A 55,730-nucleotide genomic window follows, 5' to 3' on the forward strand; every position below is an offset into this window, starting at 1 on the left:
ATGTCATCATCGGTTAGTTCGCTTAGCAGCACTGTAACGTCGGGTAAAAGCCGTTCTCTAGCCAGGCTTTGAAGAAGCTGCTTGGGAGCTGATTGGGTCAAATTTTGCTCTACGGCTGTTAACTTTCGCCCATCTTTCAATTTCGATTCGACAATCGAGGGATCTGCGAAAAAAACAATCTCCAGTTCAGGAAGTGCGACCAGTATTCGATAAGGCTGCGCTGGTGTAACCCAGTTCAAGTAGCTCTCAAGCTCTTGTTTTCTTATTCTTGCCAGCTCTGGGTCGTTTGTGTCTGCATCCATCACGACAAGCAATGGATGGGGCACTCCAACAATAATGGTTCGGGCAACGATAGAAAGCCGATTTCTGCTGTTAGCGACGAAGTAACGAAATTCAAATTCTTGAGCTTCAGGAATAGCTTTCAAAATTGTCTCAAGCAGAAGTTTATCAAGTTCCGTTTCGACAACTACTTCTATCTTCATGGGTTGCTCTCGTAGTCAGCTTTTAGATCCAGCAATGCCTCTTTTCGCTCAACTGCTTGTCGCAGCTTTCGTCTCACACCATCCATCATACGCTGCTGTGGAAGGGTAGCGTCGATGTCTTCAGCAGTCCACAGCAGTACGTTGAGAGGAGTCGCAAAGGAGGCGTAGAGCTTTGCGACCTGCGTAAAACCAGATGCACTGACCAAAATACCCATCGTGAGTGGCGGTCTCCCTTCAAGCCGAAAACGGAGTTTAGCCAGCGGTTCTACATCAACTTCTTTACTCAGACACTTTGATTCGACCAGGAAAGTGCCAAGTCGAGTATAGATGGCTCCATCAATTTGTTCGAGGGTGCCGAGTCTGAGTTGTTCGGAGGTGAAACCGTAAGGCCATCGAACTTCCTCGTATCGTGTACTTTCCAGCTCAAGGTCGAAACCACGCAAAAATATGTATTCGAGGGCGTAGCCCCTTCCTCCCCAGGCTCCCATAGGTTTGCCCTCGCGCAAGCGTCGCCAGTGCCTCATGAGCTGGCGATGGGTCAAAGATTTTGCTCTGCTCAACCGCTCGGCATCTGTCATACACGCTTCCACACAGTTTAGAAATTAGAGCAGGGCAAGTATGCACAGAGCAACAACTTACACCTGCCAGACAAAGTCCCTGACAAGTGGAACCGAACCGGCAGGCCGGTCATCTCCCGCCTGAGTTTGAATCTGCTGCCGGAGAAGTCCTCGTTCGCTTTCTGCCAACCGGATACGTACCTCCGTCTCGCATTGGTCACGACCTGAGTCCCTTGCAGCAGCGGTTGCTCGAAGTGCTGGCTGTTACTGGCTCAGCTTCCCTGAGCACGATCAGGACTCACCTGGATCCACCCGTCCCCGAACGTACCGTTCAAGAGAACCTGCAGCTGCTTCGTCGGTTAGAACTGGTAGGTTCTTCAGGCAAGGGACGGGGTGCGCGCTGGTTATTGAATGCTACAACCTAGCACATATAAGGACATTTGTTCCGCGCCATTCCGCGTCATTCCGCGCCATTCCGCGCCATTCCGCGTGATCGCCTCATGGATAAAATCTGCTACATCGCCTCTATCTAGTCGATTGGTTGCTCTAGAAACAGCCTCTAGAATCGTTCTCAGTTCGCGAGCGAGTTTAGTGTCTCCGAGTGCCCGGAAACGAAGTGCTCCAGGAAAGAAGGCTACTTTTCTTGTAATAGCTCGAAGGTTTCTTGTGAGGTACGAGGAGGAAAGCCTTGCAGTCTTCTTCGAGTAGACTGTCTTCGTACCCGTTTTGTAGAAATCCATGATCCGGCGAGTAAAGATTACTGGCTATAAATCTCTAAGGGATGTGGAGATCAACCCTTTGCCCCAGATAACGCTGATATTTGGGCCTAACGCAGCGGGTAAGAGCAACCTCTTCGATGCGCTGGGCCTGCTTAGTCGCACAGCTGGAGCCAATGCAACCCTGAAAGATGCGTTTCGAGCCCACAGAGGAACGCCCCTGGAGGCTTTTAGCTTCGATGAGACAGGATTGGAGGGTCTATTAAAAAAGAAAAGTGCCCAGTTTACGATCGAAGTGGATGTGTCCTTGTCTGACTCGGTTATATCGCTTGTCGAGGCAGAAATAAAGCAAATGCGTTCGGGTCTGACTGAAGAGCATAGCAAAGAGCGAAGAATTGTCGAAAAATTGCTGAGGTACAGGCTGACAGTCGAAATCTTGACAGATTCGGGCCATCTTAGAGTTTTAGACGAGTATCTGGCAGCCGTCAGCCGCACAGGCGAACGCAAGAAGAGCAGAAATCCATTTATCGAAAGTGTATACGAAAAAGAACCGGGCCGGATACGACTGCGAATGGAAGGACAGTCGCATCCAACGGATTATGAGATGGGATTGGATTATACTCTAGTCTCTCGACCCCTGTATGTTCCGCATTATCCGCATATTACCGCTTTTAGAGAAGAACTCAAGCGATGGAGGTTCTACTACCTTTCTCCTGAGGCGATGAGAGCAGAAGCTCCTCTGAAGCAGGTTGAAGTTCTTGACTACATGGGCGAGGATCTAGCCCCCTACTTCAATTCGCTCAAAGCAACGAATGAAAAGCAGTTTAATACTTTAGTAAAAACTTTTAGAACCATACTTCCGCAAATAGAAAAGCTCGATATTGAACGTTCAGCGGATGGGCTGCTGAGATTAACGGTGCAAGAAAATGGAATCCATTATTCGGCACGAGTCGTTTCTGAGGGAACACTGAGACTCCTTGGTTTACTTGCGATCACCAATCCGATGACACCGGCGAGCGTTGTCGGTTACGAAGAGCCGGAAAACGGGGTACATCCGCGACGTTTAGCGCTGATCGCCAGACTTCTAATTGGTGCTGGCCAGCGGGACACCCAGTTCATCGTCAATAGCCACTCGCCTGTTCTGCCCGAATATTTTGATGATATAAACTTAATAATGTGCCGTCGCTTGAGCGGCCAAACAGTTTTTGAGCCTTTTGACAGCCTGGGCAATCTTTATAGAAAAGAAGACATCGAAAAAGCATTGGAAGATGAGCCGCTGCCTTTGAGTTCAAGGTTGGTCAGAGGCGATTATGGCGGATAAGATAAGACTCGGTTATTTTCTGGAAGATAGTGGTCACGAAGAATTTATCCTGGGTCTTGTAGAGCATATAGCCGAAGAAGCAGGATACCACCGTCAGCAGCTCAGCAACGATGTTAGAAACTCTACCGGCGGCAAGGGCCGGGTCATCTCTGCTCTACAAAAGTTTTTGCAGGAGCTTAGAGTTGGAGACAACAATCCGTTCGACTTCCTGATAGTTGCAATAGATGGCAATTGCACTGGCTTTCTACAAAAACGTACAGAGGTCCAAGAGCTGGCTGAGCGCTCAAAATTTACTGGCAACATCATCTGTGCTATCCCCGATCCTCATATAGAGCACTGGTACATGGCAGATCCGCTATCTTTTAAAAAGGCTACAGATCTTGACTCTCAACCTGTTCCACCCAAATACAAGTGCGAAAAAGAGATTTATAAAAAGGCACTTATCGAAGCTTTTGCAAAATGTGGTGTCATTCCACCTTTGGACGGCATAGAGTACGGAAGAAACTTTGCCCTGGAGATGAACCTCTACGACGCATGTCAGAGGTGTCCTTCCCTCGGTCATTTCGTCGATGAGGTTAGAACGGCCCTTGCTTCGGTTCTCAGATAAATACTTTCTCGAACGATTGCCATCGTGCAAAAACTACCAAAGAAGCTTTGGAGCCGGTAGGATAGGGTACATTTGTTTATCAGGCTGTGCTTCCAGACATGGCAGACTCTTCCAAACACGTCCGGCAAAGCCTCGTCGATGCTCTGCAACTTGATCTAGTCGGCCCGCTACCAGAAGATCAACGGTACCAGGACGAGGTGTTGCCTCAGCCTCCTTCCCGCTGGTATCTGAGTGGGTTTCTCGTTCCCTACGAGGCGAAGATCGAGCAGCGCTCCGACGATGTGAGTGCCGACGATCTCGACCTGGTAGAAGGGTCAGGAGCGGGGGACGACGAGGCGGCTCCCGAGGCCGCTTCCGCCCGCAAGGCGTTTTTTCCGTCCTCGATGGGCGTGAGCTTTCTGGTCTCCTCCGAGGTTGAGAACTTGCGAGTCGTGATTGAGGGAGGTGACTACACTCCGCTGCCCCAGGTGCAAGAGACGACGCAGACCGACGCAAAAGAGCAGGTAGATCAAGCTACCGACGCCCAGGGACAAGTCTGGAAGCGGACGGCCCGCAAGTGGTCGCTTACCGTACCGCTTCTTAAAGAAGAACAGGCGTCCTCGCGTTCGAGTCATTCGATGCAGTCGCTATCAGTGGCTGAAAGCGGCGGGTTACAACTGGTTCTCTCCGTCCGCCCCGTGCAAAGTGGGGTGCCAGTACCGGCGGGCACGCGCTCGGTGTCGATTTTTCTGGTCAACAATCGGCGACCGGCAGGAGATGGTGAGCGCGACACTGCTTTTATCTTCCAGGCGGCCCTGAGCATCCACTGCGCAGCAGGGTTCGTGGCCCGCCCCGATCCCAGGGGCCAGGGCGGCGATGCGGATGAGCAGGTGGCGGATCTGCAGTTTCGAGACGCCTGCGAGTACGCGGTGGGCCACAACGTATCGGCGGTGGCCCGGCTAAATGCCGATGGCCGCTGCCGCTGCGTCAGCACTGCCTGGCTGCCCACAGCCGAAGTGGAGAAGGTGGTGCCCGTCTCGATCGCCGGTGTCGAGCTGGGTATGGAAAATCTGGCGGCGGCGAAGGATGCAGATGCGGTGGCGGCGATGCTGGCGGCCCTGCCCGATCGGTACGCGGACTGGATTGCTGAGCAGCGGGCGAAGCGGCCCGACGGAGAGCAGCGACGCCAGGTGGCCGACCGGCTGCTCCACCGCGCTTCGGTGGCCAGACAGCGCATCGAAGCGGGGATCGCGTGCCTTGCCGACCCTCAAGTGCTGGAGGCGTTCCGGATTGCCAACCGGGCGGTAGCGAGTGCGATTCGCCGGCGAGCGAGCTTCGATGGCACCTGTACGCCCGAAACCGCCAGGGCTCCTGCCTGGCGGCCTTTTCAGCTGGCTTTTATTTTGATGAACCTGCGGGGCATCGCCGAGCCGTCCCACCCGGATCGCGAGGTGGTGGATCTGTTGTTCTTCCCGACGGGCGGCGGTAAGACCGAAGCCTATCTGGGCCTGGCGGCGATCACCCTCGTTCTGCGGCGGCTCAAGAACCCGAGCATCGCCTCGGCGGGCCTCAGCGTCCTGATGCGCTATACCCTGCGCCTTTTGACCCTCGACCAGTTGGGCCGCGCTGCCACTCTCATCTGTGCCCTCGAACTGGAGCGGCAGGCAAACGTTGCCAGACTCGGACCCTGGCCGTTCGAGATTGGCCTCTGGGTAGGCCAGTCCGCAACTCCCAACCGCATCGGCAAAAAAGGCGATAACGACCGCTACAGTGCTCGGGCCCGGACGATTGCCTTTCAAAACAACGATCGCAAACCCTCGCCCATCCCGCTGGAGAACTGCCCCTGGTGCAACGAAAAATTCAAGACGGCCTCCTTTCAACTTTTGCCCAACGCCGACAGCCCGACCCGGCTTTCGGTTGTCTGCCTTAACCGCAAGCGCACTGCCAGCGGCCAGTTTATCTGTCACTTCCGCTCGAATAATCCGTTGCCGGTGCTGGCGGTAGACGACGAGATTTATCGGCGACTGCCCTGCTTTGTGATCGCCACGGTCGATAAGTTTGCCAACCTGCCCTGGGTAGGCGAAACTGGGGCGCTCTTTGGCAAAGTCGAGCGCTACAGCGACCAAGGCTTCTTTGGACCGACAGATCCGGGCAAGGGCCAGCCGTTGGGCGGTTCCCTTGCCCCGCCGGATCTGGTCATTCAAGACGAGTTGCACCTGATCTCCGGTCCCCTGGGCACGATGGTCGGGCTGTACGAGACGGCGATCGACGCGCTGTCGAGCCGCTTCGACGCAGAAGGCCGGTCGATTCGGCCCAAGATTATCGCTTCGACGGCGACGGTGCGGCGGGCAGAAAAACAGATCCGCGCCCTGTTTGGCCGCACCCAGGTGGATGTCTTTCCACCGCCTGGCCCGGATCGGCGCGATGCCTTCTTCGCCCGAACCGTTCCGACCAGTGAGAAGAACGGGCGACTGTATCTCGGAGTGGCAGCCCAGGGCAGATCCCTCAAGGTCATCCTCCTGCGGGTCTATCTGGCGCTGTTGGGTGCGGCGATGCGCGAATGGCAGCGGGCGGGCGGCAAGAAAAGTCTGACCAATCCTGCCGATCCCTACATGACCCTGCTCGGGTACTTCAACGCCTTAAGAGAACTGGGCGGCAGCCGCCGCATCGTCGAGGACGAAGTCAAGTCGCGCCTGGCTCGCTGCAGTATCCGGCGGCGCGTGGGCGAGGCGGAGGACGAGGGACTGTTTGCCGACTGGGTGATGGGTGAGCCACGAGAACTCACCTCGCGGGTCTCCACCAGTGAGGTAGCCGATACCAAGCGTCGCCTCGCTCTCCCCCATGCACACAAAGAACACATCGATGTGGCCCTCGCCACCAACATGATCTCAGTTGGTCTTGACATCACCCGCCTGGGCTTGATGGTGGTCCTGGGTCAGCCAAAGACCGCCTCCGAATATATCCAGGCCACCAGCCGGGTCGGTCGCGACGACGAACGCCCAGGGCTGGTCGTGACCTTGATGAACGTGCATCGCCCCCGCGACCGCTCGCACTATGAGCGCTTCGTTGCCTATCACGAGAGCTTCTACCGGGCAGTGGAAGCAACCAGTGTTACCCCCTTCTCGCCTCGGGCTGTCGATCGCGGCCTCGCCGGGGTAGTCGTTGCCCTCGCCCGTTTGGGAGATGGCAGGCTCACCCCACCGCTCAACGCCCACGAGATCCTCACCTACTGCAAAGATCTAGATTTTGTCGTCGAGGCAATTGCCCGCCGCGCCGAAGCCTCCGACCCAGATCTGCGGGCAGAAGAGGCAGCCAGCCTGCGCAGCCATATTCGAGCCAGGGTGAAAAACCTGCTCGACGACTGGCAGACGATCGCCCGCGACCGGGGAGCCTTGCAGTACCAGCGGGAAGTAGGGGGTGCTCCGCCGCTACTCTACGACCCTCTGGACCCGGAACTGGAACTGCAACCTGCGGTCTGCCGCAAATTCAAGGCCGGGCGCTCCCTTAGAGATGTCGAGCCGACAGTCAACCTGTGGATTCGCAATGTCAACGGTCAGGAAGTGCAAGGAGAGGACGACTGATGCCCAACCCGTCTAAGCACCCACCCGGTGAACTGCGTCGCAGCCAGATCCTTACTACTTACGGTCCGGGCTCGATGATCGATATGCCCAATCACTCGGTGGTGATCGGGGGGCTCAACCACTGGTCGGAGGCAGGTAGAAAGCTGGTCGAAGAGGAGCGCCTCGCCGCCAAGGTCGCCAGGCTGCTCGAGGTGAGTTCGATTCAGCTCTATACACCGCCCTGCGACGGCTCCGACCCGAATGCTCCCCGCACGGGCATCACGGCCTTTACCTTTCCAACCTGGTTTTTGGCTCAGGTCAACCAGAGCCTCACCTACGCCGGCAGAGAATACCGGAGCCGTCCCCTGGTTCCCGCCAGGCAACTCGTCGATGGGGGCAACAGTTATTTTGGCGAAGATCGAAAAAAAGTGCCGGTGGTGCCGGTGCGCTTTGTGCGCTCCTGTATCAACGGTCATCTCGCTGACATCGATTGGCCGGCGTTCGTCCACGACGATTTTGCCTCCAGTTGCAGAGGCCCCCTGTGGCTCGACGAGGGCGGCTCCGGCTCCGATTTTGCCGATATTTTCGTGCGCTGCGAGCGCTGCAGCAAGCGCCGTCCCCTCTCCAACGCCACCTTAGCGAAGGTGCTCGGTCCCTGCCGGGGAGAACGGCCCTGGCTCGGTCAGGGACAGACAGCAAGCGAGCCCTGTCGCGGTGAACACGATCAGGTGCAGTACGCACGGTTACTGGTGCGTTCGGCCTCCAACGCCTACTTCTCACAGACTCTGAGCGTTATTTCGCTGCCGGACAACGATGCGAAGGTGCGCGAAGCGGTGGGCAAAGTCTGGCAGAACACCTTGCAGGTTGTGGAAAATATCGAGACTTTGCGGATGCTCCGCAACCTGCCCCAGGCCAAATCAGCCCTCGAAGGTCTGGCTGAAGAAGCGATCATGGCCGAGATCTTTCGCCGCCGCGCCGGAGGCAGTTCCGACACCGAACCCGGTAAAAGCATCAAGCAGGTGGAGATTGAGACGCTTCTTTCAAGTCCTGATTCTGAGCGCGAGGACGTGCTGGAGGGCGACTTCTACGCCACCACCCGCGATCTTTCGGGTCTGGAGCCCGGTTTTGCTGAACGCATCGATCGGGTGGTACTCGTCCACCGCCTCAAGGAAGTGATCGCCCAGGTCGGCTTTACCCGCTTTGAACCGGTCATGCCCACCATCGACGGAGAACTCGATATCGGTGTGCGCCGCGCTGCCCTCGACATCGAGCCGAGTTGGGTGCCTGCGATCGAAAATCGCGGTGAGGGTGTATTCATCGCTTTTAAGAAGCAGGCGATCGATGCCTGGCTGGCTCGACAGGAGGTCAGAGCCAGGGGCAAAAAGCTAAAAGCAGGTTTCGATACCTGGCGGCGGCGACGCGGTATTACTGAACACCAGTTTCCTGGTCTACCGTATGTAATGCTCCACTCACTGTCGCACCTGCTCATCACTGCTGTTTCGCTGGAGTGTGGTTATAGTGCCACTGCCATTCGTGAACGCATCTATGCCGGCGATGCGGGCCACGGCATCTTGCTCTATACCGGCTCCACCGGCAGCGAAGGCACCCTGGGCGGCCTGGTGGGCGTCGGTAAACACATCGAAGGACACCTGCGCTTTGCCCTCGAACTTGGGCAACTGTGCTCCAACGACCCGGTCTGTGCCGGGCACGACCCCGACAGTCATCAGGAGGAGCGCTTCCTGCACGGGGCTGCCTGCCATAGCTGTCTACTCATCGCCGAGCCCTCCTGCGAGCGGGGCAACGAGTTTCTCGATCGGGCTCTGGTCACTCCCACGGTCGAAGGTCTGGGAGCCGAGTTCTTCTTTGAGAAGAACCTGAACCTGCTATGAATCCGGCTGTATTGCGGGGACTGAGCCGGACGAACCTGGAGGCTCTGGCCGCTGCCCTCGAATCGGGTCGGATAGTACCGCCTTACTCCCGCCTTGGGCTGCAGGCGCTGGTAGGCGCTCTTCAGGCAGAACCTGCGGCAGCAGAGATGGCGCACCTGGCAGCCCAGGGAATGCAACCCATTCACATCGCTTATCTGCTGCGCGCTTTGGTTGCCGAACGGGCGGACGCCCAGCAACTGCGCGATCAGATAGAAATTGTCTGGACTGGAGACGATTTGCTGGCAATCACGGGCCGCGATACCGCCGTAGTCGTGCGGGAACTCTTTGCGGCGGCCCGTAAAAGTGTCTTGATCGCCAGTTACGCCCTCGATCGGGGCGAAAAAGCAATGGCACTGTTTGGCGAACTGGCAGCCAGGCTGGACAATGAGCCGGGCTTTACCGTGCGCGTGTGCCTCAATATTCATCGTCCTACTCAAAGTAACCAGAGCGAAGCGCAACTGGTAGAAGCGTTTGGGAAACTTTTTCGCGAAGAGATCTGGCCGGGCTCGAAGCTGCCGCAGGTATTCTACGATCCGCGTGCCCTGCAAAAAGGCGGAAACGAACGTGCCTGTCTCCATGCCAAGTGCGTGGTCATCGATCAGCAAAAAGCCCTGGTCACTTCCGCCAACTTTACCGAGGCGGCCCACAAAAGAAATATCGAAGTGGGTGCGCTCCTGAGCGATCAGGCCACCGCCAGTGCGCTGTGGCAGCAGTTTGCGTTGCTGATTCAAAAAAGGAACCTGCTGGCGCTGTATCCGGTGTGAGCGTGTTATCCCAGTACCCTTAGATACTCGCGGTCGAAGGCCGCCGCCAACCCTTCGCGCTGGGCGTAGGGGCCGGGGCGGTAGGCGGAGGAGCGCACACCCTGCTGGGTACGTTCACAGATCTGCCAGTCCTGGCGGTTGATCTCATCCCAGAACAGCACCGCATCGCTTGCATCGAAGTCCGGCTTTGCCATCTCTGTCGGATCGAAGTACCACTCACAGACGATCCGGGTCCGGTCCACCGCCTCCGGCCAGAGAGAATGGACCATCGCGTAGTCGGGATGGAGACTAAATAGCAGATTGGGAAAGAACGTGTAGTAGTAGGCCCGCTCCAGGTCTGCGCCTGAGACCGTACCCACCGCCGGACGGGAGCGGCGGCCACTTGTCGTCAGTCCGGCCCCCGGCTGTACGCTCATATAGCCCCCCAAAATCGGGCCAGAAAGAAAATCGTTGCGGCCACTGTCGGCGGGCGAGAGCGGCACCAGGCCGGGATGGATGGGCGGGCAGTGGTAGCACTCGCTGTAGTTCTCGAAGATCATCTTCCAGTTGGCGGCCACCTCGTAGTGAATGTGCGCACCCCGGCGCAAGCGGTCCAACTGCCAGGGAGCGAAGCGGCCCACGAGGGGAGCCATCGCCTGCTCGAAAGCCTGTGCCTCCGAATCGAGGTTGACCCAGAGAAAACCTTCCCACTCGGCGATGGCACAGCCCACCAGCGGCCAGTGGGCGATGTCAAAATCGGGCACCTCGTCCATGTGGGGGGCGCTCACCAGGCTGCCGTCGAACCGGTAGCTCCAGGCATGGTAGGGACAGCGGATGGTGCCGCTAAATTGGCCCTCACCTGAACGACACAGGCGCGTTCCCCGGTGGCGGCAGACATTATAAAAGGCGCGAATCGCCCCATCGTGGCCGCGAACGATAATCAAGCTCTCCCCATCGACATCGACAAGAAAGTACGCACCGGGGCTTTGTAGCTGCTCAGCGCGACCGACGCACAGCCAGTGACGGCGGGTAATCATCTGGCGCTCCCGCTCGAAGATGGCCTCAGAAGTGTAGTAGATGCCTTCGAGGGTGCGATCGCCCGCTTCGATGCGCGCTCGCTGAAAGGTCGTCATTGCCCTGGTACCTGTAAATGCCCGGCACCACTCTAATAGAGAAGCCCCGCTTCTAGACGAATTCGTAAGTAATCAGCAGACAGGCAGCAGCCATGGCACATAGCCCGAGTAGAAAGCAGACATCGGCGATGCTCTCCAGCCGTTCTTTGAGGGTCTGACGCGTGGAGCGCGTTCTCAGGCCAAAGTAAGCAAGAACGCAGGCCAGCAAAAAAATAATCGAGTCGATAGCGAGCAGATCGTCGCCCAGTGTACTGACCAGTTTGATCCGGTGGCTTATCTGCAACAGGCCAATCGCCGTCAGACAGACGCCCAGCATCGCTGCCGACGTCGAAAAGATGTAGATCGATAGATCCTGGTCCAGCTTTGCCTGCGAACGCGGTCGCTTGACAAGGGAGTCTCTAAGACCTTTCACCGCTGAAGCTCGCATCTAATTGCAGCTATTGTCCGCCATCGGAGCCAATATGCGCTGCTTCGATCAGGCGCTGAGTTTTTTGTGCAGCAGCAACTTGCGGTCGCCCAAGAGGGGCCATTCCTGCTCGGTGCGCTCGAGTTGATAGCCCAGGCCGTAGTAGAGGGCGAGCGCTCCCCGGTTACGTTCCATGACGTGCAGGTTGACGGTGGACTGGTTCCAGCGCCGCACCAGCTTCTCGACTTCAAGCAACAGAGCGCGGGCGACGCCCTGGCGGCGATAGGTGTTGCTCACCGCCAGATTCGAGATGTAGGCGAGTCGAGTCGAGCCGCCCAATCCCGGCGGCATCCACCACTGCTGGGGCAGGCTGCGCAGGGCCACCTCGACCGTACCGGCGGTGTGCTCCTCCACCAGGGCCACCAGGCAACTGTAAAAGGCAGGGGGCGTGCGCAACCGCAGGCTGATCTCCGCTTTCAGCCCCGCCTGAATCCAGGGTTGAATCCAGCGCGTCAGCCCCACCGGCGGATGGAAGCACTCAGTCAGGATGGCAGCGATGCTGCCCGCGTCCTCGGCTATCGCTGGCCGGATCGTAAAGGCGGGCTCGTTCGCTTCCTGCTCGCTGCTGAGTTCAAAACTTTTCATGCGGGATGGGGGCGGGTTTGCGCTGCGAGGCTCTCAGGCTGGGATCGTACTTCTCGCCATTTTACGCCCACCGCTTTATAGTCCGCTGCCTCGGGTAGGGGAGACAGTGGCGGAGGCGACTGCCCGCTAACGTAGAATCGATCCGACGCTTCAACGCTGGGTGCGGCTATGTGTGGAATCGTAGGCTACATTGGCGAGCGCGCCGCGCTGCCTTTTCTGGTCGATGGTCTCAAGCGCCTGGAGTACCGGGGCTACGACTCGGCGGGCATCGCCACCGTGGGCGGGAGTGGCCTCGAATTGGTGCGGGCCAAGGGTAAACTCCATAACCTCGAACAGAAACTCGAAGGGGCGTACCGCACCACCGCCACCATCGGCATCGGCCACACCCGCTGGGCCACCCACGGTAAGCCGGAAGAACACAACGCCCATCCCCACACCGACGCGAGCGGGCGGCTGGCGGTGATTCAAAACGGGATCATCGAAAATTACTCCGAGCTGCGCACGGCCCTCAAGGAGCGCGGCTGCCTTTTTAAGTCCGAGACCGACACCGAGGTGATTCCCCACCTCATCGCCTGTCATCTTGACGGTCGCACTCTGCTGGAGGCAGTGCTTGCTGCCGTGCGCGAGCTGAAGGGAGCCTACGCCATCGCCGTGCTGAGCGCTGACTTTCCAGACGAGATGATCGTCGTGCGCCAGCAGGCACCGCTGGTGGTGGGCTACGGCGACGGTGAAAATTACTTTGCAAGCGACGTACCTGCCATCGTCTCCCACACCACCCGCGTCCTGACGTTGCAGGACGGCGAGTGCGCCCGGATCACCCGCACGGGCGTCGAGGTCTACGACTTTACGGGTCACAAGTTGCGCCGCTCGCCCCGCACCCTCAACTGGAACCCAAGCCTGGTCGAAAAGCGCGGCTTTCGCCACTTCATGCTCAAAGAAATCCACGAACAGCCGGGGGTGATCCGCGACAGTTTAGAAGACCGCATCGGCGATCGGGGCAGCCCCGTCCGCCTCGGCCTGCCCACCGACTTGTTCGCTGGACTTGAGCGCATCTATATCATTGCCTGCGGCACGAGCTGGCACGCCTCGCTGGTGGGCAAGTACCTCATCGAATCGCTTTCGGGCCTGCCCACCGAGGTCAACTACGCCAGCGAATTTCGCTACAACCTACCGCCTCTGAGTGACCGCATCCTGGTCATCGGCGTCACCCAGTCCGGCGAGACCGCCGATACGATCGAAGCGCTAAAAGTCGCCCACCAGCAGGGCGTGCGCATCCTGGGGATCACCAACCGCCCCGAAAGCTCCCTGGGCCAGAAGTACGAGCACATCATCGACACCCGCGCCGGGCTTGAAATCGGCGTCGCCGCCACCAAAACCTTTACAAGCCAGCTCATCGCCTTTTATCTGCTCGCTCTACAACTGGCCCACCTGCGCGACACCCAGACGCCTGAGCGCATCCACGAAATTCTCACCGGCCTGCAGCAACTGCCCACCCACATCGAGAACATCCTCGACACCCAGGAGCGCTACATCACCGAACTGGCCCGCGAATTTGACGCCACCCGCGACTTTATCTTTGTCGGTCGGGGCCTCAACTATCCGATCGCCCTCGAAGGTGCCCTCAAGCTCAAAGAAATCTCCTACATCCACGCCGAGGGCTATCCGGCGGGCGAGATGAAGCACGGCCCCATCGCTCTCCTCGATGCCGCCGTCCCCGTCGTCGCCATCGCCGTTCCGGGCAAAGTCTACGAAAAGGTGCTCTCCAACGCCCAGGAAGCCAAAGCCCGCGACGCCCGCCTCATCGGCGTCGCTCCCCTCGACGACCCGGCAGCAGTCGAGACTTTCGATCAGATTCTGCCGGTGCCGGTGGTAGACGAACTGCTCTCGCCCATCCTCACCGTCGTGCCCCTGCAACTGCTCGCCTACCACATCGCTGCCCGTCGTGGCCTGGACGTAGACCAGCCGAGAAACCTGGCAAAAAGCGTCACAGTTGAGTGAGAACAGTGGACGTGGTCCAGCTTTGTATTCGAGGGCTGGGTACCGGCAGCTGTTGTCTTTTTAAGAATTCAGGCAAAAGCCGCAGAGACAATATCTATCAAGATTGAACGCAGTGTCATATCTGCTGTTCTTTCGTAGACTGTAGATGTGAAACTTGCTTCTTTTAAAAACTCGATGATGCTGTGATTCTCTGGCTCATGACTTGTGTACCATTTGCAAGCTGCCAGTTGCTTTAGAACGCTTTGAGCGGCTCTTATACGCTCCAATGACAAATTAAAAGCTCTGCTCTCTGATTGATCGTTGAGCATGACAATCCCACCAACATTTCTTGTAATTTTACGAATGTTGATCCAGTTATCGCGTCTTGGTACTCTAACAACATGTACTATGGCTTCGCTAACTAATAAGTGTTCCAAAAATCCAGAAATAGAAAGGAAGGGATTGTCCCAGTAAGACAGTAATCTTTCATCCTGAATACTAATTGGAAAAACTTCCTCCAGCACGCCCGGCTCACTCTCTTGCAGAAAGCTATAGTATCTATCGCGACTGAATCCGGCGACTGCTTTGTTGAAATCTTCTATGTACGAATTATTAGCTCTCGCCAAAACTCTGTTGACTCGACCTTCAACCTGCTCAATATAATCTTTCACATTGTCGTAGAAATCTGTGTGAGCGAGATTGTTTAACAGCAACTTAACGTGAAATGTACGGTTGAGTTCATCGAAAAAACAGGGATTTTCGTTTCAGGCAGAGAATAAATTCCAAATTGCTTAAGCAATTCGAGAGCAAAGTCGTAATGTGTGAAACATGCCAGGTAAGTGATGTAATTGCTTTCATGTTTAGGAAGGTGCTGACGCTCGTTCAAAGCCATTTCAAGCACCTGCATATCAGGTCTCTCAAGAGCAGTTATAATTCTCGAAAATTTGCTCATAATCCTGGTACCTCTGCCTATTCAAGTATAAGGGTACGAAAACACAGCGTCTTTTAGGTTGCCCCATCGCGCTTTCTACTGGGCCAGTGGTTCTGGCTTCTCATTACCCAGGAGCATTGGATCGCGTACGGAACCGTTATCTTCCAATACGTCGTGGTAGGCCCAGGGTCCTTCATTCTGTGGATAACCGCCTTGCGGCTCGGGCAACCAGGGTACTTCCAGGGAGGGGGCAGGCTCGACGCGCAGGATCTGGCCGCCAAATCTGCTTTGTAGACCCTGGGCAATCTCTGTACAATCTTTGTCTGCCACGGCACCGGTTCTTAAGCTGGAGCGAGAGTCTCTCCTGGAAGTTTGGCTTCATCGTCTTTTGTACGCCAGTACTGCAGAAGGTCGCTATCTTGAAGTGACAGGGCCGATGGTCAGGTGCAAGGACTTTGAACTCGATATCCTCAGTGGGGGATAAAGCAAGAAGAGATTTGTTCGATTCTCGCTCTGCGCAGATGGTAGCTTCTCGTTAACTTTCTACAGCGTTGTCTTCCGCATCGGGACGGGACGTGTATCATTCCTCATTGTTCCGTAGAGAGTGTGGTGTGATGCACAGAAATTGGGGTATCCGACACTTCCGGCGGGGAGAGCTTCCCGGTGCTTCTTTGCTGCTGTCGCTAGGTCTTGCGACGACGCTGCTCATCCAGACGGCTCCAGCGCAGGCCCAGGTGAATTTTGCCCCGGTGCAGAATCTGGTAGACCGGGATGAAAATGTTGCGCTCGTGCTCGGCGACTTTGACAATGACGGCGACCTCGACATCGTGACCGCTCCTGAGGGCAGCAGCAATGATTGCTGCCTGTCGCGGTTTACCAACGGCGGGGCGGCCAATTTTGGCTCTCCGGATACCCTGCCCCTGCCGGGGGCGAACCGGAATCTGGCCCTGGTCGCAGGTGATCTCAACGGCGACGGCGATCTGGATCTGGTGACGAGCAGTTACGCGCTCTACTCCTACGGTTTTGGCACCCTGGGGGTTTTAGAAAATCGCGGCAAAGGGAGCGGCACGTTCGCGGTGCGCCTGAACCAGTACCGTAGCGCTCCGCCTGTGTCGATCACCCTCGGGGATCTCGACGGCGACGGCGATCTCGATCTGGCCGGGGTGAGCGGCTTTGGCTACAGCGCCCGGCTCGCCATCGTCGTACCCAATCGGGGCAGGCGATACTTCGCGGGGCGCGGGGGAGAACGCCTACCGCTTGTCAATCCTTACGAGATCGCAAGCGGCGACCTCGACGGCGACGGCGATCTCGATCTGGTGGCAATCAACTCCTATCCTTCCGAAGTTGCTGTGCTGCGCAACCGCAGCAACGGCACCTTTGCCCCTGCCCAGTACTTTCCGGCGGTGCAGGGCGGGCGACAGATCGCGGTGGGCGACCTCGACGGCGACGGCGACCTCGATCTGGTGACGGGCGGAGTCGGGGGGGTGGTGGTCCTGTCCAATCTCGGCGATGGAACCTTCTCGGCTGGCCTGCCGGTTGCCACGTCTGCAACTTCGGATGTAGCGGTGGCGGATCTCAATGGCGATGGAGCCCTGGACATTCTCTACACCGGCTCCGCAGCGTCCTTCGATGCGGTCACAGTTCTCGTCAACAACGGCAATGGTGGCTTTCTTGCCCCGGTGAGCTTTGCTGTCGCATCGCCTTCGGCCCTGGCGGTGGGCGATCTCGACAACGACGGCGATCTGGACGTAGTGACGGCAAGCGCGTTCAACCCCTACGTCGGGGTGCTGCTGAACACGACCGCCACAGCGCGCAGCACCAGATCCCGGCGATCCGGCTAGCGGGCTGTTTCGAGGCGGAGCGCCGGGCGTATACTCGTCGGCAGGTGAGAGCGGGGACGGCGCGATGAAGCGGGTATTCTGGCTGGGGGTTGGGCTCGCGCTGGCCTGGGTAGCGCAGATGGTCGCACGCGGTGCAGGCCCGCCTGCAAGCGATGGGTGTCCTCGTCCGGAAGCGGGCAGTGTTGCTGGTGCGCCGGCACTGCTGCGCAGCCGCAACGGTAAATTGGAAGCAACTTTTGTGTTGCGCAACGCCGGGAGTGAGCGCTTTTGCTTGCTCTACAACGGTGCGGTGCAATCACCGACGCTCTGGGTCGCGCCGGGCGATAAGGTCGTGCTGCGCATCCACAACGCCCTCGATCGCACGGCGATTCTGCCCGGTGCGCACCAGCATCCGGCTGGCCGCCTGCGCAATCCCTGTTCTGGAGCCAGTGCCGACACGAGCCTGCTGCGCACCAACCTGCACTACCACGGTCTGAATATTCCGCCCACCTGTCACGGTGACGATGTGCTGGGCACGACGATTGCGGACGGGGCGACTTTTGAGTACCGCTTCCAGATTCCGGCCAACGAGCCGCCGGGGCTGTACTGGTACCATCCCCATCCCCACGGCCTGAGCGAGCCGCAGGTGCTGGGCGGAGCGTCGGGGGCACTCGTCGTGCGCGGCATCGAGCAAATTAACCCAGCAGTGCGAGGTCTGCCGGAGCAGATCTTGATCTTGCGCGACCTCGCGCCCAAAACAGAGGCGAGTGCTCAGGGGCCACGGCTCTGCCCTGACCAGGACGGGTCCACCCGGCCCGCCAAGGACGTTTCGCTCAACTACGTGCCAGTGGTCTACGGCGACAAGCGGCTTGCCCAAATTCCGTTAAAAGCGAACCAGCGCCAGTTCTGGCGGGTGCTCAACGCTGCTGCCGACACCTACTTTGATCTGCAGTTGCGCTACGACGGTGAGCCTCAACCACTAGAGGTGGTGGCAGTGGATGGGGTGCCGACGCGCAAGGACGACCTGGGGCGGGCCTATCCGGTGACGCTACGGGCAACCCATGTGTTGCTGCCGCCCGCCGGACGCGCCGAATTTATCGTCCGGGGGCCGACAAGCCCGGTGCGCGAGGCGAAGCTGTTGACCCTGGCCTACGACAGCGGCCCGGACGGCGACTGCGATCCCGAGCGCGACCTGGCCCGGATCGTAGTTGCTGCAAAACAGAAGCTACCCGCCCTGCCCGTCGTCGGAGCCGCAGAGCGACCGGTGCGCTCGATGCGCTTCAGCCGGATCTCGGTGGTCCAGCCGGTGCGCACGCGCCGACTCTATTTTTCGGAAAATAACGACAAAGGCGAGTTTTATATTACTGAGGACAGGCCAGGCGTGGAACCGAAACTGTTCGATCCCTTCTTCAGCCAACCGAACATCACCGTTCAGCAGGGCAGCGTCGAGGACTGGATCGTCGAAAATCGCAGCCGGGAGTCCCACGCCTTTCATATCCACCAGATTCACTTTCAGGTGCTGGAGCGGGACGGTAAGCCAACGGGCGATGCAACCCAGTTGCGCGACACCGTCGATGTACCGTTCTGGGACGGCAAGGCGACGGCCTACCCGAGGGTGAAGCTGCGCATGGACTTTCGCGATCCGGAAATTCGCGGTACCTTTGTCTACCACTGCCACATCCTGGAGCACGAGGACGGCGGCATGATGGGCACGATCGAGGTAGCGCGCCCCAATACAGTTGGGGCGCGCCGCCCGTAAAAACCGGCTCAGCCCCGCTGGGCCAGCGCTGCCTCGAAGCGCTTTTGCAACTCAGCAGGCGGTACATCTTCAAAGTGGGTGGCGATCCACCAGGAGTTGCCGGCGGGATCTTTGATACCGGCGTTGCGGTCGCCGTAGAACTGGTCGGCGGGTTCCATCAGCGAGGTAGCCCCAGCCTCAAGGGCGCGCCGATAGGCCGCATCGGTGTCTTCGACGTAGAGATAGATCGAGGTGGGCGTGGGCGGCCAGGCTTCGCTCGCCTCGGAGAACATCACGATCGAGTCGCCAAGGCGCACCTCGCAGTGGGCGAAGGTGCCGTTTGGATGGACGGTGCGGTGCAGCTCCTGGGCACCGAAGGCCCGAGCGAGAAAATCGACCAGCCCGGCCACATTCTGCACGCTCAGATAAGGGGTGACGGTGTGATAGCCGGTGGGAACGGCCTTGACGGCTGTCTCTGTCATCGCGCTTCTCCTATATTTGTTGTGGAACGTCTGTCCATGTCCCGTGGCTGCATTCTCGCACGCGGACAGGTGTCCAGATCATGAACATTTGTACCAAATTTGTCCGGCAGCGGCTCAGGGCGTGAAGCGGGGTCCAGAGACTTCACCCCGGCTGTCGAACGAGCGCACCCGGCCAGCGACATCTTCGAGGACGAGGTGGGCAAATTCGAGATCGTCGTAGTCGATGACGTTGCCGGCCATCGTCCCGGCCATCCCTCCACCCATGCCAAAGACGCCCAGCAGACCCATCAGGCCGCCGCCGCTCATCGCCGCCGGTTGGCTGAAGACGTGGGTCTCAAGGCGCAACTGGTTGCTGCCGGGCTGCAGGAGCCAGCGCGGCAGTTTGACGGCGATGTTGTCGGCGTTGACGTAGACCTGGCTTACAAGGCTGCCGTTGAGGTAGATCTTCAGCCCATCCTGCTCGGTACCAAAAAAGCTCACCTGGGTCTGACCGGCGGCGGCGGACTGGGGCGTATCGAGACCGATGACCGAGCCGATGCGCAGGAGCAGATCGCCGGTAGGCGGCGTCCGCAGGGTAAAGTTGCGGGTGTAGGCGGTGCCTTCGGCGTGCAGGCGAAAATCGCTGGCGTTCGCCGAGCCGCGCCCGTACTGGTCGTCCCCTAAGTGGTGCAGTTCGTCGTCGAGCACCTGCAGGCGGGGCGAGAGCCGCTCCAGCTGAAGCTGATAGCCTCCGGCCCCGGCTTTGCCGGAAAGGGCGGTAGGGGCGTAGTTGCTGGCCCTGGCGGTGAGAATCTTGCCGGCGGAGGCGTGGGGCAGGCTAAAGCGGCCCTCACTGTCGGTGCGCACGGTGATCCCTTCGTCCGGCAGCGAGACTTCGACCCCGGCAAGAGGCTGGCCGGTCTGCTTATCGACGACTACGCCGCTGTCGGCACTTTGAAGGTCGATCTGGCCCCGGCCACCGTCGCGGACAGTATCGGCTTTGGCCCTGAGGCTCAGACCTTCGACCCGGCGCTTGAGGATGTCGCGGTCGCGGCCTGTGATCTTTTTGTCACCGTCGGCGTCGGCGGCGGCAATCTGGCTGTCCTGCAGCACGGTGGTGCCGTCGAGGTAGCCGTCGAGCAGTTGAATATCCTGGCTATCGACGTGGCCGTCGCCGTTGAGGTCGCCCGGTTCGGCAGCAAGGACAGCGATGGGCAGGCTCAAAAGAGCCAGCCAGGGGAGAATCCTTTTCATATCGACTCTCCGGACAATGGACGGGTGAGCGGGTTGGCTCTGTAGACGAGATCGCGCCTGAAAAGTTCACCTTAAAAAGCTGCGACGCCGCTCAAGGTTTCTGTTCAGGATAGCCCGCCAGCCGCCAGCCGCGCATCCCACCGTCCATCGAGAGGACGCGGGTATAGCCCATCTTCTGCAGGGCGTCCGCTGCCAGGGCTGAGCGGTAGCCGCCGCCGCAGTAGAGCACGATCGGCGCGTCGTGGTCTGGGATGGCCACCTCGATGTCGCGCTCGATCACCCCTTTTCCCAGGTGTCGGGCACCAGGAATGTGGCCTGCCTGCCACTCGGACTCCTCGCGCACATCGACGAGGACAAAGGGCCTGTCCTGCTCTTTCCAGGCGTAGACCTCTGCGACGTTGCACTCTTGAATGCGGGTCTTGGCGTCGTCCACCAGTTTCAAAAAGCCAGAGGAATGATCCATAAATTCTCGATCCAGGCACGCTCTGAGCGGATCCTAGCGCGGTTTGGGTTCGCTACACTGGCTAAAAGCGTTTCTAACATCTACTTTTATGGAGCGACTGCACCCTGCATCGACGGCGATTTCTGCGCCGACGAAACTGCCCACCCGCACTCCGGTCGATCCGGTCAAGACGCCAGAAAAGACGCCCCTGCGCTGGCGGGACTGGGTGGTGCGCATCTGGAACGACCCGTTCAACAAGTTCGAGCACGTCGTCGAGAGTCTGGTGCGCCACGTACCGGGGATGTCGGAGGACATGGCCTGGTCGGTGGCCTGGCAGGCGCACCGGGAGGGGGTGGCCGCCACCTACCAGGGGCCGCGCGAGGTGGCCGAACTGGTCTGCGAGAAGCTCGTCCGCGAGGGGTTGATGTCCGACTGCTGCGAGAGCTAGCCCTCTACAGGCCGTAAAAGTCTGGCCCGGAACCCTCGTAGGTGGGGTTGACCCGCAAATTCACAGCCGGACAGACGATCTCGCAGGTGCGGCACTGGATGCAGTTTTCGAGGGACATGCCGTGGACCCGAATGCCTTCGTGGGCATCGATGCGGTGGACCTCGGCGGTGCAATCGGCGACGCAGGGGGTCGGTTTGCCGAGCCGGTCGTAAGTTGCGATGCACTGGCGGCAGGTCTGGGGGTCGAACTCCTCGATGTGGCGGTTGCCCTCGTGGTAGCGGGGAGCGGCAAAGAAGACGGCGTCGGGACGACTTACGAGGGTCTCGGCGCGGGCGGCGGGGCTCACGGCGACGGCAGCGGGGCTGTAGGCGGGGTCGATATTTTCGTGGCAGGGCGTGTAGCGAAAGATGGCGTCGCTGTTGGTCTTGCCCAGGATGTGCCCGAGCGCCTGCAGGGTCTCACTTGATCGCTGGATCGGTTTACCCAGGCCAAATTTGAGGCTGCCCAGCCAGGGGTGGCCCTGATCGACGCTCTTGCAGACAGCGGGCAGATATTCGCCCAAAAGCCGGTCGTTTTCTAAAAATGCCCGCCGGAAGTGGCGGCTCGTATAAAGTTCCTGGCCGATAAAGCCGCCCAGCACCGCCTCGCGGTAGCGCGCCGCCAGATCGCCAAACTGTTTGTCGCGGAAGGCATCGTGCAATAGACCGGCGGCAATGTAGCCGGTCTCCATCGATTTATCGAGCCCGGAGAGACTGGCGGCATCGAGCACCCCCAGCGCGTCGCCCAAAAGCAGCGCCCCCTCGACCCCGAAGCGGGTGGGCAAACTGTAGTAGCCGCCCTCGGGAATGACAGCCGCGCCGTACTTGAGCAACCGGCCCCCCTTGATCAGCTCCTGAATCCAGGGGTGGGCCTTGAACTGCTGCAGGCGCAGCTGTGGGTTGAGGTTGGAATTTTTGCTGTCGAGGCTCACCACCAGCCCGATCGAGAGGCGCTTGTTGGCGAGGCCATAGACGAAGCCGCCGCTGAAGGTGCCATCTAAGATCGGATAGCCGATCGTGTGCCAAACGACGCCCTGGTAGTCGAGGTCCACCTCCCAGAGTTCTTTGATTCCCACCGACCAGAGTTGCGGGTTGGGCCTGAGGGCAAAGCGCTCGACGAGATCTTTTGAAAGAAAGCCCTTGTCACCGAAGCAGGTGGTCTGGGCGTAGATCGCATCTTCGCTGAGGGTGCCGGAGGCGCTGACGCGCACACCCACCACCCGCTCGCCCTCGTAGAGGATCTCCTGAGCGGCGAAACCTGGAAAGACATCGAGGACGATGTTGGCAGCTGCCTTCGCCCTGGTTTGCAGTTCGTCGGCCAGCCAGCGGATGGCATGGCTGAGGGTCAGGATGAGCTGGCCTTCCTTGCGGAAGCCTTTGGGTACGACCGCCTGGGGCAGATCCCACTTTTCTTCGGAGCCCAGCACGCTGAAGTGGCTGTGGCTCACGGTTCCCTCGATCGGGAAGCCAGCTTCTTTGAGGTTGGGAAAAATTTTTTCGAGGACGTGGGGGCGGGTGATCGCCCCGCTCACGATGTGGGCACCGAACTGGGCACTCTTTTCGACCAGGGCGATCGCAAGGGGCAGACCGCTCGCACTGGCCAGATCGATGAGCCGGTGGGCAAGAATCAAGTTCGAGGCGCTACCGCCGACTAAAAGCAGGTCATAGCGTATGGGAGATGGCATGGTCCGCCTCGGTGGAGTGGATAGGTTGCATCTGCAGTTGCCGAATCAACTCCGGCACGATCTGATAGAGGTCGCCGACGATGCCGTGGTGGGCAAACTTGAAGATCGGCGCACCCGCGTCCTTGTTGATGGCCAGAATCGTCGCCGACTTGTCCATGCCGACGCGGTGCTGGATCGCCCCGGAGATGCCGCAGGCGATGTAGAGTTTGGGCCGGACGGTCTTACCGGTCTGGCCTACCTGGTGGGCGTGGGCGATCCAACCGGCATCGACCGCCTTGCGCGAGGAGCCGACGGCGCTGTTTTTGAAGCAACCGGCCAGCTTGTAGAGCAGGGCAAAACCTTCTGGCGTACCCAGGCCAAAACCGCCCGAGACGATCACCTCGGCGCGCTGCAGTTCGACCTGCGAACCGGTGGCGCGGATCGTCTCGGCCACCACCAGCTTGAGATCGTCCGGCTGGAGGGTGACCGGGATGGACTGAACGCTGCCGGTGCGGTCGCTGTCAAAGGGCAGGGGCAGCATCACACCGGGGCGCACCGTCGCCATCTGGGGGTTCTTCCAGGGACCGAGGATGCGGGCTTTGAGCGATTCGCCGAAGCTTGGGCGGATCGCGTAGAGGCAGTCGGGGTAGAGGCCGACTTTGCTGGGATCTTGAGCGTTGGTGTGCTCGTAGGGGCCGATGTCCAGTTCGGTGCAGTCGGCGGTCAGCCCCGTCTCGAAGTAGGCGGCGATGCGCGGGGCAAGGTCGCGCCCGGTGGTGGTCGAACCGAAAAGGACGATGTGGGGCGGTTCGCCCATGCTGCTAATCAAGTCGATGAGCACCCGCCGAAAGGGCAGCGTGCGGTAGGTGGCAAGCTCCGGATCCTCGGCCACGTAGACTTGATCCGCGCCGTGGGCGATAAGAACGGCGGGCAGTTGCCCGGCGACGTCGCAGGCGAGAATCGCTGCGAGACTGGCACCGAGCTTGTCGGCGAGCATCCGGCCCGCACCCAAAAGCTCGAAGGCGACCGGCTGGATTTCGCCGGCGACCTGTTCGACGAAGATCAATACTTGCCTGGTCATCTTTTCACCAAATCGGGTGCAATGATCTCGGCTGTGAGCACGTCGCTCACCAGTTGGGCAGCCGCCTTGCCCTGGTAGAAGGTGCAGTGGCCGCCAATTTCGCCCACTTTTTCGGTGGCAGCGACGATCGTGGGCGAGCCCTTGAGGCCGCAGCGGGCCGGGTCGGCTTCGATGTCATCGAGGGTGACGGTGCGGATTGCCCGGCGGCGCTCCGCCTCGTCGCGCTGCAGCTGCTGCACCCGCTGAGCGCCGCGCAGCGTCTTGTAGGCGAGCCGCTCGTAGGAGTTGGCGACAGTCACTACCGCCGGAAGCGGGCAGCGCACGCTCTGGGCTCCTCCTTCGATGACGCGGCGGGCGAGCAGGGCCGTATTTTCTTCGATCTCAAAGTCTTCGCAGTAAGTCACCTGGGGCACCTGCAGCCGCTCCGCCAGTTGTGGCCCGACCTGGGCGGTGTCGCCGTCGGTGGTCTGTAAACCGCAGAAGACGAGATCGAAGGGTCCGGCGTAGCGCACCACCTTAAACAGGGCGTAGGCGGTGGCCAGCGTGTCGGAGGCAGCCAGGCGGCGGTCACTCAACAAAATGGCCTGATCGACGCCGTGGGCGATCGCCTCGTAGAGAATTTCGATGGCGGGCGGTGGTCCCATCGTGATCGCCGTCACCCTGCCGCCGTAGGTGCGCCGGGTGTGCAGGGCCGCCTGCAGGGCGTAGCGGTCGAAGGGATTGAGCATCCGCCGCGCTTTCGCTCGGTCGATCGTGCCATCGGCGTTGATGCCCGCCTTCGCTCCCTGATCGGGCACCTGCTTGATCAGTACAAAGATGTCCACAAGAATTTCAATAGAGAGTTTGTCTTGCGGACGCTATACTAACTTGATCCCCTGGGCGGACCGGACTTCCTCATATTTTTTTATCAATCTGGAGATTGACCGGCAATCCCATCGGAAACAGCCGCTTTAGAAGCGCTCTAGCGGCGCAACAGACGCGAGAGGACAAAACCGACCGCAAAGGCGATCCCGACGGTGAGCAGGGGCTGTTTGCGAATGTTGTTCTCGACGGAGCCCGTCAGATCATCGACGTGGGTTTTCTCAAGCACCTCCGCTCCGCGATGCAGTTGCTCGGCTACTTTGCCGCTCAATTGCGCTGTCTGCGAGCCGGGTTGGGCACTGTTTTCGAGTTTGTGAGCGGCGCTGCGCAGTTTTTTTGCGCCGGCATCGATTGCCTGATCGATGCGCTCTTTGGCGGCTGCGGCTGGTTTTGCTGTATCCGACTCTGGCCGGGCTTCGGAGGCTGGGCTGGTGTGGCTCGATGGGGCAGGGGAACTGGCTGGCTCCCTGTGCAGATAAGAGGTGAAATCGGCGTAATTGTTCTCCATGACTGGCTCCCCAGTGTCTGGTCTCCAGCCTAGAACACTGCCTGCCAGCTGCCACCCGACGATGGAGAGAAGTTTTACTGCTCCTGGGGCAGATTTATAGCTTTGCGCAGTCGCTCAGGTGGCACCGCTCCCCGGTACGCTCCGCAGTAGTGGAGGCTGAGAACGGCTCTGTAAGCCCAGTGGGTCGGGCTGAGGTCTTTATAGGGGTTGGGCAGACTGGCGGCGGTGTTGCGGGCGCACGCCTGGAGGATTTGTTCCTCGGTCGGCTCCGACGATTGGGCAAAAGTAGCGGGCGGCAGGGTGCTCAAGAGGGCCAAAAGGGCGGCCAGAACAGTTACAGGATGCAGTTTCATACAGTCGGCAGTTGTCGTTCCTTTCAGGATAACCAGGGACTCGATAGGCCCAGGGTCGCGCCAAAATCATGAAATTATTATGAGTTCTAGAGCAACGGAGGCAAAATGCCGGTTCAGTTGCCGCCTACGACAATGTTGCGGATGCGCAGGCTGGGACCGCCGCAACCCACGGCCAGGCCGTCCTGGCCCCCTTTGCCGCAGCCGCCGGATTCGTCCCACTCAAAGTCGTCGCCGATCGCCTCGATATCGGCGAGGCTCTGAAAGACGTTGCCCGAGAGGGTGACATCGCGCACGGGTTCGGCGAGCTGGCCGTCTCGGATCATCCAGGCTTCACCGGCGCTGAAGGTGAACATCTCGCCGTTGGTCATGCCGCCCAACCAGTTACGGGCGTAGACGCCTTCTTTGATATCGAGGGGCAGGTCGGCGAGCGGTACATCGCCGCGATCGATCCAGGTGTTGGTCATCCGGACAATCGGCGCGTAGTTGTAATCGAGGCAGCGGGCGTTGCCGGTAGGCGCTTCTTCGAGCTTGCCGGCGGTCTCGCGCGAGTGCAGCCGCCCCACCAGTTCGCCCTCGCGAATCAAGGCGGTGGTGGTGGCAGGTACGCCTTCGTCGTCGTAGAGATAGCTGCCCCGGTGCCCCCCGATCGCCGCCCCGTCATAAATATTGAGGGAGGGTGGACCGAAGCGCCGCCCGAGGCTCATCACTTCGATGAGATCCGGGTTTTCGTAGACCATGTCGGCCTCGGAGAGGTGGCCGAAGGCTTCGTGGACGAAGAGCCCGGTGAGGATCGGGTCGATGACGACGGTGTAGAGGCCGCCTCTCACCGGCGGCAGGGCAAGGGCGGCTACGGCGCGCGAGGCGGCGGAGCGCACCTTATCGTCCAGTCCCAGCAGATCCTCGAAGCCCCGGCGCGAACCGCCCGTCTCCCGCCCGGTCTGGACGGTGCTCCCGTCGCGGGCGGTGGCCGCAAAGCGCATCTCGAGGTCGATCCACTCCTGTTCTAAGAGGGTGCCCTCGGAGGTGACGATGAGCACTTTTTGGTAGCTGTCGCTGTAGTGGACGCTGGTGGTCGCCACCTGGGGCGAGTAGGCGGTGAGGATCTGGTTGTAGTGATCGCAGAGGGCTTTTTTTTCGGCCAGCGGCACGCTGCGCGGGTCGCGGCCACCCAGTTGCAGGGCAACAGAGCGGCGCACCGGTTCGATGGGGGCAAGCTGGGTCTGTTCGCTGCCGGTGAGGCGGGCCGCTGTCACCGCCTCGGCCAGGCGCGCTTCGAGATCTTGCAGGCGATTGAAACTGGCAAAGCCCCAACCGCCCTTATAACAGGCCCGCACATGGCCGCCTACCGCCAGCGCCTCGCTCAGCGTCTCGACGAGGGGGCCGCGCAGGCTGATGTCGGTGCTCTGGGCCTGCTCAAGGCGAATTGCCAGAAAATCGACCTTCGGGCGGTAGGTGCGAATCAGCTCTTCGAGGCGCTCTTGCATGGCACAGTCACAAATTGGTAACGCTCGGCGGCCCGACCGGATCGGGCCGCTTTCCAGTATGGCGGTATTCGACCACCAGATCGAACAGGACCGCCTCGGCTGCCAGCACAGCCGCAACTGGCCGCTCGTCCGCCGGAAAAAACCAGACCAGTTGCCCGCCCAGCGCCTCCACCCGCTCTAAAAGACCGCCCACCCCCCGACAGATAAGGGCAATGCGCTCACCCTGGCTCGCCCGCAGATAGGCGAGGGCCGGCAGCGGAAAGAGGCTGTCCGCCGAGTGGACCATCGGCGGCTCAGAAGCGTTCACGGCTGTTACTGGCATATTGAGGACATTTGTTCATTTAATGCCTCGATTGTAGCACCGCTCGGCGGCTTAGAAGCTCAGGCGATTGAGCAGGCGGGCGATGACGCGCGGCGGCAGGCCCAGGCGATCGCGCAGGTCGGCGAGGTTTTTGTACTCGCCATTTTGTTCGCGCTCGCACACGATCCGCACCGCGAGGGTGGAGTCGATGCCCTCCATCTGTTCGAGTTGGACGACGCTCGCCTCGTTGGCGTCGAGGATGGCAGGCAGGGGCAGAGGGGGCTCGTAGTAGCAAAACATCAACAGTGGTTCCAGGCGGTAGACCTTGGCCGAGGACAATTCGGCGCGGTCGATGAGCTCGTCCGCCGACAGAAACGGCCCACCGTTGCGGCGCGCCTCGATGATCCGACGCGCTTCGATAATCGACATGCCAGGCAAGCGCAGCAGATCATCGACGCTGCAGCGGTTGATATCGACGCCCATACCCAACTCCTTTGCCAGTAGCGCGTCCTGCTCGGAGCGCAGGCGCTGCCGGGGATCGCCCATCATCAGCAAGCGGTTGCGGTACTCGGCCTGTACCTGAAAGGTGTGGGCGACGACGACCGCCCAGACGGACCAGAACAAAAACCACTCCCCAAGGGCGGCACCGGCGGCAAGCCCGAGGCAGCTCAAGACGGCATAAAGGATGCTCCAGCGCACCCAGTCCGCCTTACGGGTTTGTTGACCGGCAAGAAACAATCCCAACCAGCTGAGGGCGGGGATCGCTGTCAACCACTTCCAGCTGCGCGCCTCCACAGGTGTTCTCCCGCCTCAACCGATGCGCTCGATCAGCTTGCGGCGCTTTTCCTCGAATTCTTCGTCGCTAATCAGCCCTTCCTGGCGCAGGGCTTCGAGGCGGCGCAGCGTGTCGATCGGATCGCCTAAGAATTTGGGCTGCTCGTAGGCCAGTTGCGGGTTGAATTTTTTGCCAAATTCGGCGTCGCTCTGGAACAGATAAATCAGCCCTTCGGCGAAGGCGATTAGACCCGGCAGTCCCGTCCAGAAAAACAGCATATAAAAGACACCGGCGACCGGTCGGCCCAGGTAGAACTTGTGCGCACCCAGCGAACCGAGCAGCATGGCGAGTATGGCTGCTGTCTGACGGTTTTTCTCACTCATCGATCACGCACCTGTTGACTGACATGCCGCTCCTCCATCTTAGTCGTCCTCGCCCCGGCTGGTGGAGTTGCCGTTGATCCCCGGCCTGCCGCTCGCTGAATCGACCATTTGTTAGACTCTAACGAGTACAAAAGATAGAGAAGAACATGATCGAGTACAGAAAGTCTGTCACAGTCCATGGACGCGAGATCGGGTTAAGTACAGGCGTCCTGGCACAGCTGGCAGGCGGATCGGTATTGGTGCAGTCGGGAGAGACTGCCGTTTTAGTAACTGCGACGATGGCCCGCCAACCGCGCGAGGGAATCGACTTTTTTCCTTTGCTGGTTGACTACGAGGAGCGCCTCTACGCCGCCGGTCGCATTCCCGGTAGTTTTGTCCGCCGCGAAGGCCGCCCGCCCGAAAAGGCAATCCTGGCAGCCCGCCTCATCGACCGCCCGCTGCGGCCACTGTTTCCCAAAGGTTTTATCAACGACGTGCAGATCGTGGCGACTGTTCTCGCCCTCGATATGAACGTTCCGCCGGACATTCTGGCGATTCTCGGAGCCTCCAGCGCGACGATGCTCGCGGGAATTCCCTTCGATGGGCCGGTAGCAGCGACCCGCGTCGGCCTTATCGGCGACGATTTCATCATCAATCCCACCTACAAGGAGATCGAAGACGGGGATCTCGATCTGGTGGTGGCCGGCACCAAAAACGGAATCATGATGGTCGAGGCGGGAGCGAACGGCCTTTCCGAAGAAGACATCCTCGATGCGATCGACTTTGGCTACGAGGCGGTGCAGGCGATGCTCACCGCCCAGGAAGAGTTCATCAAAGAACTAAAAGTCGAACCGCTCGCATTTACGCCCCCCGCCAACGACCCGGTGCTCGTCTCCTTCGTCGAGCAGAAGGTAGCTGACCCGGTGGCAGAAATTCTCCACAGTTTTGATCTGAGCAAAGACGAGCGCGACAAACGGCTCGATGGGATCGAGGCAGAGCTGAAAGCAACTTTTGAGACCCTGGGCGAGGACGATCCACTCCGCGAGAAGCTGGCGGCCAATCCCAACAAACTCGGGGCGCTTTTTAAGTCAGCCACCAAAAAACTGATGCGCAGGCAGATCCTCGACGAGGGCAAGCGCGTCGATGGCCGCGCCTTGGGCGAGGTGCGCCCGGTAAGTAGTGCCGTGCGCGTCATCCCGCGCGTCCACGGCTGCGGACTGTTTACGCGGGGGACGACCCAGGTGCTCTCGGTGGTCACTTTGGGCACCGGCTCCGACGCTCAAGAACTCGACGACCTGCACCCGGACGAGTCCAAGCGCTACATGCACCACTACAACTTTCCCGGCTTCTCGGTGGGCGAGGTCAAGCCCCTGCGCGGGGTGGGTCGGCGCGAGGTAGGCCACGGAGCCCTGGCGGAGCGGGCGATCGTGCCGGTGCTGCCGGAGTACGAAGCTTTCCCCTACGTGATCCGCGTCGTCTCCGAGGTGCTCTCCTCCAACGGCTCGACCTCGATGGGTTCGGTCTGCGGCTCGACTCTAGCGCTGATGGACGCGGGGGTGCCCCTGCGCGAACCGGTCTCCGGGGTGGCGATGGGACTTATCAAAGAAGGCGACGAGGTGCGCATCCTCACCGACATCCAGGGCATCGAAGATTTTCTGGGCGACATGGACTTCAAGGTGGCCGGTACCCGCGACGGGATCACAGCCCTGCAGATGGACATCAAGATCCAGGGGATTACCCTTTCCATCATGGAATCGGCGCTGCAGCAGGCCAAAGCCGGGCGGCTGCATATTCTTGAGAAGATGCTCATCGCCATCGACAAGCCCAGAGCGGAGCTGTCGCCCTACGCTCCGAGACTGCTGACCCTCAAGATTCCGGTCGATATGATTGGCCTGGTCATTGGTCCCGGCGGCAAGACGATCAAACGGATCGTAGAAGAGACCGGCGCAAAGGTCGATATCGAGGACGACGGCACGGTGATCGTCTCCTCGGTAGATGGAGCCAAAGCCCTCGCCGCCCGCCAGATCATCGAAGGGATGACCCGCACCGTCGAGGTGGACAAAGTCTACCTGGGCACCGTTACCCGGATCATTCCCAACCTCGGTGCCTTCGTCGAGGTTCTACCCGGCAAAGAAGGGCTGGTGCATATTTCGCAGCTGGCCGAGCACCGGGTGCGCAAGGTCGAGGACGAACTGAACGTCGGCGACGAAGTGGTGGTCAAAGTCAAGGACATCGACCAGAAAGGCCGGATCAACCTCACCCGCCGGGGTATCCACCCGAGCGAGGTGGAGGCAGCGCGGGGCCAGTAGCCGGGTGGTGTTCTAACAGGCCATCCGGCCCCATCTGGCGCACGGTGCGCCCGGCTCGCCGCCGGGTCCTTGCGGCCATCGGAACGATGCCGGTGCGCCGCTGGGCCTCCCCGAGCGTGAGGGGCAACACCGCCTCGATGCTGTAGACCCCCGGCTGGCCGGTGACGATCTTTGTCGGGCAGTGCAGGTGGCGGTCGTAGCCCCGCAGCATACTGAGCAGCATCTCCCGGCGCGGCATTCGATCAAAATCGGCGTCGAGGCGGCAGATCACAGCAAAACCGACGATGGCCGCGAGCCTCGGGATCCCGAGGCTCGCGGCCTCCGCGCCGCCCACGTAGGCTTCGCCCAGAGGCGTGTTGGGCGCTTCCATCAAAATATGGGTGACATCGTGGCGCTCGATATGAAAGCGAATCGCCCAATCGACCGGCGCGACGCCGGTGAGGGGAATGGCGTTATCTGGCCTGTCGAAGCCATGCTCGGCAAAACGTCGCCGCAACAGTTCGCCAACCGTCAGATTCATAGCCCTGTCGCTGAAGGTTTTTTTCTAACCTAGCGCAACGAGCTTACATTAGACAGCAAGGCAAGCGAGGAGAGCGTGATCGCCTGGTGGTGGCAGTCTGTCTGGATCGGCCTGTACGTGGGCGGCGTGCTGGCGATTGCCCAGTGGCTTGCCAATCACCGCACCGCCAACGAGTACACCCGCAAGTTCGTCCACATCGCCACCGGCAACATCATCCTGCTTGCCTGGATGCTCCAGGTCACCCGCCCGGTAGCCCTCGGCTTTGGTTTGCTTTTTTGTGCGGTGACGCTGCTTTCTTATCGCTATCGGTTCTTAGGGAGCCTGAGCGGTGTCAACCGCCGCAGCTTCGGTACATTTTTTTATGCCCTCAGCATCAGCCTGCTGGTAGCCTGCTTCTGGTACCCTGACCGGAAGATCGTCGCCGTGCTGGGCATTCTGGTGATGACCTGGGGGGATGCGCTGGCGGCGCTGGTGGGCCAGAGCCTTGGCCGACGCACCTACAAGGTGCTGGGAGTTCGCAAAACCCTCGAAGGTTCGCTCACGATGGCTGCCGTCAGCTTTGTCGTTGCGCTGCTGCTGGTGGGCATAACCTGCGGCTGGGGAGGGTCAACTATTTTTGGTGCCGGCACTATCGCCGTCGTCGCGGCGGCCTTAGAAGTGATTTCGGTGGGCGGCGTCGATAATCTGACAGTCCCCGTCGGTAGCGCTATCCTGGCGAATATCCTCCTTTATGAATGTTTGTTGCCGGGACGCTGATGCAGAGAGAACATTTTTTACGTAGAATACGCTTTAGCTTCAAAAATAGATGTCACTGACGGGCCTACTTTCGTGAACCGAACCGACGAATCAACAGCCGCAGGCGCACCGGCCCTGGACTACCGCTCCGAAACCTACCGGGATGCCTATTCCCGGATCAACGCGATCGTGCTGGAGGGTGAGCGCGAAGCCTGCGCCAACTACCTGGCACTGGCTGAGTTGCTGCCGGACCACGCCGATGCCCTCAAAAAATTGTCGGCCATGGAAAACCGGCACTTCAAAGGCTTTCAATCCTGTGCCCGCAATCTGGAGGTGACGCCCGACGACGAGTTCGCCCGGCGCTACTTCGCTGGGCTCGACGCCAACTTTCAAAGGGCCGCCGCCAGCGGCGACATCGCTGCCTGCATGGTGATCCAGGCTCTGATCATCGAGTGCTTTGCGATCGCTGCCTACAACATCTACATTCCGGTGGCCGACCCCTTCGCCCGGCGCGTCACCGAAGGCGTCGTCAAAGACGAGTACACCCACCTCAATTTTGGCCAGCAGTGGCTCAAAGACCACTTCGAGGCGGTGCGCCCTGGGATCGAGCAGGCGAACGCCCAGAATCTGCCCATCGTCTGGCGGATGTTGGGGGAAGTCGAAGACGATGCAGCGACGCTGCAGATGGACAAAGAAGCGATCGTCGAAGACTTTTTGATTCAGTACGGCGAAGCCCTCTCAGACATCGGCTTTACCACCCGCGATGTGATGAAGATGTCGGCTCGCGGCCTGGCTGCCGCCCCCCGCGCCTAAATAAACATGTTTGGTCTGATCGGACACCTCACCAACCTCAGCCACGCCCAGCGGGTCGCCCGCGATCTGGGCTACGACGAATACGCCTGCCAGGATCTGGAGTTCTGGTGTATGGCCCCGCCCCAGGCGGTCGATGAAATCACGATCACCAGCGTTACCGGCCAGGTGATCCATGGCCAGTACGTCGAGTCGTGCTTTTTGCCGGAGATGCTTGCCCAGGGCAAGTTCAAGACCGCGATGCGCAAGGTGCTCAACGCCATGGCCCTTGTGCAAAAGCGCGGCATCGACATCACCGCTCTGGGTGGTTTCTCATCGATTATCTTCGAGAACTTCAGCCTCGAAAAATTGCTCAACGTCCGCGACATCACCCTCGATATTCGCCGCTTTACTACCGGCAACACCCACACCGCCTACATCCTCAGCCAGCAGGTCGAGCAGGGAGCGGCCCGCTACGGCATCGACCTGCACAGGGCGACTGTCGCCGTAGTTGGAGCCACCGGCGACATCGGCAGCGGCGTCTGCCGCTGGCTGACCCGCCACAGCGGCCCAAAAGAATTGCTCCTGGTCGCCCGCGACTACGAAAGGCTCGAACGACTGCAGCAGGAGTTGGGTTCCGGCACAATCCTGCCGGTCGAGGAAGCTCTATCTAGAGCCGATATCGTCGTCTGGGTCGCCTCGCTCAACCAGGGCATGGCCATCGACCCGGCGACCCTGCGTACCCCCTGCCTGCTCATCGACGGCGGCTATCCCAAGAACATGGCCGGTGCCCTGCAGCGCCCCGGCGTCTACGTCCTCGACGGCGGCATGGTCGAGCACTCCCTCGACATCGACTGGAAGATCATGTCCTTTTTGAACGTGCCCAACCCGGCCCGCCAGTTCTTTGCCTGCTTCGCCGAGTCGATGCTGCTCGAATTTGAGGGGCTACACTTTAACTTTTCCTGGGGCCGCAACTACATCACGGTCGAGAAGATGGAGCAGATTGGCTCCCTCTCCCGCAAGCACGGCTTTCGCCCCCTCCTCGAAATCAGCGGTGCCGGCAGCGAGCCTGTCATCCAATAAGCGGGGCTTATCTTAAAAATAAGACATAAGAAAGAGGGGCTGCGTCCCCTTTTTTCTTATCTTTGTTACATTGGTTAACAAATACAGTCCATCAACCTTTATCGGATTCATACAACCATGACTGCAACACTTGAGCGTCGTTCGACTCAGGGATTGTGGGAGCGCTTCGCCGACTGGGTCACCTCCACCAACAACCGCTTCTACGTCGGTTGGTTCGGCGTCTTGATGATCCCCACCCTGCTTTCGGCTACCATCTGCTACATCGTCGCCTTCATCGCCGCCCCGCCGGTGGACATGGACGGCATCCGCGAGCCGATTTCCGGCTCCTTGCTTTACGGCAACAACATCATCACCGGCGCTGTCATTCCCAGCTCCAACGCTATCGGTCTTCACTTTTATCCGATTTGGGAAGCAGCCAGCATGGATGAGTGGCTCTACAACGGCGGGCCTTACCAGCTTGTCGTCTTCCACTTTTTGATTGGGGTGTTTTGCTACCTGGGTCGGGAGTGGGAGTTATCGTATCGTCTGGGCTTGCGTCCCTGGATCTGCATTGCCTACAGTGCGCCTGTGGCGGCAGCGACGGCGGTGTTTTTGATTTACCCGATTGGTCAGGGCAGTTTCAGCGATGGGATGCCGTTGGGTATCTCCGGCACGTTCAACTTCATGTTTGTCTTTCAGGCGGAGCACAACATTCTCAACCACCCCTTCCACATGCTGGGAGTGGCGGGAGTGTTCGGTGGTTCGCTTTTCAGTGCGATGCACGGTTCGTTGGTGACCAGCAGCCTGATTCGTGAGACTTCTTACGAGGAGTCGCAGAACTACGGTTACAAGTTTGGTCAGGAAGAGGAGACGTACAACATCATTGCGGCCCACGGCTACTTTGGTCGTCTGATTTTCCAGTACGCGAGCTTCAACAACAGCCGTTCGTTGCACTTTTTCCTGGCGGCGTGGCCGGTTGTAGGGATCTGGTTCACGGCGCTGGGCATCAGCGTGATGGCGTTCAACCTGAACGGGTTCAACTTCAATTCGAGCATCGTGGATTCGCAGGGCCGTGCGATTTACACGTGGGCGGACGTGGTGAACCGGGCGAACCTGGGAATGGAAGTGATGCACGAGAGGAATGCGCACAATTTCCCGCTGGACCTGGCGTCGAGCGAGAGTGTGCCGGTGGCGGTGAGCACCGCTGACCTCAACGGCTAAGCGCAACCGATCTTGCGAAGAAGGGCTCCCTCTGGGAGCCCTTTTTTGTGTGAGAATCTGCTCGGCTCCTAAAAAAGGCCACTTACCGAGCTACAGGAAGGTTCAGTATGAGGAAGTTGGTGAAGTTCATGCTGGCAGTGCTACTCATCTTCGGATGGAACGCTGCTGCCTTTGCAGAAACCTATACCTATCAGCTTGCCAAAGTCCAGTTTACCGTCCCCAATGACTTCAAAAAATCCCAGAGTGGTGACGCTCTGACGATCGCAACCCCCGATCGAGGACTGTCGATGGTTTTCGACTCGGTGGCCGGTGAGGATCTAGCAACAGCGGTCAAGGTGCTCAATGAGCGGGCTGCCCAGATGGTCGGCAACCTCAAGTTCAAGAATCCGCCCAGAAATGTGACGATCAACGGGCTTGCCGGACAGACGCTCACCGGCACGGGAGTGCTCAAAAATATCCCGGTCGTCGTCAACTATACAGCTCTCAAGACCCCTGCCGGTCGTGTGCTGCTCGTCATCAGCCTGGTCAACGCCAAAGCAGCGGAGACAGAAGCGCCGGTGCTCAAGAAAATTCTCTCCAGCATCAAAGCGGCTTAAGTTTCTAGATTGGGGTCTGTTCGATCGTCGTGTCTATGGGGCGAGGAGCGATCCTCGCTCCTTTTTTGCCAGCGCTCGACGAACCGGCGGTAGATCGGTGCGCAGGCGGCTTTCAAGGTTCTATCCGGCTCGATAGATTGGACAGCACGGGTCATGCGGGCCGCCGTTTCGGCGACGGACAGGCCGGACGCCCCAGCCGCTGCCAGAATAGCCGCTCCAAGGGCGGGTTCTGCCTGGAGGGGCAGGTGCAGGGTGGTACCGAGCACAGCCGCCCGCAGCCGCAACCAGAGCGGACTGCGGTTGCCGCCACCGACACAAAAATGGCGGCCCGTTCGTGGCATTCCCAACCGTTCCAACTGTTCCAACCCCAGGCGTTCGACGAAAGCGACCCCTTCTAGAAGCCCAGCAAAAAAGCGCGGGTCCGTTACGGCAAACTCGGGCAGAGCACCGCTAAACGTGCTTTCTGTGATCGGAAAACGTTCGCCGGGACGGCTTAGAGGATAGGCGGTGCTCCCGGTTGGAATGCAACCTGTCGCCAGCCCGTTGAGGGTGTCCCAGCTTTCTTTTGGATAGAACTGCTCAAGAATCGCCCCGCCGCAGGCGGAGGCGGCTCCCGGCAACCACAAGTTGCCGTCGGGATGGAGGTGGCTGTAGACCGCGCCACCGGCTCCCTCGATCCGCTCCGTACTCACGCCCTTGAAGATCAGTGTGCTTCCCAGACTGAGGCAGACCTCTCCGACGCTGAGCGCACCGGCAGCGATCTGACCGGCAACCCCGTCCGTACAGCCTGCCACCAGTTGCACCCCATCTCCCAGATTCCACCTCGGATCGAGCCTGCCGAGCACCGTGCCGGGTCTGACGACGGCGGGCAACTGGTGGGCGGGAATACCGGCGGCGAGTGCCCGCCGCCACTCGCCGCTTTCGGGGTCGTAGCCGCTTTTAAGGGCACAGGTATGGTCGGTCCAGCCGGGGGCTGCGCCCATCGCCATCAGCAAAAAGTCACTCGGATGGACCAGCAGGCAGTCGGCAGGCCCATGGTCCTGCCACCAGAGCCAGCGGCTCAGTCCCCAACTGGCTGCGATCCCAAAGCGGGCCGCGATTTTGGCCCCCCGGCAGTCGCTGTAGAGCCAGGCGGGGCTTATGGGCCGGCCCTGCCGGTCGGTGGCAAGGACGGTCCCGGAGGTGCTGGTGATAGCGACGGCCCGCACGGGCGCGGCGAGTTGGCGGCAAAAGGCGGGCCAGAGCGTCTCCAGCGCCACGAGCCAGCCCAGCGGATCTTGTTCGGTCCCCACAACAGGCCAGCCGCAGCGACTTTCAGCAGCAGGCTGACCGCTGCTATCGACAGCAAGCAATCGCAACCCGGAGCTTCCGAGGTCGATTCCGATAAACAACTCAGCGTGCGATAGCATGGAAGAGTGCCGGTGAACCGAGAACTACCATGGGATTTTTCGATTCTGAGATCGTCCAGCAAGAAGCTCGAGAATTCTACCAGGAGTATCAGGAGCTTATGCGCATCGGCAGCAACTACGGCAAGTTCGACCGGGAAGGCAAAAAACTATTTATCGAAAAGATGGAAGACTTGCTTGAGCGGCAACGGATCATGCTCAAGCGCATGGAGCTTTCAGATGATTTTATGGCCCAGATGGCGATGAAACAGATGACCGAACAGCTCAATACAGTTGGGATGACTCCTCAGCAAATGTTTCAGCAGATGGAGAAGACCCTCGAAGAGATGAAAGCCCAGATCAAGGAATAAGATGTCCGTGCGCAAACTGACCAAGGGCCAGCAGGCTGTTCTGGAGGTGCTCGTTCATTCGCACCGGCCTCTTTCTGCCCAGGATATCTATCTCGAATTGCGGGGCACCGAGCAGGAAGTGGGACTGGCTACGGTCTATCGCTCGCTCGAAGCGTTGCACGGCGGTGGCCGGGTTCAGATTATCGACGTGCGCGACAATCAGGCCCACTATCTGATCGGCAAGGCCAGTCACAGCCAGCACCATCTTATCTGTCTCAATTGCAAGCGGGTCGTCCCCCTCGATCACTGTCCGGTGGGGGACCTCGAAAAGCACCTTTCCCAGGACCACGAATTTCAGATCGAATATCACGTTCTCGATTTTTATGGTACCTGCGGCGACTGCCGTCAGGTGGTCGGGGTCTAGACTGTGCCATCGCTCGCCATCGTCTGGCATCGCCGGGATCTGCGCCTGCAGGACAATCCGGCTCTGGCAAGGGCAGCGGAGCAATTCCAGCAGGTACTCGCCGTCTTCGTGATCGATCCGGCGATTATAGGTCGCGACGACACTGCCCCGGCGCGGGTCCATTTTTTGCGCGAATCGCTCGCCGAACTGCAGCGCGCCTACGCTAACCTCGGTGGCCGCCTGGTCGTCTGCCGGGGTGAGCCTGCCGAACAACTGGTGGTGCTCGCCCGGACCCTCGGGGCGGAGGCGGTGTTCTTTAACGACGACATCGAGCCCTACGCCCGCACCCGCGACCAGAAGGTGATCGAGGCTCTCGCAGGCGCGGGTGTCGCCGCCCACCCCTGCGCTGAGATCCTGCTGCATCCTGCCGCAGAGGTCCTCACCGGCCAGGGCAAACCCTATACGGTCTTTACTCCCTTCTGGCGCAACTGGTCCGCTAAGCCCAAGCCCAGGCCGTTTGCTGCTCCTGAGCGGCTGAGCGCTCCGAGCGTCGAGACTGGCACATTTATAAGCCTGGACGAACTGGGCAAGCCGTTCTCCGGCAAGCTGCTGGTCACACCGGGGGAGCAGGCAGGGATCAAGTTGCTCGATCACTTCTGCGAGGCGGCTCTCTACCGCTACGACGAGCGGCGCGACCACCCGGCGGAGCCCGGCACCTCGTTGCTGAGCGCCCATCTCAAGTTTGGAACCATCGGCATCCGCGCTGTCTGGCAGCGCACGATCGAAAGCTGGCGCAAGGCACCAGCCGATCGAGAGCGGGCCAACCTGGCGGTCTGGCAGCAGGAATTGGGCTGGCGAGAATTTTATAAATACGAACTTGCCCACTTTCCGGAGCTGGCGGAGCGGCCTTTTCGGCGTGCCTTCGAGCAGTTTCCCTACGACCACGACCGCGAGCGCTTCGAGCGCTGGTGCCGGGGCGAAACGGGCTTTCCCTTCGTCGATGCGGCGATGCGCCAGCTCAACACTGTCTCGTGGATGCACAACCGCCTGCGCATGGTCGTCGCCAGTTTTCTGACCAAAGATCTGCTTTTGCCTTACCAGTGGGGCGAGCGCTACTTTATGCAAAAACTGGTAGACGGCGATCTGTCGGCCAACAACGGCGGCTGGCAGTGGGCCGCTTCGGTGGGGACCGATCCCAAGCCGCTGCGCATCTTCAACCCCTCGACCCAGGCGCGCCGCTACGACTCCGAGGCCACTTACATCCGCCGCTGGCTACCGGAACTTGCCCCAGTCGATACCGCCATGCTCGTCGAATCTGAGCGCTTCTCGCCCTTGTTTCGCTCGCGCTACGGCTATCCCCAGGCGATCGTCGAGCACAAGAGCCAGCAGCAGATCTTCAAGGAGCGCTACCGGCAGATCCACTCCACCGAAAAACAAGCAGATACCTCTACCAGTGACTGACGATCAGATAGCCCCAGATCTGCTAAAACGGAAGATAATGGCCCGAAATATTTGCAATGGTGAGCTTTTCGCCTGAGCAGACTTTCTTTTTATGGTAGAACCTCCTTTATTGCTGATGGCCGCGACGGCGACCGATATCGTGCTGTCGTGGCCTGAGGTGTTGTTCCGGCTCGTTGCGGTTCTGTTGCTGGTTTTGCTCAACGGCTTTTTTGTCGCCACCGAATTTTCGCTCGTCTCGGTGCGCCGCACCCGCATCGAGCAGTTGGTCGAGGAAGGCAACCGCAGCGCCCTGGCGGTGCAGCGCTCGCAAAAGGACCTCGACCGCTATCTCTCGGCCACTCAGCTTGGGATCACGATCGCTTCGCTCGCTTTAGGCTGGATCGGCGAGGGAACCATCGCTTCTCTGCTGGAGGGAGTGGTGAGCTTTCTGTCGGTGCAGGCGGCACCGGCGTTGCTCCATACCCTGAGCACGGCCCTGGCCTTTTTGCTAATTACTTATATGCATATCGTGCTCGGAGAACTCGCCCCCAAGTCGGTGGCGATCCTGTATCCGGAGCGCACGGCCCTGGTCTTTGCCTGGGCAAACGAAATCTTCTACAAGCTATTTGCGCCATTTTTGAGTCTGCTTAACTGGTCCTCGTGGCTGGTGCTGCGCAGCTTCGGCATCCGGGCCACCCTCGACACCCACACCAACCCGATCAGCCCCGAGGAGTTGCAGTTGCTCATCGCCTCTCCCATCGCCTCCGGCCTCGACAGGGATGAGCAGGTGCTGCTTGAAAATGTCTTCGAGTTCGGCGATGCGGTCGCCGTCGATGTAATGGTGCCGCGCACCTCGATCGATGCGCTGCCCGTCGATGCGACGATTCAGCAGGTGCTGACGGAGGTGGCCCAGACCGGCCACTCGCGCTATCCGCTCTACCAGGACTCCCTCGATGTGATCAAGGGCATGATCTCGATCAAGGACGTGATTGCCCGGCTGGGCGATCAGAGTGTGCAACTGAGCGATACCGTCGGTCCCCTCGCCCGGCCCATCCAGTTCGTGCCCGAAAACAAGCGCATCAGTGAGCTGTTGACCCAGATGCAGCGCGAGCGCCAGGCGATGGTGATCGTCGTAGACGAATTTGGCGGCACAGCGGGCCTGCTGACGATGGAAAACCTGCTCGAAGAACTGGTGGGCAACATCACCGACGAGGGCGAAGCGGTGTCCCTCGACATCGTCCGGCTCGACGAGCACACCGCGATTATCCAGGCCCAGACCGATCTTGAGGAGGTCAACGAGCATCTGGGCCTTGATCTGCCGCTCTCAGACGAGTACAAGACCCTGGGCGGCTTCTTGATGTACCAGCTCCATAAGGTGCCTGAACCGGGCGAACAGCTCCTCTACGACGAACTTGAATTGAAGGTGCTCGAGATGGAAGGACCGCGCCTCGAGCGCATCCAGCTGGTTCTGCCCCGCCGCATCGAACCCGAGGCGGCCAGCCCCTCGACCCGCCTCGATGGCTCTGGATAGTAATATATTTTCTTGTCGATTGCGCAGCAAAAATTTACCTCGATATTTTTAATTGCAACCGTGAGCGCCAGTCGCGGATGCTAACGTGAATGGAACAGAAAACGCCCTGACATCGCAGCTGAAAAGCAAGTGGGCTGCTGTCGGGTGTAGCGTGTCACCACAGGAGGCTGTGTATGCAATTTGCCATCCACGGTAAGAACATTGAAGTCACCGAGCCCATTCGCGAATACGTCAGCTCCAAGCTGGAAAAGGTTTTTTCTCACTTCGATCAAATTACAATGGGTGTAGATGTTTATCTATCCGTGGCACGCAATCCGCGCATTTCCCGGTGTCATTCTGCTGAGGTGACGGTGCAGGCGAACGGTGCGGTGATCCGCGCCGAAGAGGAGACAGAAAATTTGTATGCAAGCATCGATCTGGTGGCTGACAAGTTGCACCGGCAACTGCGCAAGTACAAAGAACGAATCCAAAAAAAACCAAAGCCAAAGACAGCCCTGGCGGTGGCCGGTCAGGAGCCGATTAGCCTTCCTAACGGCAACGACCGCGCCAGGGGGTTACCCAAAGAAGTCGTGCGCACCAAGTACTTTGCCATGCCTCCGATGACCCCCGAGGAGGCGCTCGAACAGCTAAGCCTGGTCGATCACGATTTTTTTGTCTTTCGCAACGTCGAGACAGGCGAGATCAACGTGCTCTACGAGCGCAACCACGGCGGTTTTGGCCTGATCATGCCGCGCTAGCTAGATGAGCACACCCGCCAGATCGACGCGCTCAGCGTGGCCCCAGAACGCTTCGAGTTGATAAAAGGCGCGCTCCGAGGGCAGCATGATGTGGACGATCACATCGCCGTAATCGACCAGCACCCAGCTGCCCTCGCCCAACCCTTCGACGCGCACCGGTTTGCGCTCGCACTCAAAGCGGATCTTCTCTTCGATCGCGCCACCGATTGCCCGGACCTGGGCGCGGGAATTGCCTGTGACGATCACAAAATAATCGGCCAGGATCGTTACCTGGCCCACTTCGAGGACGACGATCTCCTCGCCTTTTTTATCGTCGGCGGCCCGGACGGCGGCGACAGCGAGGGCGAATGCAGCGGGATCGATCAGCAACGTTGCGACGGCTCCTGTAGAGAACAAAGCGCCCAGTTGCGGGTGAGCAACGTGCGCGGATGAATAAGACGGCGATTATGGATGAGTTCCAGGATAGTCTGCTCGGCTCCGCTCAGCACTGCCGACCGTAGACTGCCCATCGCCGCCTTGCGCACGATCTCGACATCTTCGCCCCGCCGCGTCGGCTCAATCCAGTCGGCGACGTAGAGAATCTGACTCAAGATATCGAGGTCGCTGTTGCCCAGGGTGTGGTTGGCGATCGCTGCGAGCACGCTCGGGTCGGTTTCACCAAAAAGCTCGCGGGCAAGGCCGGCGCTGACATCGGCGTGCAGCAGGTGGGGAGTGGAGCGCTGGATCGCATCGATGGGGATACCAAGGCGCTCCGCCTCACTCAGGAGCTGCTCCGGCCCAAAGTACTTGGCCAGATCGTGCAACAGCCCGGCCCGGCCCGCTCGATCGAGATCCGCTCCCCAGCGCTGGGCCAGCTCGATCGCTGTCGCCTCGACACCGAGGATGTGAGTGAGCCGTCTGGCCGGCACGTGCTGCTCCAGCCATGCGAGCACGGGGGTGCGCCAGGTTGTCTTGAGTGCTGGACCCGGCATCGAACTCTCCTGCAAACGCAATGCCTCGATCTTAGCAGCGTCAACGGGTCTGCCTCCCCACATCGGACCAATCTGGAGCAGGTCAGAGGACTCTCAAGGACGAGCCACTTCTGTCACCGGCCAGGGGAAAAGCGATCCAGTCCCACCCTGCAGGCAGCAGCTCGTTCCGCAAAAGACGTTAATGTTCAACTGCCCCTAACGTTTTAAGGGCGATGGTTTGCGTGGCAGTCAACCCGGTTGCTCCCTGAATGTTCATGCCCTCATAGAGACGATTGACTCGTATCGTTTTGAGGCACTCTCCTGTTGTCGAATTCCACAGCCTGATCGTTTCATCTTGACTACCGCTGAGCAAGATCGAAGCTGTGTCCGATGCCGGGCTGAACTGAACTGAACTGACCCGGCTTGCGTGCCCTTGCAGGACTTTCTGGCAGGTGTGCTCATCGACATTCCACAGGCGGATGGTTTGATCGTCGCTGCCACTGGCCAGGATACGGCCACTGGCGCTGAAGGCAACGGAGCGCACTCCACTGGTGTGATCGTGTAATGTTGCCAGGCAGGTGCCGTCCTGCACATTCCAGAAGCGAACTGAGCAGTCCAGGCTACCAGTTGCGAGAGTTTGACCGTCGGGGCTGAAGGCGGCGGACAAGACCCAACCGGTATGTCCCCGTAGGGTTGTGAGGCAGGTGCCATCCCGCGCATCCCATAGCCGCACGGTGCAATCGTTGCTGCCACTTGCCAGAGTGTAGCCATTTGGGCTGAACGTAACGGCCCAAACCCAACCCGTATGGCCCTGTAGGGTTCTACGGTGAGCGCCATTGCGCGTATCCCATAGGCGCACAGTTTGATCGTTGCCGGTACTTGCGAGAGTCTGACCGTCGGGACTAAACGCAATCGACAAAACCCAACCGGTATGACCTTGTAGGGTTGTGAGGCAGGTGCCGTCCCGCACATCCCATAGCCGCACAGTTTGGTCATTGCTACCACTGGCCAGCATCTGGCCCTTCGGACAAAACGCCACTGTCCAGATCCAGTTTGTGTGTCCTGGCAGATCTCTAGAGCACGTTTCTTGCTGCACATCCCAGAGCCGCACCAGGGCGTCGTAACTGCCACTGGCGAGCAGGGAGCCATCTGGACTGAATTTGACCGAAGTGACCCCGCTGGTTTGCCCTTGAAATGTCTTAAGACAGGTGCCATCCTCGATATCCCACAGGCGAGCTGAAAGGTCTGCACTGCCACTGGCGAGGGTTTGACCATCGCCGTTGAAGGCCACATCCCAAACACAACTGCTGTGGCCTTGCAGCAGTTTGAAGCAGGTTCCATCCTGTACATTCCACAACCGCACTGAGGCATCTTCGCTACCAGTGGCGAGCGTCCGGCCATCGGGACTGAAGCTGAGTGAGGTAACCCAACCCGTATGCCCCCGCAGTATCTGGCGGCAGGTGCCTGTTTGTATCTCCCACAGTCGAACCGTGCGATCGTCACTACCGCTGGCGAGGGTTTGACCATCGCGGCTAAAAGCAACCGCCCTCACCCACCGGGTATGTCCCTGCAAGGTTTTGAGGGAGGTTCTGTGAGCAACGCTCCACAACTGGATCGAAGCGTCCTCGCTCGCACTCGCAAGCAGCTGTCCATCGGGACTGAAGCGGATTGCAGTCACCCCGCCCGTGTGGCCCTGCAAAATCGCTACACAGGTGCCGTCGTGTACATTCCAGAGCCGAATCGTTCGGTCGTCACTGCCACTGGCAAGCATTTGGCCATCGGGGCTGAACGCGATCGCCCAGACCCGACTCCGATGACCGTGCAGTGTTCTAAGACAGGTTTTTGGGAGATGACTGGGAGCACTCGCTTCGATCAAATTTGACGGATGGGACTGTTCAAAATCGAGGCTCTGCACATCCCACAACCGGATCAGCGAGTCATGGCTGCTGCTTGCGAGAGTTTTTCCGTCAGGACTGAAGGTGACTGCCCAGATCCAACCGGTATGTCCCTGCAATCTCAAAAGCTGTTGACCACTGGCCACCCGCCACAGGCAAATCTTACCGTCCAAATCGCCCGTTGCGAGCAAACTGCCATCCGGGCTAAAGCTGACTGACATAACGCTACTTAAGGTTTCTGCAAACACAGATGTGGCGAGATCTGCGTTCCGAAAGTTGACTCCTGCCAGGTTGACCTGCCGCAAGTCGTGACGTGCAACCGCTAAAGTGAACCGCGTAGAATGTGAGTCTTCCAGCCGACACCACTGACGAGGAAGACCATGAAGAAAAGCCGTTTCACGACTGAACAGATCATTGCCATCCTGGGTGAGGGGCAGGCCGGTGCTAACGTGGCAGAGCTATGCCGCAGACACGGTATCAGCGAGCAGACCTACTATCGCTGGAAGGCCAAGTACGGTGGAATGGAAATCTCTGAAGCTCAGCGCCTGAAGGATCTCGAAGCAGAAAACCGCAAACTCAAGCAGATCGTCGCCGACCAAGCTCTCGACCTTCATGCCCTCAAGGCGGTGCTGTCAAAAAAATTCTAACCCCAGCAGCCAAACGCCAGGCTGCCGCCTACCTGCAAGCCGACCTGCAGGTTTCCCAGAGGCGAGCCTGTCGGTTGCTGGGGTTGCACCGCTCCACCGCCCGGTTAGTCGGTCATCGCACTGAAGATCCCGTGTTGCTAGCACGGCTGAAGCAGTTGGCTGCCGAACGTCCGCGTTATGGCTATCGACGGCTGACACTGCTGCTGAGAAGGGAAGGCAGGCTGGTCAACGCCAAGAAAATCTACCGACTGTGCACCAAGGAGGGATTGCTGGTGCGCCCAAAAAAGCGTAAACCCCGCTTCCGACCGTCTGGGAGGCCGGAAGCACCGGCTTTAGAACGCCCTAACCAGCTATGGAGCCTGGACTTTGTCGAGGATGCCCTGGCCGACGGACGCAAACTGCGGACCTTGACGATCATCGATGTCTACAGCCGGGAGTGCCCACAAATTGAAGTCGATACCTCCCTGCCCTCAGCGCGGGTGGTGCGGGTGCTGGAAACCCTGGCGGCCCAGCGGCAGTTGCCGGAACGATTGCTGGTTGATAATGGGCCGGAGTTCGTCTGTCGAGCACTGGCGGAGTGGGCAACGCGGCGTGGGGTGCTCATCGCCTTCACTCGTCCGGGCAAGCCAACGGACAAGCCGCACATCGAGAGCTTTAATGGGAAATTTCGGGATGAATGTCTTAATGCCCACTACTTCTTGAGCGTGCCGGATGCCAGACGAATCGTCGAGGCTTGGCGGCTGGATTACAATCACTACCGTCCGCACAGTGCCCTGGCAGGAGCAACGCCGATGGAGTTTTTGCAACAGGTGAATGCCATCGCGGCTCCGCTGTCGCCGCAACGGCATCCACCTGTACGATAAGGAAAACCAAGCTGGAAACTCACATTCTCAGCGGATCATTATTCGGGGCCAAGTCAGTCGGCCTGCCATACGGTGAGTTCTGAAAAGTTACAGCCGCGCAAGTTGCTTTGCAGATGCACCAGCAGGTTGAGAAGGTTACCGGCCAGATAATCTGGCTGCGGCGCTTGCCGCTGTTGCTGCTCCAACATGGTCTTCAAGCGCTGTTCAAGAACCTGCGAATGACCAAACTGGAGCCGCAATTGCTCAGCTATCGGCTCCAGAATCAACCGCTTCTGTATCTCGCGCACATAGTCTTTTGCCTGGGCTTTGAGCAGGGCATGAGTTTTGAGCCGCCCTGGCGTCTGGCCAGTAATCTCTTCAGTAATGCACTGCACGAACTGATCGGTCGCGTACTCCAGTACTACTGGCTGGAGAAAGAACTGCTCACCCGCTTCGAGAGGCGTAGGCGCAGCCTTTTCGATGAGACAGCGGCGCAACAACGACTGCATCGCATCCGGCAACCTGCGCTGAGAAGCTTTCGTCACAAGATCCTCGTTTAGCTCAAATAGCGAGACTGACTCCCGGTGGATGGCTAACCAGAAGAGCATCGTCTGCTCAACTTCGGAGAGGCGCTCGAACTGGTGCTGAAGCAAGTCTCGAATGTCCTCAAAGACTGCTGATCCCTGCTGCACATAGTTCAATATTTGAGCGATGTTGCCACTAAAAAGATCCTGAGTTGTGGCTGCCAGAAGCTTCAGCGCCAGGGGATTGCCGCTGTAGTAGGCCACCAGTTGCTCCCATTCTGTATCTGTTCCGCTGAATGAGCCTTTATAGAGAAATAGTTCCCGTCCGGCCTCTGAATCCAGCCCTTTGAGCAGGAAGGTTCGGGCCGATCGCTGCTTCCCTTCGAGTAGACCGACCTCTCTGGGCTTTTCGCGACCGGTGAGCAGCAGGCAACTCTGGTGGAGAACTTCTCCGACCGCCTTGAACAATTGCCCATATTCCCCACAGCCGACTCGATACTGGGCTGGCTGGCCTGCACTGAAGATCGTCTCGACATTATCTAGAATCAACAAACAACGACGGGAGCGCAACCCTTCCATCAGCTTCAGCAGTTTCCCATCCAGGCTGCCCGCAAGGGCAACGTCCTCTCCCTGGGCCCGCAGCAGAACAGGCAACACTGACTCTAACCACTCTTCAAAGGGTGGAGCATTTTGCAGCGATCGCCACACCACCACCTCAAACTCTGATTGAACTTGCTGCACCAATCTGGCCGCCAGCGTACTTTTGCCAATTCCACCGATGCCCAGCAGCAGGACAAGGCGACATTGTTCCTCCAGCACCCACTGCCTAAGACACAGCAGTTCTTCACTGCGTCCACAGAAAGTAGCTGTATCAATAACACTCCCCCAATCCGGCGACTCCGGTTGGGTAATCGGTCGTGCAACGGCTGGAGTTTGGGGCTGGGCCGCACCAACCAGCGACCGACGCCACTGCTGTTCTAGCGCTCCTCGAAAGTTGGTTTTACGAACGGGTTCTCCGCAGGCTCGCTCCAGCAAGCTCCAGAGTTTGGGACCGACGTTGCGCTTGATATAGCTGAGTGAGTAGCCGGACTCCTCGGCAATTTGCTCGTAGGTCTGCTCCTGCAGGGCTCCCAACAAAATGACCGATTCCAGTTCACTGAGCCGCCTGCCCACTTTGGCAAAGACGACGGAATTAGCAACTTGCAGAGCTTGCTCTAAATCCATTGTCTTTTACCCCGTTGACGGTAGTGACCTGATTTTACCTGCGGCAAAGTGAACTTTTTGTTGCGGGCATGACGAGGCTGGAATTGCGGTAGGCGAGGGTGCGCAGCCAATTTAAACCAAAATAAATGACGAGATAGTTCACCTGCCTTTGAGTATTTAGACGCATTATATCGACAGCAAAGTGGTGAACTTATAGGTAACGACAAACCTCAAAAGCTTTCCTAAGGTAGTGACATCGGCGCTAAAGGCGCAGGGGAAGCTCTCCTTCATTCATTGAGCAAGCAAAACAACAAACTAAACAGGAGATTCGATATGAAGATTGTAATTATCGATGGCAGCGGACTTATCGGAAGTAAGCTCGTGAACAACCTTCGTCAACTTGAGCACGAAGTGGTGGCAGCATCACCGCGATCGGGCATCAACACGATCACCGGCCAAGGACTGGCAGGGGCGCTGACAGGCACCCAGGTTGTTATCGATGTGGCGAACTCGCCTTCCTTCGAGGACAAGGCAGTTCTGGAGTTCTTCGAGACATCCGGTCGCAACCTCCTTGCCGCAGAAGTGGCCGCCGGTGTGGGACAGCACGTCGCACTCTCGGTTGTCGGTGCCGATCGCTTGCCCGACAGCGGTTACATGCGTGCAAAAATGGCCCAGGAAAAGCTGATCAAAAATTCCAAAATTCCCTACACGATCCTCCGCTCAACCCAGTTCTTCGAGTTTCTGAGCGGCATCGCCGATGCGGCCACCGATGGACAAACCGTTCGCCTCTCACCTGCCCTTGTGCAGCCAATTGCGTCGGATGACGTTGCTGCTGTGCTCACCGAGATCGCGCTCGGGGCACCGGCGAACGGCACGATCGAGGTGGCTGGCCCCGAAAAGTTCCGTCTCGATGAACTCGTCCAGCGATTCTTAAGCGCAAACCAGGACGCCCGCAGGGTGAGCACAGACATCCACGCCCGCTACTTTGGCGTAGAACTAAGCGATCACTCCCTCACTCCCGGCGACAGGCTGCGTGTGGGGAGGATACGGTTCGAGGAGTGGCTCGGTCGCCAGGCGCAGGTGGCCTAGCTGAGCCTTGTTCCTGCCATAAACCTGTGCCGTGCGTCCGCTATCTCGTCGCAACGGACCAAGAGCCTCGATCGGCGGCTCCGCCGCCCTGTCCGCGAACTGTCCGGTAGATTATTACTCCCTATCCGCATCCACACAGGAGAATCTGAATGTTTACGAGATTTCGGCATAGAGTCGCACTCGCAGCACTCTCCCTGTTCGCAGCTTTTTCTGTACCTGCAGGACTCTCCCTACTTGCAGCTCCAGGCGGCAGTCCATCTGGTGAAAAAGTAACGTTGGTTTTCGATCACGTCCTTCCCAATGTGCCCGGCAAGAGCATCAAAGGCGTGCTGGTCGAATACCGGCCCGGCGGCTCATCGCCCGCCCACACCCACCCAAACTCGGCCTTCGTCTATGCAACGGTCCTGGAGGGTGCAATTCGCAGCAAAGTCAACGATGGCCCAGAAAAGGTGTACCGCGTCGGCGATAACTTCGCCGAAGTTCCCGGCGATCATCACGGCGTCAGCAAAAATGACAGCGACACCAGACCCGCACGTCTGCTGGCTGTCTTTGTGGTCAATACGGACGAAACAAACCTGACCACAAATGAAAAAGGCTGAGATGTTTTTTAGAAATGCACTGGCAGGGAGTTATACCGCTGTGGCCCCTTGCTGGATCTTAAAGGAGAGCGATGTCATAGATCCAGACAGTGCAGACCGGGCACGACCTGTAACGATGGGGAGTTTTTATCGCTTCCTCCCCTTTATTGCCGCCAAAGGCAGGCGAAACCCTGCATCAGAGCGGTCAGAGGCGGCACTCGTCTCAGGTCGTGCCTGCCTTTTAGTGAGCCCTTTGGCCGCGTTTGCAGGTTCTAGCTGGCCACTTGCGGCTTTTGGAGCCTGTCTGCAGAATCCGAGCGAGCCGACTCGCAGCAGTGTAGTTCGCGACAGGGCCAATAGCGGATAGGATGCATGGAACGGTTCTTCCTGTCGGTACACGCTCATGGCTCAGACGACGCGGCTTGAGAAGGCAATTGCGGGCAAAGCATTTTTGATCACCGCCGAGGTCATGCCCCCAAAAGGCCCAGACATGGTTGCCTTTATTGAAAAAGCATCGCTCCTCAAAGACCGCGTCCACGCGATCAACGTCACCGACTCCAATCGGGCCGTCATGCGGATGAGCCCGCTCGCCGCCTCCGCCCTCCTGGTGCAGGTGGGCCTTGAACCCATCTGTCAGCTCGCCTGCCGCGACCGCAACCGCATCGCGCTGCAGGGCGATCTGATCGGAGCGGAGGCGCTGGGCATCCACAATATCCTGGCCCTCACGGGCGACCCGGTCGATTGCGGCGACCACCCCCGCGCCCGCGCCGTCTGCGATCTCGAGTCGGTGCGCCTGCTGCAGGTGATCGACGGGCTGAATCGGGGCGTCGATAGCGCCGGTAACGCCCTCAACGCCCAGACCCACCTGTTCGCCGGGGCGGCCATCGATCCGCAATCCGGCAGCGAGTCCGGCCTGCGCAGCCGCTTTCGGCGCAAAGTCGAAGCGGGCGCACGCTTTTTTCAAAGCCAGCTCATCACCGACTTCAAGCGGCTGGGTTGGTTTATGGACAACATCGCCTGCGAGTACGAGCGGCCCGTTCTGGCCGGTGTCTTTTTGCTCAAGTCGGCCAAAAATGCGCTCTACATCAACCGCAACCTGCCCGGTGTGACGATCCCGGAGGCGATTATCGAGCGGCTGGAGCGGGCCGGTGCCCAGGCCCAGCAGGAAGGCATCGTCATCGCCGCCGAGCAGGTGGCCGCCGCCAGACAGATCTGCGACGGCGTGCATCTGATGGCAATTCGCAGGGAAGAGGTGATCCCCGAAATTCTCGATCGAGCCGGGGTAGCGGCGCTCACCAGTTTTTGAGAGCGGCGGCAGCGATCATGATACGATGTCCCCAACTTTTGAGTCGGGTTGCTCATGTCTGGCCTTCGGCAACGGCTAACCACCCTCGCTATCCTGGGCGGGGGACTGGCGGTAATCGCCAGCAGCGTTCTGGCCGCTCCGACGATCGAGAGCCTGCAGATGCGACAAAACCAGTTGCAGCAGCGCATCGTATCGGCGCGCCAGCAGGCCCAGCAACTGCGCCGCCGCGAAGTAGCCGCCCGTAACCAGTTGGGCTCGATCCGCCAGAATCTGCTCGCTACCACCAATAAACTGCAGGATACGCGCTTTCAGCTCTCGGTGGCCCAGAAGCGACTCGTCTATCTGGCGCGCGATCTCGGGGCCCTCGAGGTGCGCTTTGCGGACCAGCAACGGGCCACGACCCAGCGGTTGCGCTTTTTGCAGCAGCAGCGCCCCGAGCAGTGGTGGGCCTTGATTCTGGCAAGCCGCGACCTCAACACGATGATGGATCGCCGCTACCAGATGGGCCGGGTCTTTGACCGCGACCAGCAGATGCTCCTTGCCCTCGAAGAGCGCCGCCGCGAGCTGAGCCGCAAGCGCTTCGCCGTCGAAAACCAGAAAAACGACATCGCCCTTATTGCCCAGCAACTGGCGACCCGCCGCTCGCAGGTCGCCCAGCAGGCCACCATCCAGTCGGAGCTGGTGCGCCGCCTCAGCAGCCAGCGCGCCGCCTACGAGGCCGCCCAGCGGCGGCTGGCCTCCGATTCGCACCGGATCACGGCGATGATCCGCACGCTCATCGCAAGCCAGAATCGCCTCAACAGCGTCCAGGGCAGTGGCCGCATGATCCTGCCGACGACGGGCCGCTTTAGCAGTGGTTTTGGCCTACGCTACCACCCGATCTTTCATGTGCGGCGGATGCACACTGGCCTCGATATTGCCGCCCCCAGCGGTACACCGATTCGCGCCGCCGACGACGGCACGGTGCTGTTTGCCGGTTGGTACGGGGGGTATGGCCGCTGTGTGATCGTGAGCCACGGCGGTACGCTCTCGACGCTGTACGGCCACACCAGCCGCCTGTACGTGAGCGTCGGTCAGGCCGTCCACAAGGGCGACACGATCGCCGCCGTCGGCTCCACCGGTTTTGCCACTGGCCCCCACCTGCACTTCGAGGTGCGCGTCAACGGCTCCCCCGTCAACCCCGTACCCTACCTGCCCTGATGAGCCGCTTCGATGTCTTTGCCCTCTGCAATCCCCTCTACGATCTGCAGGTCCAGGTACCCGACAGTCTGCTTACCAGCCTGGGGTATCCAAAGGGGGGCGTGAGCCTCATCGACCGCGAGCAGTACGACCAGCTCATCCCCCGGCTCGCGGGCCTGCCGATCCACGCCACACCGGGCGGTTCGGCGGCGAACACCGTGATCGGCATCCAGCAACTGGGCGGCACCACCTGCTACACCGGCAAGATTGGCGCTGACACCTACGGCAGCGCCTACAAGAACGGCATGGTGCGCTGGGGCGTCCACGCCAATCTGGCGGCAGGCAGCCTGCCTACCGGTCTAAGCGTGATCTTGATCACCCCGGATGCCCAGCGCACGATGTTTACTTACCTGGGAGCCTGCCAGCAACTGGACCCCAGCGACATCGACACGGATCTTATCGCCCGCTCGCGCTACCTCTACGTCACCGGCTACTGCTGGGACACCGCGAGCCAGAAAGCAGCGGTGCTCCTTGCGATGGAGCAGGCCCGCGCCGCCGGTGTGCCCATCGCCCTCAGCCTTTCCGACCCGTTTGTCGTCCGCCGCCACAAACAGGAACTGCGCCAGATCGTGAGCGAACATGTCGATCTGCTGTTTGGCAACCAGGAGGAGGCGGAAGTCTTTACTGAGACCAGCTCCGCCGAGGCCGCCATCGAGGTGCTGCGCGCCTGGTGCGAGACGGCAGTGGTGACGATGAGCGCCGCCGGTTCCTACATTGCCCAAGGGAACCGCCTGCAGCGCATCGAACCTTTTGCTGTGGCAGCGATCGACTCGACCGGAGCCGGGGACAGCTACGCCGCCGGTCTACTCTATGGCCTCACCCACGATCTGCCCCTATTGACCACTGGCCGCCTCGCCTCGTATCTGGCCGCCCAGGTCGTTTCTCAGCTCGGTCCGCGCCTTGAGGCGATCGATGAACGGGCGATCGAGCAGATCCTCGCTGCAGATTGAACCCACAGCAAAGGGCAGTCCTCGCGGGCTGCCCTTTGCTATGGTCCCTGTAGAACTACTCCTCAGCCTGCTCTTCTTCGTCCGCGTCGGGCTGCGGGTAAATAAAACTGGTGTTGTTGCCCGAGAGAATCGACTTTCCGAGGGCAAGCGCCTTTTGAGCCTGGGTGTGCGCCTTGCGCTTCCAGACGGCGCGACGCTGGTCGCGCTTGGCGTTTGAGGTCTTCTTTTTAGGCTGAGCCATGACTATCGATGCGCAAAAAAGCTTTTTTATGATAGCGCACCGGAGATGGCCCGCAAACTCACAAGACACCACTGACCGCGCCCAGGGGCGTAGACGACGGCACCCAGCCGGTTGAGATTGTGGACAGCCCTGAAGACCACCCAGGGTGGCTGGCCCAACTCGTAGGTCAGCTGTACGATGGAGCGCGGCTGGCGGGCCAGTTCCGCCAGGATCCGCTCCTGAAGCTCCGATTCCACCATAACGTTAGACATATATAGCCGCCTCCAAACCGCTTTTCACCAAAAACTACTAAAGCAACTGTGTATCGGGTCTCTCCCTTATAGCCGGGAATACTGGAGTATGGATCACTTTTGCTCTTGAATTTTTGTTGCATGGGGATCAACAGAGAAAGCCGCTTACAAAAGTTTAAACTAGCGCTATTCTAAAAATGGGCTAAACAGGAAGCCAATGAGCAAGCAAACAGTTTACAAGCTGTCAAAGAGTTTCACAGCAATATTTCTGGCTTTTTGCGCGATCATCTCGCTGGCGGGGATCACTTTTGCTGCGATCACCGATGATTCCTATGAGGGCAATATCTTCTCGCTGTATGGCAACAATGGTGCTTTGATCCCACCCCGTCTCAGCCTGGCCGAATCGGTGCGGCGTGGGCAGCCTGCCTTCGTCATCCTCTACGTCTTCGACTCGCGAGACTGCAAAAAGCAAGCGGCGGAAGTGACTGCTCTCCAGGCGCGCTTTGGTCAGGCTGTCAACTTTATTGCCGTAAACGTAGACGCCTTTCCGCAGGATCAGCCCGAGCTACAGCCCTATTTCAAGGGGGAAGTGCCGCGCCTGCTGCTGTTCGACGGCCAGGGTCGTCTGGCCTACGACGCCACCGGCTTCACCCCGGCGCGCCGGGTCGAACCGCATCTTAAGGCAGTGCTCCGCCAGGTGCCGACGAACCGTCCCATCCCGGCTCCCCTCGGACAATAGTTCAGGTGGCCAATCGAAAAGCCTGGGACTCGAGGGCCAGCAGGACCGGGCCGTACTCATCTCCCTCGTCGAGTTCGATAATCCAGAGGCCCGTGCGATCGAGGGCACGGATACGGCCCAACTGGCCCCAGTAGCACTCGTAGAGGACGATCACCTGTCTGCCCGGAAAGCTGAGCCCCTGCAACATCTGCGCCTCCTTCTCAAGTGCCCCGGTGCCTGGGCTCGCTCCATCACCAATAATTTAGTCTAAGAAACTTGCCTTATGGTGTATTTTACATAGCAAAAGTACGATCGCAACAGACCCTTATACTGGCGCTATGCCCAAGGCAACAGGCGAGAAAAAAAAGGGCAAGACCGGGCGACCGAAGAAGTTTGGCCGCCCGTCGAAGTCTTTTTATCTGGTGCTGCCCGACGATGTGGTGATGCGGCTGCGGCTCATCGATCCGGATATGGCGACGGCGATCGTCAAGACGGTAGAGAACCTCGAAGTTGCCCAGCCGCCCGATCTTGTCGAGGTCCAGACACTCTCCGAGCATCTGGCTGTGCTCTGGGTGGGCGAGATTGCACCGCTGCACAACTGGCCGGGAATTTTCCTGCACAAAGTCGAACCGGGCCGCTATCTGCTGGTGCTCGATCGCCACTACGACCTGGCCCGCTTTGAGCTGGACGTGCGCGATTGGCTGGAGGCCAGTAGATCCGTAGGCGCAGAGGCAGCCGCCTTCGAGAAACTCGCAGCGACGCTGCGGCAACTGCGCCAGCAGAGCCAGGCACTGCACGGTGCCATTTCTGTTTGAGATCCCGGTGCGACAGGGACTGTCACTGGCCCCAGCCGTCGTGTATATTGTCAATAAGCAAAGCTTTTTGAGAACGGCCCTATGGTCAACACAACATCATACACCCCGGCGGCCCTCAAAGCTGAACTCAACTCGAAGGGCTGGCGGATGACTCCCCAGCGCGAGGTCATCCTCAAGGTTTTTCAAGAATTGCCCGAGGGCAACCACCTCAATGCCGAGGAGTTGCACGCCCGTCTGGAGGCCACCTCCGGCATCAGTCTTTCTACTGTCTACCGCACCTTGAAGCTGATGGCGCGCATGGGCATCCTGCGCGAACTGGAGCTGGCCGAGGGCCACAAGCACTACGAGCTGAATCAGCCCTATCCCCACCACCACCACCACCTCGTCTGCGTCAAGTGCTACCGCACGATCGAATTTAAGAGCAACCCGATTCTCACGATCGGCTCTAAAGCCGCTCAGGAGCGGGGCTTCAAGCTGCTCGACTGTCAGCTTACGATCCACGCGGTCTGTCCCGAGTGCCAGCGCTCGATCGTACCGCTCTGACCCGGATGATTTCTCGGCGGACATTTCAGGTGCTCCTGCTTGCGAACCTGCTGCCGGGGGCAGCCAGGGCGCGCAACAGCTGGGTCGAGCAGACGCTCGCAAAGCTCAGCCTCGAAGCGAAGATTGGCCAGCTGATGATGCCGATGCTCGAATCGAGCGAGCAGGCGGACGAACTGGTAAGGCGCTACGGCGTCGGCGGATTTATCATCTTTCGCACCGCCGCCCAGCCGCTGGTCCGCCAGCTCAACCGCCTGCAGGCGCTGAGCCGCCTGCCGCTTCTTGTGAGCGCCGACTTTGAGCGGGGAGC

The 55,730-nt window shown here is 59.6% G+C and carries 57 protein-coding genes (2 of these 57 only partly in view); 30 read left to right on the forward strand and 27 right to left on the reverse strand.

The window, feature by feature from the left end; all coding sequences use genetic code 11:
* Both GKIL_RS03345 and GKIL_RS22250 read right to left on the reverse strand, forming a co-directional pair.
* Positions 1–482 carry the 5' portion of a hypothetical protein gene (locus tag GKIL_RS03345; RefSeq protein WP_023171984.1) on the reverse strand. The gene continues 88 nt to the left of window position 1, outside the view, so 482 of the gene's 570 nt are visible here — the first part of the coding sequence; its start codon is at positions 480–482; its stop codon lies off the left edge, out of view.
* Positions 479–1,060, reverse strand: a complete 582-nt coding sequence (locus GKIL_RS22250) for a restriction endonuclease (RefSeq protein WP_051382638.1) — start codon at positions 1,058–1,060, stop codon at positions 479–481. The genes GKIL_RS03345 and GKIL_RS22250 overlap by 4 nt, the downstream gene beginning before the upstream one ends.
* A gap of 717 nt (positions 1,061–1,777) precedes the next feature.
* On the opposite strand from GKIL_RS22250, the gene GKIL_RS03355 reads away from it, so the two are divergent.
* The 5 genes from GKIL_RS03355 to drmC all read left to right on the forward strand — a co-directional run bounded on the left by GKIL_RS03355 (position 1,778) and on the right by drmC (position 9,914).
* Complete coding sequence (locus tag GKIL_RS03355; RefSeq protein ID WP_023171988.1) at positions 1,778–3,076, forward strand: AAA family ATPase; 1,299 nt, start codon at positions 1,778–1,780, stop codon at positions 3,074–3,076.
* The gene (locus GKIL_RS03360) at positions 3,066–3,683 is read left to right on the forward strand and encodes a DUF4276 family protein (RefSeq protein WP_023171989.1); all 618 of its coding nucleotides are present in this window, start codon (positions 3,066–3,068) and stop codon (positions 3,681–3,683) included. The genes GKIL_RS03355 and GKIL_RS03360 overlap by 11 nt, the downstream gene beginning before the upstream one ends.
* Positions 3,684–3,781: 98 nt before the next feature.
* On the forward strand, positions 3,782–7,243 hold the full coding sequence (gene drmA, locus GKIL_RS03365; protein WP_023171990.1) for a DISARM system helicase DrmA: 3,462 nt from the start codon (positions 3,782–3,784) through the stop codon (positions 7,241–7,243).
* Positions 7,243–9,111 (forward strand): DUF1998 domain-containing protein, encoded by a 1,869-nt coding sequence (drmB, locus tag GKIL_RS03370; RefSeq protein ID WP_023171991.1) that lies wholly within the window; start codon positions 7,243–7,245, stop codon positions 9,109–9,111. The genes drmA and drmB overlap by 1 nt, the downstream gene beginning before the upstream one ends.
* Positions 9,108–9,914 (forward strand): DISARM system phospholipase D-like protein DrmC, encoded by an 807-nt coding sequence (gene drmC, locus GKIL_RS03375; protein ID WP_023171992.1) that lies wholly within the window; start codon positions 9,108–9,110, stop codon positions 9,912–9,914. The genes drmB and drmC overlap by 4 nt, the downstream gene beginning before the upstream one ends.
* Positions 9,915–9,919: 5 nt before the next feature.
* Here drmC and GKIL_RS03380 read toward each other — a convergent pair whose 3' ends face one another.
* From GKIL_RS03380 to GKIL_RS03390, 3 genes are all read right to left on the reverse strand, one after another.
* Positions 9,920–11,026 (reverse strand): aromatic ring-hydroxylating oxygenase subunit alpha, encoded by a 1,107-nt coding sequence (locus GKIL_RS03380; RefSeq protein ID WP_023171993.1) that lies wholly within the window; start codon positions 11,024–11,026, stop codon positions 9,920–9,922.
* 52 nt (positions 11,027–11,078) lie between these two features.
* Positions 11,079–11,438, reverse strand: coding sequence for a hypothetical protein (locus tag GKIL_RS03385; RefSeq protein WP_223173801.1), 360 nt, complete (start codon positions 11,436–11,438; stop codon positions 11,079–11,081).
* A 63-nt stretch (positions 11,439–11,501) separates the two neighbouring features.
* Positions 11,502–12,077, reverse strand: a complete 576-nt coding sequence (locus GKIL_RS03390; RefSeq protein WP_023171995.1) for a GNAT family N-acetyltransferase — start codon at positions 12,075–12,077, stop codon at positions 11,502–11,504.
* 168 nt (positions 12,078–12,245) lie between these two features.
* On the opposite strand from GKIL_RS03390, the gene glmS reads away from it, so the two are divergent.
* A complete protein-coding gene (gene glmS / locus GKIL_RS03395; protein WP_023171996.1) occupies positions 12,246–14,075 on the forward strand; it encodes a glutamine--fructose-6-phosphate transaminase (isomerizing) in 1,830 nt (609 codons plus the stop codon).
* Positions 14,076–14,143: 68 nt separating this feature from the next.
* On the opposite strand, the gene GKIL_RS24495 is transcribed toward glmS, so the two are convergent.
* On the reverse strand, positions 14,144–14,725 hold the full coding sequence (locus tag GKIL_RS24495) for a hypothetical protein (protein WP_023171997.1): 582 nt from the start codon (positions 14,723–14,725) through the stop codon (positions 14,144–14,146).
* An 874-nt stretch (positions 14,726–15,599) separates the two neighbouring features.
* On the opposite strand from GKIL_RS24495, the gene GKIL_RS03405 reads away from it, so the two are divergent.
* A complete protein-coding gene (locus GKIL_RS03405) occupies positions 15,600–16,826 on the forward strand; it encodes an FG-GAP repeat domain-containing protein (RefSeq protein WP_023171999.1) in 1,227 nt (408 codons plus the stop codon).
* Positions 16,827–16,890: 64 nt separating this feature from the next.
* A complete protein-coding gene (locus GKIL_RS03410) occupies positions 16,891–18,564 on the forward strand; it encodes a multicopper oxidase family protein (protein ID WP_023172001.1) in 1,674 nt (557 codons plus the stop codon).
* Between the two features lie 8 nt (positions 18,565–18,572).
* On the opposite strand, the gene GKIL_RS03415 is transcribed toward GKIL_RS03410, so the two are convergent.
* From GKIL_RS03415 to GKIL_RS03425, 3 genes are all read right to left on the reverse strand, one after another.
* Positions 18,573–19,025: a VOC family protein gene (locus GKIL_RS03415; protein ID WP_023172002.1), complete on the reverse strand. Its 453-nt coding sequence runs from the start codon at positions 19,023–19,025 to the stop codon at positions 18,573–18,575.
* A 114-nt stretch (positions 19,026–19,139) separates the two neighbouring features.
* Positions 19,140–20,258: a dockerin type I domain-containing protein gene (locus GKIL_RS03420; protein ID WP_023172003.1), complete on the reverse strand. Its 1,119-nt coding sequence runs from the start codon at positions 20,256–20,258 to the stop codon at positions 19,140–19,142.
* A gap of 91 nt (positions 20,259–20,349) precedes the next feature.
* A complete protein-coding gene (locus GKIL_RS03425) occupies positions 20,350–20,721 on the reverse strand; it encodes a rhodanese-like domain-containing protein (protein ID WP_023172004.1) in 372 nt (123 codons plus the stop codon).
* A gap of 88 nt (positions 20,722–20,809) precedes the next feature.
* On the opposite strand from GKIL_RS03425, the gene GKIL_RS03430 reads away from it, so the two are divergent.
* Positions 20,810–21,148, forward strand: coding sequence for an ATP-dependent Clp protease adaptor ClpS (locus GKIL_RS03430; protein ID WP_023172005.1), 339 nt, complete (start codon positions 20,810–20,812; stop codon positions 21,146–21,148).
* Positions 21,149–21,152: 4 nt separating this feature from the next.
* Here the strand turns inward: GKIL_RS03430 and GKIL_RS03435 are convergent, their stop codons facing one another.
* The 9 genes from GKIL_RS03435 to GKIL_RS03475 form a co-directional block, all read right to left on the reverse strand.
* Complete coding sequence (locus GKIL_RS03435; protein ID WP_023172006.1) at positions 21,153–22,871, reverse strand: electron-transferring-flavoprotein dehydrogenase; 1,719 nt, start codon at positions 22,869–22,871, stop codon at positions 21,153–21,155.
* A complete protein-coding gene (locus GKIL_RS03440; protein WP_023172007.1) occupies positions 22,849–23,931 on the reverse strand; it encodes an electron transfer flavoprotein subunit alpha/FixB family protein in 1,083 nt (360 codons plus the stop codon). Before GKIL_RS03440 ends, GKIL_RS03435 begins: the two co-directional genes overlap by 23 nt.
* A complete protein-coding gene (locus tag GKIL_RS03445; protein WP_023172008.1) occupies positions 23,928–24,755 on the reverse strand; it encodes an electron transfer flavoprotein subunit beta/FixA family protein in 828 nt (275 codons plus the stop codon). Before GKIL_RS03445 ends, GKIL_RS03440 begins: the two co-directional genes overlap by 4 nt.
* Positions 24,756–24,892: 137 nt before the next feature.
* Entirely contained in the window at positions 24,893–25,300 is a 408-nt protein-coding gene (locus tag GKIL_RS03450) for a hypothetical protein (RefSeq protein ID WP_023172009.1), read from the reverse strand.
* A gap of 74 nt (positions 25,301–25,374) precedes the next feature.
* On the reverse strand, positions 25,375–25,653 hold the full coding sequence (locus tag GKIL_RS03455; RefSeq protein ID WP_023172010.1) for a hypothetical protein: 279 nt from the start codon (positions 25,651–25,653) through the stop codon (positions 25,375–25,377).
* Between the two features lie 113 nt (positions 25,654–25,766).
* The gene (locus GKIL_RS03460) at positions 25,767–27,137 is read right to left on the reverse strand and encodes a TldD/PmbA family protein (protein ID WP_023172011.1); all 1,371 of its coding nucleotides are present in this window, start codon (positions 27,135–27,137) and stop codon (positions 25,767–25,769) included.
* A gap of 7 nt (positions 27,138–27,144) precedes the next feature.
* Positions 27,145–27,444 carry a hypothetical protein gene (locus GKIL_RS03465; protein ID WP_187293876.1) on the reverse strand — a complete coding sequence of 100 codons (300 nt, stop codon included), beginning with the start codon at positions 27,442–27,444 and terminating at the stop codon, positions 27,145–27,147.
* Positions 27,445–27,510: 66 nt separating this feature from the next.
* Positions 27,511–28,233: a helix-hairpin-helix domain-containing protein gene (locus GKIL_RS03470; protein ID WP_023172013.1), complete on the reverse strand. Its 723-nt coding sequence runs from the start codon at positions 28,231–28,233 to the stop codon at positions 27,511–27,513.
* A 15-nt stretch (positions 28,234–28,248) separates the two neighbouring features.
* Positions 28,249–28,596 carry an NINE protein gene (locus GKIL_RS03475; RefSeq protein WP_023172014.1) on the reverse strand — a complete coding sequence of 116 codons (348 nt, stop codon included), beginning with the start codon at positions 28,594–28,596 and terminating at the stop codon, positions 28,249–28,251.
* 146 nt (positions 28,597–28,742) lie between these two features.
* Between GKIL_RS03475 and pnp the strand changes: the two genes are divergently transcribed.
* Positions 28,743–30,884 (forward strand): polyribonucleotide nucleotidyltransferase, encoded by a 2,142-nt coding sequence (gene pnp / locus GKIL_RS03480; RefSeq protein WP_023172015.1) that lies wholly within the window; start codon positions 28,743–28,745, stop codon positions 30,882–30,884.
* Here the strand turns inward: pnp and GKIL_RS03485 are convergent.
* Positions 30,832–31,404 (reverse strand): hypothetical protein, encoded by a 573-nt coding sequence (locus GKIL_RS03485; protein ID WP_023172016.1) that lies wholly within the window; start codon positions 31,402–31,404, stop codon positions 30,832–30,834. The two genes, pnp and GKIL_RS03485, sit on opposite strands and share 53 nt — an antisense overlap.
* A 75-nt stretch (positions 31,405–31,479) precedes the next feature.
* Here GKIL_RS03485 and GKIL_RS03490 point away from each other — a divergent pair, with 75 nt between their 5' ends.
* The 5 genes from GKIL_RS03490 (at position 31,480) to GKIL_RS03510 (ending at position 35,807) form a co-directional block, all read left to right on the forward strand.
* Entirely contained in the window at positions 31,480–32,160 is a 681-nt protein-coding gene (locus GKIL_RS03490; protein WP_023172017.1) for a diacylglycerol/polyprenol kinase family protein, read from the forward strand.
* 72 nt (positions 32,161–32,232) lie between these two features.
* Positions 32,233–32,952: an aldehyde oxygenase (deformylating) gene (locus tag GKIL_RS03495; protein ID WP_023172018.1), complete on the forward strand. Its 720-nt coding sequence runs from the start codon at positions 32,233–32,235 to the stop codon at positions 32,950–32,952.
* Positions 32,953–32,958: 6 nt separating this feature from the next.
* Positions 32,959–34,011: a long-chain acyl-[acyl-carrier-protein] reductase gene (locus GKIL_RS03500; protein WP_023172019.1), complete on the forward strand. Its 1,053-nt coding sequence runs from the start codon at positions 32,959–32,961 to the stop codon at positions 34,009–34,011.
* A gap of 117 nt (positions 34,012–34,128) precedes the next feature.
* Entirely contained in the window at positions 34,129–35,211 is a 1,083-nt protein-coding gene (gene psbA / locus GKIL_RS03505; RefSeq protein ID WP_023172020.1) for a photosystem II q(b) protein, read from the forward strand.
* 107 nt (positions 35,212–35,318) lie between these two features.
* A complete protein-coding gene (locus tag GKIL_RS03510; RefSeq protein ID WP_023172021.1) occupies positions 35,319–35,807 on the forward strand; it encodes a hypothetical protein in 489 nt (162 codons plus the stop codon).
* On the opposite strand, the gene GKIL_RS03515 is transcribed toward GKIL_RS03510, so the two are convergent.
* Positions 35,804–37,216, reverse strand: a complete 1,413-nt coding sequence (locus tag GKIL_RS03515; RefSeq protein WP_023172022.1) for an FGGY-family carbohydrate kinase — start codon at positions 37,214–37,216, stop codon at positions 35,804–35,806. The genes GKIL_RS03510 and GKIL_RS03515 overlap by 4 nt on opposite strands.
* 29 nt (positions 37,217–37,245) lie before the next feature.
* Between GKIL_RS03515 and GKIL_RS03520 the strand changes: the two genes are divergently transcribed.
* From GKIL_RS03520 to hpf, 5 genes are all read left to right on the forward strand, one after another.
* The gene (locus GKIL_RS03520) at positions 37,246–37,563 is read left to right on the forward strand and encodes a DUF1825 family protein (protein ID WP_023172023.1); all 318 of its coding nucleotides are present in this window, start codon (positions 37,246–37,248) and stop codon (positions 37,561–37,563) included.
* Between the two features lies 1 nt (position 37,564).
* Entirely contained in the window at positions 37,565–37,966 is a 402-nt protein-coding gene (locus GKIL_RS03525) for a Fur family transcriptional regulator (RefSeq protein WP_023172025.1), read from the forward strand.
* A gap of 3 nt (positions 37,967–37,969) precedes the next feature.
* Positions 37,970–39,406: a cryptochrome/photolyase family protein gene (locus tag GKIL_RS03530; RefSeq protein ID WP_023172026.1), complete on the forward strand. Its 1,437-nt coding sequence runs from the start codon at positions 37,970–37,972 to the stop codon at positions 39,404–39,406.
* A gap of 91 nt (positions 39,407–39,497) precedes the next feature.
* On the forward strand, positions 39,498–40,916 hold the full coding sequence (locus GKIL_RS03535) for a hemolysin family protein (protein WP_023172027.1): 1,419 nt from the start codon (positions 39,498–39,500) through the stop codon (positions 40,914–40,916).
* A 173-nt stretch (positions 40,917–41,089) separates the two neighbouring features.
* Complete coding sequence (hpf, locus tag GKIL_RS03540; protein ID WP_023172028.1) at positions 41,090–41,653, forward strand: ribosome hibernation-promoting factor, HPF/YfiA family; 564 nt, start codon at positions 41,090–41,092, stop codon at positions 41,651–41,653.
* Here hpf and rsfS read toward each other — a convergent pair whose 3' ends face one another.
* From rsfS to GKIL_RS03555, 3 genes are all read right to left on the reverse strand, one after another.
* A complete protein-coding gene (rsfS, locus tag GKIL_RS03545) occupies positions 41,654–42,022 on the reverse strand; it encodes a ribosome silencing factor (protein ID WP_023172029.1) in 369 nt (122 codons plus the stop codon).
* Complete coding sequence (gene yqeK, locus GKIL_RS03550) at positions 42,016–42,624, reverse strand: bis(5'-nucleosyl)-tetraphosphatase (symmetrical) YqeK (protein WP_023172030.1); 609 nt, start codon at positions 42,622–42,624, stop codon at positions 42,016–42,018. Before yqeK ends, rsfS begins: the two co-directional genes overlap by 7 nt.
* A gap of 178 nt (positions 42,625–42,802) precedes the next feature.
* A complete protein-coding gene (locus tag GKIL_RS03555; protein WP_023172031.1) occupies positions 42,803–44,719 on the reverse strand; it encodes a WD40 repeat domain-containing protein in 1,917 nt (638 codons plus the stop codon).
* Positions 44,720–44,878: 159 nt separating this feature from the next.
* On the opposite strand from GKIL_RS03555, the gene GKIL_RS03565 reads away from it, so the two are divergent.
* A protein-coding gene (locus GKIL_RS03565; protein WP_144080304.1) for an IS3 family transposase occupies positions 44,879–46,008 on the forward strand; the annotation gives its coding sequence in 2 pieces (ribosomal slippage) (positions 44,879–45,131 and positions 45,131–46,008; 1,131 coding nt in all).
* Positions 46,009–46,061: 53 nt separating this feature from the next.
* Here the strand turns inward: GKIL_RS03565 and GKIL_RS03570 are convergent.
* Positions 46,062–47,735: a helix-turn-helix domain-containing protein gene (locus tag GKIL_RS03570; RefSeq protein WP_023172032.1), complete on the reverse strand. Its 1,674-nt coding sequence runs from the start codon at positions 47,733–47,735 to the stop codon at positions 46,062–46,064.
* A gap of 312 nt (positions 47,736–48,047) precedes the next feature.
* On the opposite strand from GKIL_RS03570, the gene GKIL_RS03575 reads away from it, so the two are divergent.
* From GKIL_RS03575 to GKIL_RS03595, 5 genes are all read left to right on the forward strand, one after another.
* Positions 48,048–48,803 (forward strand): SDR family oxidoreductase, encoded by a 756-nt coding sequence (locus GKIL_RS03575; protein WP_023172035.1) that lies wholly within the window; start codon positions 48,048–48,050, stop codon positions 48,801–48,803.
* A 149-nt stretch (positions 48,804–48,952) separates the two neighbouring features.
* Positions 48,953–49,402 carry a cupin domain-containing protein gene (locus tag GKIL_RS03580; protein ID WP_023172036.1) on the forward strand — a complete coding sequence of 150 codons (450 nt, stop codon included), beginning with the start codon at positions 48,953–48,955 and terminating at the stop codon, positions 49,400–49,402.
* Between the two features lie 382 nt (positions 49,403–49,784).
* On the forward strand, positions 49,785–50,687 hold the full coding sequence (locus tag GKIL_RS03585; RefSeq protein WP_023172037.1) for a methylenetetrahydrofolate reductase: 903 nt from the start codon (positions 49,785–49,787) through the stop codon (positions 50,685–50,687).
* A gap of 54 nt (positions 50,688–50,741) precedes the next feature.
* Positions 50,742–51,887 carry a murein hydrolase activator EnvC family protein gene (locus tag GKIL_RS03590; protein WP_023172038.1) on the forward strand — a complete coding sequence of 382 codons (1,146 nt, stop codon included), beginning with the start codon at positions 50,742–50,744 and terminating at the stop codon, positions 51,885–51,887.
* The gene (locus tag GKIL_RS03595) at positions 51,887–52,876 is read left to right on the forward strand and encodes an adenosine kinase (RefSeq protein ID WP_023172039.1); all 990 of its coding nucleotides are present in this window, start codon (positions 51,887–51,889) and stop codon (positions 52,874–52,876) included. The genes GKIL_RS03590 and GKIL_RS03595 overlap by 1 nt, the downstream gene beginning before the upstream one ends.
* Before the next feature lie 55 nt (positions 52,877–52,931).
* Here the strand turns inward: GKIL_RS03595 and GKIL_RS03600 are convergent, their stop codons facing one another.
* Positions 52,932–53,117: a 50S ribosomal protein L32 gene (locus GKIL_RS03600; protein ID WP_023172040.1), complete on the reverse strand. Its 186-nt coding sequence runs from the start codon at positions 53,115–53,117 to the stop codon at positions 52,932–52,934.
* Positions 53,118–53,143: 26 nt separating this feature from the next.
* The gene (locus tag GKIL_RS03605) at positions 53,144–53,368 is read right to left on the reverse strand and encodes a hypothetical protein (RefSeq protein WP_023172041.1); all 225 of its coding nucleotides are present in this window, start codon (positions 53,366–53,368) and stop codon (positions 53,144–53,146) included.
* A gap of 196 nt (positions 53,369–53,564) precedes the next feature.
* On the opposite strand from GKIL_RS03605, the gene GKIL_RS03610 reads away from it, so the two are divergent.
* Positions 53,565–54,086, forward strand: a complete 522-nt coding sequence (locus GKIL_RS03610) for a thioredoxin domain-containing protein (protein WP_023172042.1) — start codon at positions 53,565–53,567, stop codon at positions 54,084–54,086.
* 1 nt (position 54,087) lies between these two features.
* Here GKIL_RS03610 and GKIL_RS03615 read toward each other — a convergent pair whose 3' ends face one another.
* On the reverse strand, positions 54,088–54,273 hold the full coding sequence (locus tag GKIL_RS03615) for a hypothetical protein (RefSeq protein ID WP_023172043.1): 186 nt from the start codon (positions 54,271–54,273) through the stop codon (positions 54,088–54,090).
* A gap of 130 nt (positions 54,274–54,403) precedes the next feature.
* Between GKIL_RS03615 and GKIL_RS03620 the strand changes: the two genes are divergently transcribed.
* The 3 genes from GKIL_RS03620 to GKIL_RS03630 form a co-directional block, all read left to right on the forward strand.
* Positions 54,404–54,880 carry a hypothetical protein gene (locus GKIL_RS03620; protein WP_023172044.1) on the forward strand — a complete coding sequence of 159 codons (477 nt, stop codon included), beginning with the start codon at positions 54,404–54,406 and terminating at the stop codon, positions 54,878–54,880.
* An 81-nt stretch (positions 54,881–54,961) separates the two neighbouring features.
* The gene (locus tag GKIL_RS03625) at positions 54,962–55,423 is read left to right on the forward strand and encodes a Fur family transcriptional regulator (RefSeq protein ID WP_023172045.1); all 462 of its coding nucleotides are present in this window, start codon (positions 54,962–54,964) and stop codon (positions 55,421–55,423) included.
* A 29-nt stretch (positions 55,424–55,452) separates the two neighbouring features.
* Positions 55,453–55,730, forward strand: partial view of a glycoside hydrolase family 3 protein gene (locus GKIL_RS03630; RefSeq protein WP_187293877.1) — the 5' portion only. The gene runs 1,375 nt beyond the window's last position; the window shows 278 of its 1,653 coding nt (coding positions 1–278); the start codon lies at positions 55,453–55,455; its stop codon lies off the right edge, out of view.

It is taken from the genome of Gloeobacter kilaueensis JS1 (assembly GCF_000484535.1).
Classification (GTDB): domain Bacteria; phylum Cyanobacteriota; class Cyanobacteriia; order Gloeobacterales; family Gloeobacteraceae; genus Gloeobacter; species Gloeobacter kilaueensis.

Excerpts from the sequence above, each read along its gene's own strand:
- GKIL_RS22250 (WP_051382638.1), bottom strand. The coding sequence starts at position 1,060 with ATGACAGATGCCGAGCGGTTGAGCAGAGCAAAATCTTTGACCCATCGC.
- GKIL_RS03355 (WP_023171988.1), top strand. The coding sequence starts at position 1,778 with ATGATCCGGCGAGTAAAGATTACTGGCTATAAATCTCTAAGGGATGTG.
- GKIL_RS03360 (WP_023171989.1), top strand. The coding sequence starts at position 3,066 with ATGGCGGATAAGATAAGACTCGGTTATTTTCTGGAAGATAGTGGTCAC.
- drmA (WP_023171990.1), top strand. The coding sequence starts at position 3,782 with ATGGCAGACTCTTCCAAACACGTCCGGCAAAGCCTCGTCGATGCTCTG.
- drmB (WP_023171991.1), top strand. The coding sequence starts at position 7,243 with ATGCCCAACCCGTCTAAGCACCCACCCGGTGAACTGCGTCGCAGCCAG.
- drmC (WP_023171992.1), top strand. The coding sequence starts at position 9,108 with ATGAATCCGGCTGTATTGCGGGGACTGAGCCGGACGAACCTGGAGGCT.
- GKIL_RS03380 (WP_023171993.1), bottom strand. The coding sequence starts at position 11,026 with ATGACGACCTTTCAGCGAGCGCGCATCGAAGCGGGCGATCGCACCCTC.
- GKIL_RS03390 (WP_023171995.1), bottom strand. The coding sequence starts at position 12,077 with ATGAAAAGTTTTGAACTCAGCAGCGAGCAGGAAGCGAACGAGCCCGCC.
- glmS (WP_023171996.1), top strand. The coding sequence starts at position 12,246 with ATGTGTGGAATCGTAGGCTACATTGGCGAGCGCGCCGCGCTGCCTTTT.
- GKIL_RS03405 (WP_023171999.1), top strand. The coding sequence starts at position 15,600 with ATGCACAGAAATTGGGGTATCCGACACTTCCGGCGGGGAGAGCTTCCC.
- GKIL_RS03410 (WP_023172001.1), top strand. The coding sequence starts at position 16,891 with ATGAAGCGGGTATTCTGGCTGGGGGTTGGGCTCGCGCTGGCCTGGGTA.
- GKIL_RS03415 (WP_023172002.1), bottom strand. The coding sequence starts at position 19,025 with ATGACAGAGACAGCCGTCAAGGCCGTTCCCACCGGCTATCACACCGTC.
- GKIL_RS03420 (WP_023172003.1), bottom strand. The coding sequence starts at position 20,258 with ATGAAAAGGATTCTCCCCTGGCTGGCTCTTTTGAGCCTGCCCATCGCT.
- GKIL_RS03425 (WP_023172004.1), bottom strand. The coding sequence starts at position 20,721 with ATGGATCATTCCTCTGGCTTTTTGAAACTGGTGGACGACGCCAAGACC.
- GKIL_RS03430 (WP_023172005.1), top strand. The coding sequence starts at position 20,810 with ATGGAGCGACTGCACCCTGCATCGACGGCGATTTCTGCGCCGACGAAA.
- GKIL_RS03435 (WP_023172006.1), bottom strand. The coding sequence starts at position 22,871 with ATGCCATCTCCCATACGCTATGACCTGCTTTTAGTCGGCGGTAGCGCC.
- GKIL_RS03440 (WP_023172007.1), bottom strand. The coding sequence starts at position 23,931 with ATGACCAGGCAAGTATTGATCTTCGTCGAACAGGTCGCCGGCGAAATC.
- GKIL_RS03450 (WP_023172009.1), bottom strand. The coding sequence starts at position 25,300 with ATGGAGAACAATTACGCCGATTTCACCTCTTATCTGCACAGGGAGCCA.
- GKIL_RS03455 (WP_023172010.1), bottom strand. The coding sequence starts at position 25,653 with ATGAAACTGCATCCTGTAACTGTTCTGGCCGCCCTTTTGGCCCTCTTG.
- GKIL_RS03460 (WP_023172011.1), bottom strand. The coding sequence starts at position 27,137 with ATGCAAGAGCGCCTCGAAGAGCTGATTCGCACCTACCGCCCGAAGGTC.
- GKIL_RS03475 (WP_023172014.1), bottom strand. The coding sequence starts at position 28,596 with ATGAGTGAGAAAAACCGTCAGACAGCAGCCATACTCGCCATGCTGCTC.
- pnp (WP_023172015.1), top strand. The coding sequence starts at position 28,743 with ATGATCGAGTACAGAAAGTCTGTCACAGTCCATGGACGCGAGATCGGG.
- GKIL_RS03485 (WP_023172016.1), bottom strand. The coding sequence starts at position 31,404 with ATGAATCTGACGGTTGGCGAACTGTTGCGGCGACGTTTTGCCGAGCAT.
- GKIL_RS03500 (WP_023172019.1), top strand. The coding sequence starts at position 32,959 with ATGTTTGGTCTGATCGGACACCTCACCAACCTCAGCCACGCCCAGCGG.
- psbA (WP_023172020.1), top strand. The coding sequence starts at position 34,129 with ATGACTGCAACACTTGAGCGTCGTTCGACTCAGGGATTGTGGGAGCGC.
- GKIL_RS03510 (WP_023172021.1), top strand. The coding sequence starts at position 35,319 with ATGAGGAAGTTGGTGAAGTTCATGCTGGCAGTGCTACTCATCTTCGGA.
- GKIL_RS03515 (WP_023172022.1), bottom strand. The coding sequence starts at position 37,216 with ATGCTATCGCACGCTGAGTTGTTTATCGGAATCGACCTCGGAAGCTCC.
- GKIL_RS03520 (WP_023172023.1), top strand. The coding sequence starts at position 37,246 with ATGGGATTTTTCGATTCTGAGATCGTCCAGCAAGAAGCTCGAGAATTC.
- GKIL_RS03525 (WP_023172025.1), top strand. The coding sequence starts at position 37,565 with ATGTCCGTGCGCAAACTGACCAAGGGCCAGCAGGCTGTTCTGGAGGTG.
- GKIL_RS03535 (WP_023172027.1), top strand. The coding sequence starts at position 39,498 with ATGGTAGAACCTCCTTTATTGCTGATGGCCGCGACGGCGACCGATATC.
- hpf (WP_023172028.1), top strand. The coding sequence starts at position 41,090 with ATGCAATTTGCCATCCACGGTAAGAACATTGAAGTCACCGAGCCCATT.
- yqeK (WP_023172030.1), bottom strand. The coding sequence starts at position 42,624 with ATGCCGGGTCCAGCACTCAAGACAACCTGGCGCACCCCCGTGCTCGCA.
- GKIL_RS03555 (WP_023172031.1), bottom strand. The coding sequence starts at position 44,719 with ATGTCAGTCAGCTTTAGCCCGGATGGCAGTTTGCTCGCAACGGGCGAT.
- GKIL_RS03570 (WP_023172032.1), bottom strand. The coding sequence starts at position 47,735 with ATGGATTTAGAGCAAGCTCTGCAAGTTGCTAATTCCGTCGTCTTTGCC.
- GKIL_RS03575 (WP_023172035.1), top strand. The coding sequence starts at position 48,048 with ATGAAGATTGTAATTATCGATGGCAGCGGACTTATCGGAAGTAAGCTC.
- GKIL_RS03580 (WP_023172036.1), top strand. The coding sequence starts at position 48,953 with ATGTTTACGAGATTTCGGCATAGAGTCGCACTCGCAGCACTCTCCCTG.
- GKIL_RS03585 (WP_023172037.1), top strand. The coding sequence starts at position 49,785 with ATGGCTCAGACGACGCGGCTTGAGAAGGCAATTGCGGGCAAAGCATTT.
- GKIL_RS03590 (WP_023172038.1), top strand. The coding sequence starts at position 50,742 with ATGTCTGGCCTTCGGCAACGGCTAACCACCCTCGCTATCCTGGGCGGG.
- GKIL_RS03595 (WP_023172039.1), top strand. The coding sequence starts at position 51,887 with ATGAGCCGCTTCGATGTCTTTGCCCTCTGCAATCCCCTCTACGATCTG.
- GKIL_RS03600 (WP_023172040.1), bottom strand. The coding sequence starts at position 53,117 with ATGGCTCAGCCTAAAAAGAAGACCTCAAACGCCAAGCGCGACCAGCGT.
- GKIL_RS03605 (WP_023172041.1), bottom strand. The coding sequence starts at position 53,368 with ATGTCTAACGTTATGGTGGAATCGGAGCTTCAGGAGCGGATCCTGGCG.
- GKIL_RS03610 (WP_023172042.1), top strand. The coding sequence starts at position 53,565 with ATGAGCAAGCAAACAGTTTACAAGCTGTCAAAGAGTTTCACAGCAATA.
- GKIL_RS03615 (WP_023172043.1), bottom strand. The coding sequence starts at position 54,273 with ATGTTGCAGGGGCTCAGCTTTCCGGGCAGACAGGTGATCGTCCTCTAC.
- GKIL_RS03620 (WP_023172044.1), top strand. The coding sequence starts at position 54,404 with ATGCCCAAGGCAACAGGCGAGAAAAAAAAGGGCAAGACCGGGCGACCG.
- GKIL_RS03625 (WP_023172045.1), top strand. The coding sequence starts at position 54,962 with ATGGTCAACACAACATCATACACCCCGGCGGCCCTCAAAGCTGAACTC.